This is a genomic window from Amycolatopsis sp. NPDC001319, assembly GCF_042896185.1.
In the GTDB taxonomy this organism is placed as follows: Bacteria; Actinomycetota; Actinomycetes; order Mycobacteriales; family Pseudonocardiaceae; genus Amycolatopsis.
This window is the reverse complement of record NZ_JBIAWY010000005.1, coordinates 485,267-542,731: the sequence shown is the minus strand read 5'-3', so window position 1 is coordinate 542,731 and position 57,465 is coordinate 485,267. Positions and strand designations below refer to the sequence as shown.

Sequence of the window (57,465 nt, the reverse complement as noted above, 5' to 3'; positions counted from 1 at the left end):
CGACTGTTGCGTGGGCGTGAACTCCGCGTAACTCGTATTACAAGACACTGGATCGGGTGACGTCAACCACAGGTTCTGCCGCAGTTAGCGGATGGATACCTACGGAGAGTGATTTTCCTACTGGTGGTTGGGCGCTAATTATCGTATTTTTTCCCGGCTGACCAGGGTTTGTTGCTCCGCCCTGATCGTGCTGCTATTTCGGTTGCTGGTGGGTTTTCTTGTTGACTTGGGTTCGATTACGGTCCGTCATGGCGGGCGTTGCGTCTTGTCCGGTCGACATGCGGCAGGATGTCGACGGCAGCTGGACAAAGGGGGCGAACATGACGCACATCCGCCGCTCGATCCTCGGGTGGGCCGGCGCCGTGCTGGTGCTGGCGGGGTGCAGCGGGGCACCGCAGGCCGCGTTGCCGGCTCCTTCGGCGCCCGCCGGCTTGCCTTCTTCGGCCGCGCCGACGTCGTTCACGGTCGTGGCGACGGGCGACGTGCTGATCCACCCCGCCCTCACCGACCAGGCTGAGGCCGATGGCGGCGGGCAGATCGACTACCGCCAGATCCTCGCGGGCGTCAAGCCGCTCGTGTCCGGGGCCGACCTGGCGATCTGCCACCTCGAGACGCCACTCGCGCCCGAGGGCGGGCCGTACACCGGGTACCCGTCGTTCAGCGCGCCGCCGCAGATCGCCGACGCCATCAAGGACACCGGCTACGACACCTGCTCCACGGCTTCGAACCACACGCTGGACAAGGGCGCGGCCGGCATCACGCGGACGTTGGACAAGCTGGACGAGGTGGGCCTCAAGCACACGGGCTCCGCGCGCTCGGCGGCCGAGGCTTCGCAGCCGCTGATCCTCGACGTCCACGGCGTGAAGGTGGCGCAACTGTCGTTCGCCTTTGGCTTCAACGGCATCAAGGTCCCCGCCGGCAAACCCTGGCTGGCCAACGAAATCGACGCCGACGACATCCTCGCGGCCGCCCACGCCGCCCGCGCGGCCGGCGCCGAGGTCGTGATCGCCAGCCTGCACTGGGGGATCGAGTACCAGCACTCGGTGACGGACGACCAGGCTTCGCTGGCCCGCAAGCTGCTGGCCTCTCCCGACGTCGACCTGATCGTCGGGCACCACGCCCACGTGGTCCAGCCGTTTGAAAAGGTCGAGGGCAAGTGGGTCGCCTACGGCCTCGGCAACGAGATCGCCCGCCACGACGACCCCCGCGGCTCCACCGAAGAAGGCACGGCCGCCCGCTTCACCTTCACGCAGACGGACGGCCACTGGGCCGTGTCCAAGGCGGAGTACCTCCCGACGCTGATCGACCTCGGCCCGCCGATCCGCCTGCGCGACTTGACCTCCGCTCCGCCCACCCCACGCGGCACGGAGGCGCTGGCGAACACCGACGAGGTGGTCCTGTCGCGCGGTGCCGGCGACGACGGCTTGACTCGGCCGGGTAAGTAGCGGGTCCTCAGTTGAGGGGCTGGGAAAGGGTGGCCTTGAGGCGGCGCGCCGCGTCGTCGGCCAGGACCTCGACGCGGTCGTCCAGCAACGCCTGCATGGTCTTCGCCGCGACCTGCGCCGGCTCGATCTTCGGGGCGTCCAGCCACGCCGCGCCGTCGGTGTCCACGTACCCGGCGTGCACGCCCACCACCAGCGTGCCCTGGTCACGCAGACCTTCGCGCAGCGCGTCGGTCAGCGACCACTGGGCCGCCTTGGACGCCGAGTAGGCGACGGTTCTCGCGTTGCCCTTCCAGGACGCCACGGAGAGCATGTTGACCAGCGCGCCGCCGCCGTTGCGGGCGAGGACGGGCGCGAACGCCCGCGAGACCGCCCAGGTGCCGAAGAAGTTGACCTCCAGCACCTGCCGGGCGGTGTCCAGTGAGCCGGCGAGCAGTTCGCCGACGTTGCCGAGGATGCCGGCATTGTTGATCACGATCGTGGCGTCGCCCGCCGCGGCCGCGGCGGCCGCGATGTCCTCGGCGCTGGTGACGTCCAGGCGCAGCGGCGTCAGGTCGGGGTCGGTGACCGTCGCCGGGTCTCGTGCACCCGCGTAGACCTTCGCGGCGCCGTGCTCGACGAGTGCGCGGGCGAACGCGTGGCCGATGCCGCGGTTGGCTCCGGTGACCAGCGCGACAGATCCTTTGATGTCCATGGTGGCTCCCTTCCGGGCGCCACACTATCATTCTGAATACAGATTTAGTACTCAGGCGATGAGAGCTCGCCCAGGGGACTCACCGCGCGAGGATCTCCACGTCGCCGACGGGCACCTCGACCCCGTCCTCGTCGACGAACGCCACTCGCACGGCCTTTCCTGTCGTCTTCGACCGCCGTACGGCCGAAGGCCCGGCCGGCCGCGGCCGGTGCACGTCACCCCACTGCTGCAGTCCGAGGAGCACGACCCGCAGCTCCCTCCCGGCCTCGGTGAGGTGGTAACTCTGCCGCGGACGCGCCCCGATTTCCTGGTACGGCGCGGTTTCCACGACCCCGGCGGCGGTCAGCGTGCGCAGCCTCGCGCTGAGCAGGTTGGGGCCGATGCCCAGTGACTCGCGCAGCTCGCTGAACCGCGTCTGGCCGCGGAAGAGCTGGCGCAGGATCAGGAAGGTCCACCGTTCGCCGAGCACTTCCAGGCTTCGCTCGATGGAGCAGGCGGGGTCGTCGGTCAGCTCCTCGGTGGCATTTTGCAGTAGTGCCATAGTGGGCAGAATATCACTTCGCAACCCAGCCGGAGAGAAACGTCGGCGCTCTCGCCGAACTTCGCCTGGCTTTCCACGAGATGCCGCACGTCGGGCAGGGTCGTCCGGTTGACGAGGGTCTTGGCCGCGGCGATGGGCTGCCGGCCGAACGACGCGATGCGCCTCGCGAGGGCGTCGACGTACTCGTCGAGTTCGGCGTCGGGCACGGCTCGGTTGACGTAGCCGACCACGGATCTTCGCGATGCTGATCACGGGCGACGTGGTGAGCCGGGTGGTGATGTCGAGCCCCGTGGGCAGCCCGGTGGGCCTTGGGCGCGAGCGACTTCGGTCGACGCGCCGCTCATGGCGAAGTGCGCGAGGAAGAAGTCTTCGACATCGCTGTCGAACACCACAGCGACGCGCAGGAACGGCGTGCTCGTGCCTCGGGGGAGTGGCACGAGCACGCCGGGGCCGGGCCGCCGCCGGTCAGTGGTCGCGGCGGGTGATGTGGTGGGCCAGCAAGGTCAGTTCCGCCGCGGGGCGCGGGGCGGGCGCCGTGGCGGCCAGGGACGACAAAGCCGAAGCCAGCAACCGCTCGGCTTCCGCGGAGCTCCACGAACGTCCGCCCGCCGACTCGACCAAGACCGCGGCGCGGGCCAGTTCGGCCGGGGACAGCGGAGCCTCCTGCCGGTACAGCTCCGCCAGCTCCCCGGCGGCCGCCGTCTCCGAAGCGAGGGCCGCCACGACCGGCAGGGACTTCTTCCGGTTCTGCAGGTCCGAGTACACCGGTTTCCCCGTCACGGCCGGGTCGCCCCAGATGCCGAGGAGGTCGTCGACGTGTTGGAAGGCCAGGCCGAGGGAGCGGCCGAAGGTGCCGAGTTCCGAGACGTGCGTGCCGCGGCCGCCGACGACCAGGACGCCCAGGGTGCAGGCGGCGCCGAGCAAGGCGCCCGTCTTGCCTTCGGCCATGCGGATGCAGGAGGCCCGGTCGACCGACGCCCGTCGTTCGAAGGCGAGGTCCTCGTTCTGGCCGTGGAGCAGGTCCAGCACCGCCGTGCTCAGGACGCGAGCAGCGGCGGGGCCGTCCGTGGCCAGGACGTCGAAGGCCAACGTCAGCAACGCGTCCCCCGCGAGGATGGCGGGGCTGGTGCCGAACACGGTCCACGCGGTCGCCCGGTGGCGGCGGGTCTCGTCGCCGTCCATGACGTCGTCGTGGAGCAGCGAGAAGTTGTGCACCAGCTCCACCGCCACGGCGGCGGCGATCGCGTCGGCCGGGTCGCCGCCCGCGGCCTCCGCGGACAGCAGCACCAGCGCCGGCCGCAGGGCTTTGCCGGCCGGGACGGCCGACGCGGCGTCCGACGCGTCCCACCAGCCGAAGTGGTAGCCGGCGATGCGGCGCATCGAGTCGGGCAGCCGGTCGACCGCCGCGCGCATCGCCGGCTCCCACAGGTCCCGGCTCCACGCCAGCACCTCCGGCACCGTCCGCGCCCGGGCGTCCACTGTGGTCATACATCCCCTCCGAACGGAAAAACGAAGCTCAGCGCCCGATCTCGACGTCGTCGAGCACTCCCAGCGCGTCCGGCACCAGCACCGCGGCCGAGTGGTACGCACTAACCAGGTACGAAGTCACGGCCCGGTCGCTGATGCCCATGAACCGCACGTTCAGCCCCGGCTGGTACTCGTCCGGCAACGCCGCCGGCCGCAGCCCGATCACACCCGCGTCCTCCTCGCCGGTCCGCATGACGAGGATCGACGTGGTGCCCTGCGGCGAGATCGGGATCTTGTCGCACGGCAGCAGCGGCACCCCGCGCCACGTCGTCACCCGGCGCCCGTCGAGCACCGCGTTCGCCGGGTACAGGCCCCGCGCCGTGCACTCGCGCCCGAACGCGGCGATCGCCTTGGGGTGCGCCAGGAAGAACCGCGACTTGCGCCGCCGGCACAGCAGCTCGTCGAGGTCGTCAGGCGTCGGCGGGCCGCTGCGTGTGGTCACGCGCTGGCCGAGGTCCGCGTTGTGCAACAGCCCGAAGTCGGTGCTGTTCACCAGCTCGTGCTCCTGCCGCTCCCGCAACGCCTCCACGGTCAGCCGCAGCTGCTGCTCCAGCTGGTTCATCGGCTGGTTGTACAGATCGGTCACGCGGTTGTGCGTGCGCAGGATCGTCTGCGCCACTGCGAGCTCGTACTCCCGCGGCGCCGGGTCGTAGTCGACGTAGGTACCCGGCAGCGCGACCTCGCCGTCGTGCCCGGCGGACAGGTCGATGCTCGCCTCGCCGGCCTTGTTGTGCTCGCGCCGCGGGCCGGCCAGCACCTCGGCGATGTGCGCGCGCAGGCTTTCGGCGCGCCCGTTGAGCCGCTCGAACGCCTCCGCCGGTAGCGCCAGCACGATGCAGCGAGTGGCCGCGCGAGCGGTGAACTTCCAGTCACCCGCCGAACCGCCCAGCAGCTCGCCGCCGAAGTGGTCGCCGGCGGTGAGGGTGCCGAGGTTCGCCTCCGCGCCGTACGAACCGGGTGCGGTGCGCGAAACCTTGCCGAACGCCACCAGCACCACCGAGTCGAGCGGCGAACCCGCCGTCACGATGGTGTCGCCCGGCTCGTACTCGCGCTGTTCGAAGCGCTCGGCCAGCGCAGACAGCGCGTCGGCGTCGGCGAAGCCGCGCAGCAGCGGCAGTTCCGCCAGCTCCGCGGGGACCACCTGCACCCGCGCGCCGGTGTTGAAGAAGCTCACCCGGCCGTCGCCGACGGTGTAGGTCAGCCGGCGGTTCACGCGGTACGAACCGGCCGGCACCTCCACCCACGGCAGCTGCGACAGCAGCCACCGCGGGGTGATGCCGCGCATCTGCGGCAGCGACTTGGTGGTGGTGGCCAGGGTCCGGGCCGCGCGCGTGGAGAGGGAAAGCGGCGGCTCTTCGGTCACGGTCATGCGGTTCCTCGCTTGGTGGGCTCAGCTTCGGGAGGTCTCTGGGACGCGGGCCTCGGCACGATCCGCAGCGCGCTCGTGCCCAGGCCCGTCGGCCCGAACGCCGACGGGGGCAGTGGCGCCGACCCGGGCCGCACGGGGGCGGCCTCGGGCGGGCGCGGCGGGGTGGCGGGCGCGGCCATGCTCAGTCACCGCGCCCGATCTCGGCGTTCTCCAGCACGGCCAGCGCGTCGGGCACCAGCACGGCGGCGGAGTAATAGGCACTGACCAGGTACGACATGATCGCCTGCTCGCTGATGCCCATGAACCGCACGTTCAGGCCCGGCTGGTACTCGTCGGGCAGCCCGGTCTGGTGCAGACCGACGACACCCTGCGACTGCTCTCCGGTGCGCAGGAGCAGCACGGAGCTGGTGCGCGTGTCGGTGACCGGAATCTTGTTGCACGGCAACACGGGCACGCCGCGCCACGCCGGCACCTGGTGCCCGCCGAGGTCCACGGCGTCGGGGTACACGCCGCGCCGGCTGCACTCGCGGCCGAACGCCGCGATCGTCTTCGGGTGCGCCAGGAAGACCGCGGGATCCTTCCACACCAGGGAAAGCAGGTCGTCGAAGTCGTCCGGCGTCGGCGGGCCGGTGCGGGTCGACACGCGCTGGGAGTAGTCCGCGTTGTGCAGCAGACCGAAGTCGCGGTTGTTGACCAGCTCGTGCTCCTGCCGCTCGCGCAGGGCCTCGACCGTGAGCCGCAGCTGCTGCTCGATCTGGTTCATCGGCTGGTTGTAGAGGTCGGCGACGCGGCTGTGCACACGCAGCACGGTCTGCGCCACGCTCAGCTCGTACTCGCGCGGCGAGCTGTCGTAGTCCACGAACGTGCCGGGCAGCTGCGGTTCGCCGTCGTGCCCGGACGCGACGTCGATCACCGCCTCGCCGTGGTCGTTGGCCGGCCCGGCCGAACCGGCGGCGACGGCGTCGAGGTGCTCGCGCAGCGCGTCGGAGCGGTCGAGCACGCCCTGGAACTCACTGCGGGACAAGGAAAGCACGGTGCACGCGGTCACGGCCTTCGCCGTGTACTCCCAGATCCCGTCGGCGTTGGTGAGCACGGCGTCGCCGAAGTAGTCGCCGTCGGCCAGTGTGCCGAGCACCGTCTGGTCGCCGTACGCGCCGGTGCCGACCTTGCTGATCTTGCCGTGCGCCACGAGGAAGATCTGGTCGGCCTGGTGGCCGAACTCCACGAGCGCGTCGCCGGGGGAGTACTCGTGCTGCACGAACCGGCCGGCCAGCTCGATGAGCACCTCTTCGTCGTCGAAACCGCGCAGCGCCGGCAGTTCACCCAGCTCCGGCGGGATCACGCGGACCTCGGCGCCGGTGGTGGTGAACGTGACGCGGCCGTCGCCCACCGCGTAGCTCAGCCGGCGGTTCACGCGGTACGCGCCGCCCGAGACCTCCACCCACGGCAGCACCTTGAGCAGCCACCGCGTGGTGATGCCCTGCATCTGCGGAACGGACTTGGTCGTCGTCGCGAGCGTGCGGGCCGCGGCCCGGCCCAGGCTCAGTTGCGGTTGTTCCTGATTCGCGGAGTCCACGGGGTCCGTGACGGTCACAGCGAAAACCACCTATCGTCGGATTTCGGACGTGTGAGAAAGTTTCCAGCACGAATTGGAGTTCGTTATCCTGCTGCAATTCATTCGGGTCGGCACCGCGGAATCAACATAGCAAGCCGGCCTCGCCCGACAATCCCACGATCGGGTAACCGGGCCGGTTCACCTGTTTGCCAGAACGGGTAATCGGACATTCCAGTTGCTGTTGTTGGCGCGCCAGTTTCAGACGATCTTGATCGGTACCGCGTTCGTCACCCTCGGTCGACAGGACTCACCCGGACGGGAAGTTCGACCGAAGATCGCCGGTGTACCCCAGGTGAACGGGCATATCCAGAGCAGGTGTTCCAACTTTCAACTGCTCCGTTCCAGTGATCATCGGGCACGTCGCAGGGCCACTCGAATGAACCGAACTGTCGCTTCTTGTCGCCTGGGAATCAGATGACTAACTTGAGCGGGCCCACTTCCGGTAATTCGCCGAACAATGGTGGATCCAGTGGGCTTCGAGTGTGAAAGGGGTCAGATGAGCGTCTACCTGACCGGGATCTTCTGGGTGGTCGGAGTGGCTGTCGTCGGCGGCGGTATCGGCTATCTGGTGAGGCGGTTCGGCTGGGATGAAGGTCGTCGTGACAACAACGATGCGGCCGGTCAGGTGTTCACCATTGTCGGCGGGCTCCACGCGGTTCTGGTGGCGTTCGTGCTGATCTCGCTCTTCGACGCCGTGGGCACCGCGCGCGACGGTTCCTACACGGAGGCCGACAGCCTCGTTTCCATGACCTGGGCCGCCGAAGCGCTGCCCGGTGACACCGGCCAACGCGTGCAACAGCTCGCCACTGCGTACGCCACTACCGTGCAGCGCCAGGAATGGCCGCGCCTGGCCGACGGCGGCACGATCCCGGACACCGGCTGGACGCAGCTCGACCAGATGCGCCGCACCATCGCCGGCGCGCAGGCGACCGACGACTGGGAGAACGACCGCAAGACCGAGGCCGCCAACGACCTGTGGCAGGTCTACCAGGCCCGGCAGGCGCGCCTCACCGACGCCGCCACGAGCGGGGTCGGCTCCGTGGTGTGGTTCGCGTTGATCCTCGGCAGCCTGATTTCCGTGCTGCTGCCCAACCTCTTCGGCGGCACGCGCATGGCGGCGCACCTCGTGATCGTGTCGACGCTGGCCGGCACGATCGCGTTGCTGCTCTACGCGATCTTCCAGCTGCAGAACCCGTTCGGCGGCGGCGCGAGCATCCAGCCCGACGCGTTCAGCTCGGCACTGGCGCGACTGGGCTGACCGCGGTGCGCATTCCCCGTTTCCTCCCGGTGGTGGCCGCCGCGGCCGCCGTGTCGGCGCTGCTCGTGGCGTCGGGGTGGCTCGAACCACCCGGCCGGACCCACCCGGCCGCGCCGGCGACGTGCCCGGTTCTCCAGGTGGAGAGCCAGAACTCGCACTCGTCGTCGTTCGTCCGGCTCACGTTGCCGACCGGGCAGCGGCAGTCGCTCGGCAACCCCGGCTACACGATCAACGCGATGGCCTACTCCGCCTCGCAGGGCGTGGTCTACGGCGTGGCCGACGGTCCGACCTCGGGCCACTTCCACGACGGCGCCCACGCGGTGCGGATCGACGCAGCGGGCCACGTGACCGACCTCGGCGGGGTGTTCCGCGCCGGCGCGCGCCACGGCATCTGGAGCTGGGCGACGGGTTCCACGGGCGGCGCCATGGCCGGCAACTCGTGGTACCTGCTGCACGCCAACAGTCTGTACACAGTGGACGTCGACCCGGCCAGTCCCCACTACCTCGACGTGGTCGCGCACCAGGTGCTTCGGCCCGTCGTCCTGTCCGCCGGCGTCGACGACTTCGCCTACAACTCGGCGGACGGCTTGCTCTACGGTGTCTCGGTCACGGCCGCGGGCCACGGCTCGGTGGTCACGATCAACCCGCGCGACGGCCGCGTCGCGATCGTGCCGGGCCTGAAGTTCCCGCTCGCCACGGCGTACGGCTCGGTCGTGTTCGGACCGGACGGTGCCCTCTACGCGACGGCGAACCGCATCGGCCACCGCAGCGTGACCTACCGGCTGCCACGCGATGGCTCCGGCGGGGCGCAGGAGATCAGCACCGGACCCGAGCTCTACACCTCCGACGCGGCCGGGTGCCTCGCCGGGGCAACCGCGCCGCCTCCGCCACCCCCAGCCCCACCGCCGCCCGCGCGACTGGATCCCCCACCGTCGTCGGACTCGGTGAAACCTTCGCAGACGGCGGAAGAACCACCACCTCCACCACCGGTGCTCGCCGAACAATCGCCGGCATTGCCCCCGCCGCCGAACGCGACTTCGCCCACCCCGATCGTCGCCTCGACCTCGGTCGCGCCGCCGACGAAGTTCCGTCCTGTCGCGACTCCGCAACCGGTGGTGGCCGACGCCGGCCACCGCGTGGAGAAACAACGCAGGTGGAGCGTCGCCGTGCTGGTGCTCGTGATCGGCGGCGGAGCGGCGGCCGCGCATGTGAGACGAGGCCGTTAACGCGGGCGTCGCCTCGAAGACGGCGGTTGTCCAACTCCGTTAACCAGACTCCTCCTCCGGCGTCGTGTGACGCCGGAGGAGGAGAAAACGGATGAAGCGCGTGAGAATCGGGGTCGCCGCGGGGATCCTCGCCCTGCCGCTGCTGGCCACCGGCACGGCGTCGGCGCACGGAGGCGGCGGGCACGCCGAGTTCGCCGCCCGCGACGACCACTACGGGACCCGAGCCGGCCGATCGCTGCAGGTCCACGGCGACGGCGTACTCGGCAACGACAGCCGCGGCGGCGCGAGCGGCGCCATCGTGCGCCACACCGCGCCGGCACACGGATCCCTGACCCTCGACCCCAGCGGGTCGTTCAGCTACACGCCCGCGCCGGGCTTCCACGGTCGCGACACCTTCACGTACTCCGTGTCGGACGCGGTGCAGCTCTACCCGACCTCCCTGCCGCCGCTGGCGACCATCGGCGGCGTGAAGCTCACCGGTGGTGCCTACGGTTCCGCGCTCACGCCGGTGCCGGGCTCGCGCGACGAGTTCTACGGCCTCACCGACCGCGGCCCGAACGTCGACGCGCCGGACGGGGCCAAGGTGGAGCCGCTGCCCGCGTTCGACCCGGCCATCGGCAAGTTCCGCCTCAAGGACGGCAAGGCCGTGCTCGAGAAGCGGATCCCGTTGCGCGCCAAGGACGGTTCGCCGTACAACGGGCAGGTCAGCACGGCCGCCGACACCGGCGAGACGATCGTGGGCCTCGACGGGAAGCCGTTGCCGGCCACTCCCAACGGCTACGACTCCGAGGGTCTCGTCGCCGAACGCGACGGCACGTTCTGGGTGTCCGATGAGTACGGTCCCTTCATCACGCACTTCCGCGCCGACGGCCGCGCGATCGAGCGGCTCTCGCCGTTCGACGGCTCGCTGCCCCAGGAGCTGAAGTACCGCGTGCCCAACAAGGGCATGGAAGGCCTCGCGCTCACGCCGGACGGCAAGACGCTCGTGGGCATCATGCAGTCGGCCCTGCAGCAGCCGGACCTCACGAAGAAGCCCGGCAACGTGACCACCCTGCGGATCGTCACGGTCGACCTGCGCACGCGCGCGACGCACGAGTACCTGTACCTGCTGCAGGACCCGGACGACACGGGCACGGCGGTCAGCGAGATCACCGCGCTGTCGTCGACGAAGTTCCTCGTGGACGAACGCGACGGCAACTTCGAACCCGGTGCGTTCAAGAAGATCTACGAGATCGACCTGCGCGGCGCGACCGACGTCGGGCCGAAGGCGAAGGTGGCCGGTGCCGCCTACGACTCCGCCAAGGGCGGGCTGCTCGTGGGCGACAAGCAGTCGAGCATCGACGCCTACGTCGGCAAGGACACCACCGAGGAGGCCACTGCGGATCTCGCCAAGGTGGGGATCACGCCGGTGGCGAAGAAGCTGTACCTGGACCTCGGTGCGCTGGTGACCGGGTTCGACCCGACCGGCGGCTTTTTCGGCCACGACAAGGTGGAGGGCGTCGCGACCACCGACGGCGGCCGCACCCTCGTGGTCAGCAACGACAACGACTTCGGCATCGACGGCCTTTCGAACACTGCGCCGCCGTACGCGCTCCACGCCAAGATCCTGCCCAACGGCCGGCAGGACGACGGGGAGTACTTGAAGATCGACACGACGAAGCTGCCCGCCCGCGTCACCACGGCCACGGTCACCATCGACGTGCGCTGAGTTCCCGTTTCACGGCAAGGCACTGCTCGTCGCAACGCACTGCACGGCCGGGGCTCCCGCTGCGGGGGTCCCGGCCGTCAGTATTTGAACTGGTCCACGTTGTCCTGCGTGATCAGCAGTGGGTCGCCGAGCAGCATGGTCTTCGAGCGCCCGTCGTACTTCACCGCGGGCAGTTCGAGGCTCACGTTGTTGCTGGGGCCGAACGAACGGCCCTGCACCAGCTGCTCCGCCGCCCACGCGGTGAGGTAACCCAGCGATTCGACGTTCCACAGCACCGACATCGAGCAGGAACCGTCGAGCAGGTACGGCTTCATCGTCTGCGGGGTGCCCGTGCCGACGGTGTAGACGCGGCCGATCTTCTGCTGGTCCCGCACCGCCTGCGCGACGCCCGGCGCCGACGTGGTGCACTCGCCGATCAGGCCCGTCAGGTCGGGGTGGCGGTCGAGGACCTGCTTCGCGAGCTCGGTCGCGGTTGTCGTGTCCTCACCGGCGTAGACGGTCTCCACCAGCTGCGCCTTCGGGTATCGCTCGGCCGCGTAGGTCTGCTCGACGGAGATCCACGCGTTGAGGTTCGCCGCGGTCCGCCCGCACGAGACGATGGCGAACTTGCCGCTGCCGCCCGTTTTCGCCATGAGCGAGTCGACGAGCGCGGTGCCGACGCCCTCGGGGGAGGCCTGGTTCACGAACACCTCGCGCTGCGATTGCGGCGCGTCGGTGTCGGTGGTGAGCACGTGGACGCCCTTGGCGCGGGCGTCGGCGATCGCGGGCGCGAGGGCCGCGGGGTCGTTGGGCGCCACGGCGATCACGTCGACGTGCTGGTTCACGAGGTCGTGCAGGATGGCGGTCTGGGCCGCCGGGTCGACCGTCGCGGGGCCGCGCGTGATCCACTGCGCGCCGAGCTGTTCGGCGGCTTCCCGGCCGCCCGCGTTCATGGCGTCGAAGTACGCGATGCCCGCGACCTTCGGCACGAAGGCGATCCGGACCGAAGTCCGGTCGTCGGCCGCCGACGTCCTGAGTGCCGACGAACAGCTGCCGAGTCCCACCACCGCCGTGAGCAGCAGCGCGACGCCCAGCACGAGCGTCTTGGTCGGCCTTCGCATCCCACCAGTCCTTCGGTTTCACGGTCTGCGCACCGCCGGCGACCTGGAGTGAACGTAAGGGAGCGTGTTCACGGTGGTCAACCGGTCGTGTGCAAAGGGTTACGGAAGTGAGTTCAACGGTGATCTTGGGGATATACCCGTTTGGGGTATGTGGTTAGACTGCTCCCGATGACTCGACCGCTCCGCGGGTTCCCGCTTCCGGCCCCGGCGCGCTGGCTGTTGCTCGGCGCGCTGGTCTTCGGTGTGCTCGCGATGCACCACGTCCCGGCGCCGCACGGTGGCGGGATGGGCGGGATGCCGGCGGTGTCCGTCGCGCATTCGCCGATGGACGCGCCCGTGGTGGTGACAGACCCGGTGGCGGTGGTGCCGGTGCCGGTGATGTCGACGTCCGGGGATCCGATTGCCGCTCCGCCCGCGAGCGACGGTGGCCACGCGATGCTGCACCTGTGCCTCGCGGTGCTGCTGGCCGCGGCGGGCCTGCTGCTCGTATTGGCCTGGCTGCGCCGGCGTCGCGAGCGTGCGGTGCCCGGTTCGGTCGAACGCGGGACCGGCGGGTTCGCCCGGGCGCCGCCTTCGCGAACGGGCCGGGAACTCCTCACCGCCTCCTGCGCACTGCGGATCTGATCGGGCACGCGCTCCATCGTGTCCGAACTCCGTCGTACCCAGTGAGGAAAGAAAACGTCATGAATCGCAAGTTCCTGGCGGGCATCGTGGCGCCCGCGATCGCCGCCGTGCTCGTCGGCTGCTCGTCGCAACCGGCCGCCCCGACCGCTGACCACAACGCCGCGGACGTCACGTTCGCGCAGGACATGGTCCCGCACCACCGCCAGGCCGTGGAGATGTCCGTGCCGGTGCCGCAGCACACCGGCGACCAGCGCGTGGTCAAGCTGGCCCAGCAGATCCAGCAGGCCCAGCAGCCCGAGATCGACCAGCTCACGGCGTGGCTGAAGGCCTGGGGCGCGCCAGCGCCTTCGACGATGGGCGGCACGGACCACGGCCGGATGTCCGGGATGGACCACGGCCGGATGCCCGGCATGGTCGACACCGCGGGTCTCGACCAGCTGCGTGACGCGGCCTACGACCGCAAGTGGCTCGAGCTGATGATCGAGCACCACTCGGGTGCCGTCGCGATGGCGCGCACCGAGCTGGCCCAGGGGAGCAGCGCGGCCGCGAAGGCCATGGCCCAGCGGATCGCCGACACCCAGGAGGCCGAGATCACCACGATGAAGTCGCTCCTCGCCGGCTGAGCGCAGGGTCGAGATACCCTAAGGGGGTATAGTGGACGACATGACTGACCACCAGCACGGCGCGTCCTGGTCCACCGCGATCCAGGCGACGCTGCACTGCCTCACCGGCTGTGCCATCGGTGAGGTGCTCGGCATGGTTCTCGGCACCGCGTTCGGGCTGCACAACGCGGCCACCGTGGTGCTGTCTATCGTGCTCGCGTTCGTCTTCGGCTACGGCCTGACGATGCGCGGAGTCCTGAAGTCGGGCCTGGCCTTCTCGGCGGCGTTCAAGGTCGCGCTGGCCGCCGACACCGTGTCGATCGCCGTAATGGAGATCGTCGACAACCTCGTGATCGTCGTGGTCCCGGGCGCGATGGACGCGGGCCTGGCGACGGCGCTGTTCTGGCTGTCGCTGCTGTTCTCGCTCGTCGTCGCCTTCGTGATCACGGTGCCGGTCAACAAGTGGATGATCGGCCGGGGCAAGGGGCACGCGGTGGTCCACGCGCACCACCACCACTGAGTGGTCCGGACCGGGGTGAGCCCGTGGTTCACTCCGGTCCGGAGCGTGGAATAGCGGGTTCACATCCATGAACAATTCACAACCGTGAAAGCACGCTTTGGCGGGTGTACAACCACATGACCGTCATGTAAAACTCAGGCGGCCTTCTCGTGAGGCATTTCCCCACTGGTGTTTCCACGACTGTGAAATGGCGGGCAATCGTGAGTGTTTCCCGGCGTACCCTGCTGACCACCGCGGCCGGTGCCGCCGTGGCGGTGACCGCGACCAGCACCGTTGCGGCGGCGGCCGAGCAAGGGGTGTCCGACATCGCGAGCCAGGAGAAGGTGTTCCGCTCAGCGGCAGACTACGCAGTGCAGAAGCTGCGCGCGGTCGCGCCGGGTGTCACCTCGTTTCCCACCGGGACCAAGTTCGAGAAATGGGCCTTTTCGCAGAATGGTGACTGGGTCGGCGGATTCTGGCCCGGCACGCTCTGGATGGCATACCTGCACACCGGTGACGAACAATTCCGCACGCTCGCACTCGCATCGGCCGACAAACTCGCGCCGCGCCAGAACGACACCAGCACGCACGACCTCGGATTCCTGTTCTACCCGTCGTGGGTCACCGCGTGGCGCATCACCGGCGACGACAAGTGGCGCCCCGGCGCGATCCAGGCGGCCTCGTCGCTGATCAAGCGCTACAACGCCAAGGGCCACTTCATCCGGGCCTGGGGTTCGCTGACCGACCCGAAGGACGCGGGCCGGATCATCATGGACACGATCATGAACCTCGACCTGCTCGACTTCGCGACCAAGCAGACCGGCGACAGCCAGTACCTCGACATCGCCATCGAGCACGCGAAGACGGCGCAGCGCGTGTTCCTGCGCCCCGACGGCTCCACGCCCCACGTGTTCGACTTCGACCCGGCCACCGGCGCCGAGATCGGCCCCAACACCGTGCAGGGCTACAGCCCGGCTTCCTGCTGGGCGCGCGGGCAGTCGTGGGGCATCTACGGATTCACCACGATGTACCGCCGCACCGGAGACCGCTCGTTCCTCACCACCGCGCGGCGGCTCGCCGACTTCGCGCTGAAGGCCCTGACCCCGGACAACGTGCCGGTCTGGGACTACACCGCGCCGCAGGCGCCGAACGACATCAAGGACGCGTCCGCCGGCGTCGTGATGGCGTGCGGCCTCATCGACCTCGCCGCGGCCGCGGGCCGGCCCGACTACCGTGCGGCCGGCCTGCGCCTGCTGGAGGCGACTTCCCGCACCTGCCTCACGACGAAGTCGACCCGCGCCGACGCCGTGGTGGCCCGCTGCACGCGCAACCGCCCGGCCGAGGACGGCATCGAGATCTCGTTGCCGTACGCGGACTACTACCTCCTCGAAGGCATCCTGCGCGTGCTGAAGCCCCGCGAACTCGACAAGGCGATCGACCTGTCGGGGCACTGAGTTCCCGAACGCGGTGCTGGCCGCCGTGTCCGCCGGCGGCCGGCACCGCGGCCCGGTTGTCGTTCAGACGGCCACGGCGGGCCGGATGTTGGCGCCCAGGTGGAAGACGTTGCCGGGGTCGTACTTCGCCTTGATCAGCGCCAGCCGGTCGTACTTTTCCGCGCCGTAGGCCGCGCGCACGCGGTTCTCGTCGTACTCCGTCATGAAGTTGACGTAGCCGCTGGCGCTCGACGCGAACGGCGTGAGTGCGGTCCAGAACTCGCGCACCCACGCGCGGTCCGCCTCGAACTCCTGCGGGTCGGCCGTGGTCGCCGCGAGGTTCACGGCGATCTTGGGCGTGCGCGTGCCGCCGAACGCCGTCGCGTCCTCGGCCACGTTGCAGAAGGCCTCGCGCAGCAGGAACATCGGCGTGATCGACAGCGGCGACGACTTGCGCGGCAGGTACTCGGCGATCACGTCGAGCACCTCGTCGCTCAGTTCGTCGACGTACAGCCCCTTCTCGTACGCCAGCATCCCGCGCGGAGCCGCGTCGTCGAGCATCTGCTGCAGCCCGACGTAGGGGATCGGTGCGACCAGCTCGAACGCGGCCGGCAGCCCGCGCCGGACCTGCGCGACCACCTCGGCGTGCTGTTCCGGCCCCTCGAACCCGGCGATGACGAGCGCGTACCCGGGCGCGAAGTGCGCTTCGGGCGGCACGAAATCGGCCGGCGGCGCGTTGAGGCCGACCAGCATGGCGCCCGTCGTCGGCGGCAGCGTCGTGAGGGTGTCGCGGATGAAGCGCAGCGCCTCGCGGCCCTGGGCGAGCGGCCAGAAGAACAGGCCCAGCTCGATGATCGGGCCGACCGGGTGCGCGCGGAACTCGAACGCCGTCACCACGCCGAAGTTGCCGGCCCCGCCGCGCAGGGCCCAGAACAGGTCGGCATTCTCGTCCGCCGACACGTGCAGCGGGGTGCCGTCGGCCGTGACGACCTCGGCCGAGATCAGGTTGTCGACGCTGAGGCCGTGGCGCGCGGTCAGCCAGCCGACGCCGCCGCCGAGCGTGAGGCCGCCGACGCCGGTGTCGCTGATCGTGCCGCCCGGCACCGCCAGCCCCTCCTGCTGGCCCGCCGCGTCGAGCTCGGCCCACGTGGTGCCACCACCGCAGCGGATGGTGGAGGAGTGCGTGTCCACGGTGATCGAGCGCAAGGCGCTCAGGTCGATCACGAGGCCGTCGTCGCACAGTGAGAACCCGCCGAAGCTGTGCCCGCCGCCGCGCACGCTCACCGGCAGCCCGTGCTCGCGGGCGAACGCCAGCGCCGTCGAGACGTCCGCGGTGCCGGCCACCTGCGCGATCACGGCCGGGTGCCGGTCGATCTGGCCGTTCCAGACCTTTCGCGCCTCGTCGTAGCCGTCGTCGGCCGCGGTGAAGACGGTTCCCGCGAACCCCCGCCGCAACGGGGTCACGTCCTTCGTGTCGAGTGTGGTCATGCTGCCCCCTCAGGCTTGGCGAATTGTCCAGTATTGGTCGCCTGTCGTCGCAGCTCAAGGGCATATCGGCGCGACGGGACCGGCGGCGCCGGGTTTCACGTACGTGTCCGAGACGTACAGATCCGGGCCCACGCGGTCCCAGATCGCGCTGGTGCCGAGGGCGCCGCTCACGGACTCGCCGGTCACCGAGCACTCGATCGGCACACGCGCGTACGGCGCGGCGACGCCCTTAATCGCCGCTGACGTGCTGGGGCTTTCGCGTAGATTCAGCGGCGCGCCGGCGGTGGTGATCACGCCGGCGGGGCCGCCGGTGCCCGTCCAGAGGTAGGTCACGTCCACCCACGAGCTGCCCGTGAGCCCGAGGCCGTCCCAGAAGACGCCGTCGGCGAGATCGATGCCCGCCGGGTTTTTCACCGCGCGCCCGCGGGAGTCCTTGCCGCCGTTGAAGCCGTCCTGGAACGCGGCCTGCGCTTCGGGCGTGCCCTGCGGCAGCGTGGGGAAGGTGGCGCGCTGATCTGACGGGTTCCAGTAGTCGTCGTGGGTGTTCCAGGGGCCGACCTCCCACACCGGCGCGAACTCGCAGCGCGTGCCGTCGGTGCGGCAGACCTTCGCCGTGTACGAGCCGGTTCCCTTGGGGGACACCGATTTCGTGGACGGGAACGACACGAAGTGGTCGCTCTTGGCGATGATGTGCCCGTTGGACGTCTTGCCGCCGACGAGGCCTTCGCGCGTCGCGTAGATCCGGTAGGTGAGCGGTTCGGTGACCACCGCGGCCCGCGCGGTGCCGCCCGACGCGGTGAGCGTCACCGCGCGCACGGTCGGTCGCACGCCGTCGGCCGTGCCGGACAGCGAGATCCGGGCCTGGACCACCTGAACGGCGAACGGGAACTCCCGGCCCGCCGGGGTCCACTCCGTCCAGTCGCCGGCGGCATCGCGGCCCCGGACGTCGACCTCCACGGCGGTGCCGGCCGGGACGTCGTCCACCACCCGCGCGGTCACCCGGCCCACCGAGGACCCCAGGCGGCGCGCGGCCGTGACGAGAACGCCGGAACTCCGCGCGGTGACCGGGTTCCACGCGGACTCGGCCAGGGTCAGGAAACCCGAAACCGAGGACACGTTCACGTCGTCACCGTCCACCGTGGACAGGTCCACCCGCCACGACCCGGCCGCGGCGGCCGGTGTCACGGGAACCACCGCGAGCACCGCGGCGAAAACCACGGTCACCCGCCGAACCAGACCTCTTCGGACCATTCCCGCTCCTCCACGACAAAGGGGTCCTGCCGAGACGTCATCCTCGTCTCGGCAGGACCCCTTGCCGTGCAAGCAAGCCCGCGCGTACGGGTCAGGCGGACACGATCCGCGGCCCCTCACCCGGAGCCGACTCCAGCCGCGTTTCCAGCGCCGACTGCTGCGGCCGCGCCGAAAGCTCCCGCCAGATCGCCAGCGCCCGCTCGGAGTACGTGCGCGAGCGTTCCGGCTGGCTGAGCGCCGAATGCAGCTCGCCGAGCAGCTGCGACACCTCGGCCTCCGACCGCCGGTCGCCGTTGCGGCGGTGCACGCTCAGCGAGTTGACCAGCAACAGCTGCGCGTGGGCGAAATCGCCGCTGTGCAGGCACAGCTCACCGAGGTTCTGGTTGGCGTACCCCACGCAATGGTCGTCGCCCAGATCGGTGAACACGGCGATCGCGCGCGTCACGAACTCGCGCGCGGGCCCGAGGTTGCCCTCGTGCTGGTGCAGCAGCCCGAGCCGCTGCAGCGCGTGGGCCTCGCGGTGCCGGTCGCCGATCGCGGCGGCCAGCTCGAGCGCGTCGGTGAACCACCGCTTGGCCGGCGCGTAGCACCTCTGCGCCATCCACACCGCGCCCACGGCGATGCGGATCACCGCCTCGCCGTGCCGGTCGCCGGCTTCGGCGAACAGCTTCGACGCTTCGTGGCAGCGCTCCAGCGCGAGGTCGTTGTCGCCCTGGATGCGCAGGATCGTGCCGAGCCCGGCGAGCGCGATGCCGGTGCCCTGCGCGTCGCCGACGCGTTCGTACAGCTCCCGCGCCGCGTCGAACGCCACGAAGGCTTCGGCGTAGCTGTCCTGGTACAGGTGGATCTGCCCCAGGTTGCGCTGCACGATCGCCTCGCCCCGCACGGCTCCCGCGCGCCGGGCCGCCGCCAGCGCCACCTCGTGGGTGGCGTGCCAGTCGTCCTGATGCCCGCGCAGGTCGAAGTACGGCGTGAACGCGGCCGTGAGCTGCCACGCCAGGTCGTCGAACCCGAGCTGCGCGGCCAGCGTCACCGCGGCGACGCCGGAGTGGCGCTCCGCGGCGAACCACGCGGCCGGGTCGGCCAGGAGCTCGGCCGTCCCGTCCGGCAGCTCCGGGTAGGGCACGGCGTGGTCGCGGTACTGGCCGAAGAAGTGGATCGGCATCCGCTCCGCCGCCGCGACGGCCAGCGCGAGGTAACCTTCGAGCACCCGCCGCACCGCGCGTCGCGTCTTCTCCGGCGCGTCCCGCTCGGCCAGCTCCGCCGCGTACACGCGGAGCAGGTCGTGCAGCCGGTACCGCGGCTGGCCCGTCGCGTCGGACGCGACGAGCTCCACCAGGTGGGCGTCGACGAGCACGTCGAGCACGTCGTCGGCCGACGGACGGCCCAGCGCGGCCGCGACCACCCAGGCCGGGAACTGGATCGGCCCCAGCGCACCCAGCCAGCGGAACGCCGCGGCCGCCGACATCGGCAGCAGGTCGTAGCTCAGCGTCACGCTGGCGCGCACGGCGAGGTCGCCGACGCGCAGCTCGTCGAGCCGGCGCCGCTCGTCGTGCAGTCGGTCGGCGAGGATCCGCAGTGACCAGCTGGGCCGGTTGGTGAGCTTCGCCCCGGCCACGCGGATCGCGAGCGGCAGGTGCCCGCACTGGCGCAGGATCGCGGCGGCGTTGTCGGGCTCCGCCGCCACGCGCTCGGCGCCGACGATGCCCTCCAGCAGCCGCGCGGCCTCCGGTTCGGGCAGGAGGTCGACGTCGACCGGCACCGCGCCGTCGAGGTCGGGCAGCCGCACCCGGCTCGTCACGAGGACCGCGCACGCGCCCGTGCCCGGCAGCAGCGGCCGCACCTGAGCGGCGCTGCCCGCGTCGTCGAGGACCACGCACATGCGTTTGCCGGCCAGGCGCGAGCGCAGCAGCGCCGAACGTTCCGGCAGATCGCGTGGCAGGCCCGCATCGGGAATGCCGAGCGCCCGCAACAACTCCGCGAGCACACCCATCGGCGCCCGCGGCGACGACGACGTACCGGCGAGGTCCACGTGGAGCTGCCCGTCTCCGAACGCGTCGCGCACCGCGTGGGCCACCCGGACCGCGATGGCGGACTTGCCGACGCCGGGCGCGCCCGAGAGCACCACCACCGTCGGCCGGCCCGTCTCGCCGTGTTCACGCAGGCGCGTGACCAGCTGGTCGACCACGTCGTCGCGGCCCGTGAAGTCCGGCAGGTCGAGCGGGAGCTGGCAGATCGGCAGCTCCGGCAGCGTTCGCGGTCGTGGCACCGCGAGTTCGGCCGGTACCGCGGGCAGCTCGGGCACCGCGGCGGGTGGCACGAGCGTGGCCCGCAGCTCTCGCAGCCGAGGCCCGGGTTTCGTCCCGAGCTCCGCTTCCAGGGTGTGCTCGGCCAGCTCGTAGGCCTCCACCGCCTCGGCGACCCGGCCGCCGTCGCGCAGCGCGGTCACGAGCTGCTGCCACAGCTCTTCGCGCAACGGGTGTTCGGTGACGAGGCCACGGAGTTCGGCGATGGCCTCGCCGTGGCGCCCCAGCGCGAGGCGGGCCCGCAGCCGCTGTTCCTGCACGGACAGGCGCAGTTCGGCCAGCCGCGCGATGGCCGCGCCCCAGCCGTGGTCGTGCGGCAGGCCTTCGAGCACTTCGCCGCGCCAAAGGGCGTCGGCTTTATCGAGCAACGCGAGCGCCGCTTCCGCGTCTCCGCGTTCGAACGCTTTCCGCGCTTCGGCAGCGTGGTTGGCGAACAGGACGTGATCGAGTTCTTCGTCTGCGGCCGAGAGCAGATATCCCGACGCGCGGCTGCTGATGCGGTCACCCAGCTCGGGTGCCGTTTCCGCGAGCCGCCTGCGGAGGGAGTGGACGTAGGTGCGGATGTTGGCTGCCGCGGAGCGAGGTGCGGTACCCGGCCAGAGGATTTCGACCAGCACTTCGGTGGACACCACGACATTCGGCTGCAGAGCCAGCGCGGCCAGCAGCAACCTCGGCTTCGGCCCGCCCAGTGGGACGGTCCGGCCTTCAGCAATGACCTCCAACGGTCCGAGAATTCGGAACGCCAGTGAAGTCAACAATTTACCCGCCTGAGCGGCAAGGTCCCCATGACCGGGCATGCTAGGAGCGTTCGCGCAGGTTAGCTAGATCCGTTCGGCGGCTCGCGTCCCCTAAATCGCGATTTGTACGGGTCGTGTACAACGCTTCGACACGCTATGGCCATGAAGCGTTCGAAGCTCCGGCGGTTCGCCGGATTCGGGGTTGTCTTGGCCGCGATCGGCGGGTTCGCGCTCACCGCGGCAGTGCCCGCGTCAGCCACGGTGCCGGGCAAGGTCCAGACTGCGGGCGATCCGCTCAACGTCCGCCGCGCGCCCAACGCCGCCGCCACTGCCGTGAAGACGGTGGCCAACGGCGCGACCGTCAACATCGAGTGTCAGACCACCGGAAGCTCAGTGGCGGGCCCGCTCGGCACCACCACGATCTGGGACTACGTGCCCGCGCTCGGCGGCTACGTGTCCGACGGCTACGTACAGACCGGCTCCGACGGCCGTGTCGCACCCGACTGCGGCACCGGTACCGGCAGCGCCCAGTGCGCCGCGTCCTGCGCCGCCGAGGGCGTGTTCCGCTCGTCCGACGCGCACTTCGTCGCCTACGACACCAACGCCGACGGCAGTTCCGGCGTCGTGCAGTACTGGCTCTCCGACGGCTCGGGCCCGTACTACGTCTGGGCTTCCGGCGGCAACGGCACGTCGGTGGACAAGGCCGCGCCCGTCGCGAAGGGCAAATGGGTCTTCTACAAGGTCTGCACGGGCCACAACACCTCGCCGCCGACGTTCGCCGGCTGCAGTGCCGGCCTCACCGACTTCGCGGCCTGACCACCCCTACTCCCCGAAAGGATCCCCTGACATGGGCCAGGTGAACCGGCGCTCGGTGCTGCTGGGCGGACTCGCCGCCGTGAGCGCGGCCGCGGCGACGACCGCTCTGCCTTCGTGGGCCAACGCGCGCACCGCCGTCGCCGCCCCGGCGATCCACGACCCGTTCCAGCTCGGCATCGCCTCGGGCGACCCGTTGCCGGACAGCGTGGTGCTGTGGACGCGGCTCGCGCCCGCGCCGCTCAACGCCGACGGGTTCGGCGGCATGCCCGACGCCACGTACGCGGTGGACTGGGAAATCGCGAACGACGAGGCGTTCTCCTCGATCGTGCAAAGCGGTTCGGTGAACGCGGTGCGCGCGTCGGCGCACAGCGTGCACATCGAGCCGACGGGCCTCGAGCCGGCGCGCGAGTACTTCTACCGCTTCAAGTCCGCCGGCTACATCTCGCCGGTCGGGCGCACGCGCACCGCGCCCGCGGCGGGGGCGGCCGTGAACCAGCTGAAGTACTGCTTCACGTCGTGCCAGCACTGGGAGGAAGGCTGGTACCACTCGTACAAGGGTGTGGTGCGCGACGATCCGGACCTCGTGCTGTTCCTCGGCGACTACATCTACGAAAAGCCGTCCGGGCGCAAGAAGGCGGAGCTCAACCCGCGGCGGCTCGCGGTGCCGTCGGACACCACGACTTTGGCTCTGTACCGGGCCCGGCACGGTCAGCACAAGACCGATGTGGACCTTCAGGCCGCGCACGCGCTGGCGCCGTGGCTGGTCGTGTTCGACGACCACGAGGTGATGAACAACTGGAACTCCACCACGAGCCCGGCCTCGGCCGCCCGCAAGAGTTACGGCTTCCAGGCGTTCTACGAGCACATGCCGATCCGGTCCACCGCCAAGCCCAGCGGCTCGTCGATCCAGCTGTACCGCCAGTTCCTGTGGGGCAACCTCGCGCGCTTCCACATGATGGACACGCGCCAGTTCCGCAGCGCGCAGGTCACCGGCACCGCGTGCGGCCCGTACCGCGACACCTCGCACACGATCACCGGTACGGCGCAGGAACAGTGGCTGCTCAAGGCGTTCGAGACGCACCCAGCGACGTGGGACTTCCTGGGCCAGCAGGTGTTCTTCGCCCAGCGCGACGGCGACGGCAACTCGGCGACGTGCGAGAACCCCGACTCGTGGGACGGCTATCAAGCTTCGCGCGATCGCATCACGCAAGGCTGGATCGACCGCAAGGTACCCAACCCGGTGGTGCTCACCGGCGACGTCCACCGGCACTGGGCCGCCGACCTGCGCAAGGACTACTTCGACCACAGCGATCCGATCGTCGGCTCGGAGCTGGTGACCACCTCGGTCACGTCCAACAGCGACGACGCCGCGCCGCCGTCGGCCGCGTGGCTCGCGAACAACCCGCACATCAAGTACTGCAAGGGAGAACGCGGCTACGTGCGGGTCACCGCCACGCCGGCGCAGATGCTGGCCGACTTCGTGGTGGTGTCGGACACGAGCGTGAACGACCCGGCGAAGCTGGTGATCAAGACGGACAAGAGCTTCGTGGTCGGCGCGGGCTCGAAGGGCCTGCAGGCGGTATGAGCACCCGACGGAAGTAGGTGGTGTTTCCCGGTCCGGCGTGCTCCGCGATACCGCGATGCGGAACTTTCGAATCGGACTTTTGTTCCTTTAGGCGACATTCCACTCGGGACAGTGCGGACGAACCGGACTTCCTCCTTGTGCACCAAGGAAGATCGAGTGCGACTTCGAGATAACGGTTCCGCACCGGCGGGCCGGACGCTTCCCCGGCGGCCGGTGCGGACCTAGTCTCGGGCCGGACGCTTGCGGCCTGGGCGCCGCGATTCACGAGGGAGTTGCCTGTGCGAAGAAGTCTCACCGTGTTCCTTTCGCTGGCGATGGCGGGTGGCCTCGCGGCCGCCACGCCGGGGCTGGCGTCTGCGGCATCGGCCCCGGGCCGGGCCGACATCCCCGCGTCGCACCCGCTCTGGGCGAACCCCGGGGCCAAGGTCGCGAACACCGCACCGGCGTCCAAGCTGGACTTCCGCGTGTACCTGAACCTGCGTGACGAGGCCGGTGCCGAAGCCGTGGCGGCGGGCGTGTCCGACCCGCACTCCAAGAGCTACCGGCAGTACCTGTCGCCGCAGCAGGTGCGCGACCGCTTCACCGCTTCGGACCAGACCGTGTCCGCGGTGAAGACCTGGCTGTCCGGTGCCGGGTTCCAGATCGGCGACGTGCCGTCGAACCGCGCCTACGTGGAGGCCGTCGGTACGGCGGACCAGGTGCAGAAGGCGTTCGACGTCACGCTCGGCAAGTACGCCGTGAAGGGCCAGACGCTGCGGGCGGCGGACAAGAACCTGTCCGTGCCGGCTTCGCTCGCTTCGTCCGTGCTGGGTGTCGTCGGCGTCGACCAGGCGACGAGCCTGCTGAAGCCGGACCACACCTCGGGTGCCGACACCGCTTCCGCCAAGTCCTCCGGGCCGGCCACCGCGCCTCCCGGCGCCGGGTTCCGCAACTCGGGCCCGTGCAGCGACTACTACGGCCAGAAGACCGACACGGTCGACCCGGCGTACAACGGCGAGCAGCTGCCGTACGCGCCGTGTGGCTACAAGCCGGCGCAGCTGCGTTCGGCGTACGGCCTCGACCAGGCCGCCAAGGTGGGGGCCGACGGCCGCGGCACCACGATCGCGATCGTGGACGCCTTCGCGTCGCCGACCATCTACGCCGACGCGTCCGAGTACGCGAAGCGCAACGACCCGGCGCACCCGCTGACGAAGGCCCAGTTCAGCCAGCACGTCTTCCCGGTCAACCCGGCCGACGAGGGCCCGGACCAGTGCGACGCCTCGGGCTGGTACGGCGAGGAGACGCTCGACGTCGAAGCCGCCCACGGCCTCGCGCCGGGTGCGAACATCCTCTACGTCGGTGGGTCCGACTGTGAGGACCTCTCGCTCGACACCGCGCTGAACTACGTGATCGCCGGCCACAAGGCCGACATCGTGTCGAACTCCTACGGCGACACCGGCGAGGACCTGCCGGCGGACGAGATCAAGGCGTTCAACCAGATCGCCGTGCAGGCCGCGCTCGAGGGCATCGGCGTGTACTTCTCCTCCGGCGACAACGGTGACGAGGTCGCGCGCCTCGGCACGCCTTCGCCCGACTTCGCGGCTTCGTCGCCGTGGGTCACCGCCGTCGGCGGCACCTCGCTGGCGGTCGACAAGTCCGGCAAGCGGACCTTCGAGACCGGCTGGGAAACCGGCAAGTCCACGCTCACCGCGGGCGCCTACACCCCGGCGTTCCCGGGCGCCTTCAACGGCGGCGCGGGCGGCGGCACCAGCCGCGTCTTCGCGCAGCCGGCGTACCAGAAGGGCATCGTGCCGGACGCGCTGTCCACGAAGAACCAGAAGGGCAAGGCCAAGGGCCGCGTCGTCCCGGACATCTCCGCGGTGGCCGACCCCAACACCGGCATGCTCGTGGGCCAGACCCAGACCTTCCCTGACGGCGTGTACTACGACCAGTACCGCATCGGCGGAACCAGCCTGGCGTCCCCGGTCTTCGCGGGCGTGATGGCCGTGGCCGACAGCCTGGACCACTTCCACCACGGCTTCATCAACCCGGCGCTCTACCAGCTCACGTCGCGCACCGGTGCGATCTACGACGTGAAGCACGTGGACGGCGCCGTGGAACGCGTGGACTTCGCCAACAGCGTCGACGCGTCGGACGGCCTGCTCACCTCCGCCCGCACGTTCGACTACCCCAACCTCACGATCCACACCACCAAGGGCTACGACGACGTCACGGGCCTCGGCTCGCCGAACGGCTTGGCCTTCTTGTTGCTCGTGTGATCCGCCACTGAGGGTCGATGCAGGCCCCTGCTTTGCCGCGATGGTTGCGGCAGGGTGGGGGCCTGCTTCGGGTCAGGGGTGGCCTCAGGCGCTCGACCCGGCCCCCGCCGGGGTGTGCCGCATCTTCCGCACCGCCGGCGACAACAACGGCACCACCGCCGCCACCGCCAGCACCACCCCGCCGGCCGTCGCCACCGGCCCGGTGCCGAACGACGAAGCCAACGGACCCGCCGACAGCTGCCCGATCGGGATCCCCACATAGGACCCGAAGTCGTCGTACGCGGCCATCCGCGACAGCAGATGTTCGGGGACGTTCTCCTGCACCGTCGTGTCCCAGGCGACGTTCGCGACCCCGCTGCCAAGGCCCGCGACCAAAGCCGCCGCGGCCAGCGCCACGAACCCCGGCGATGTCCCCAGCACGATCAACGGCGTGGCCGCCAACGCCGCACACACCTGCCCCAACGTCAGCAGCCGGCGCGCCGCCACGCGGTACATCACCACGCCCGTGATCAGCACGCCCGCGGCCCGCACGCTCAGCACCACACCCCACGACACCTCACCGATGGTGGCGCGCGCGATGGTCGGCCCGAGGACCTGCCAGACGCCCGTCTGCGCGATGTTGACGACCGTGAACGCCGCCACGATCTGCCACAGCCACGTGATCCGCCGGAACGCCTGCCAGCCCTCGCGGATGCCGTGGAGGATCCCTGCCCGCGACGAGCCGGCAACGGGCGGCAGACGCAGGAAGCTGAACGCCAGCCCGGCCACCACGAACGACACCCCGTCCGCCGCGATGGCCCACCCGCCGCCGACGGTGGCCACCAGGATCCCGGCGACCGACGGCCCCGCCACCTTCGAGAGGTTGCGCGCCGACGACAACAGCGAGTTCGCCTGACGCAACAACCCCCGCTCGACCAGCTGCGGCACGATCCCGCGCAACGCCGGCGTCGTGAACGCCGTGAGCACCCCGTTGGCGAACTCCGTGCAGACCAGGAACGGCAGCGAGTAGTTCCCCGTCAGCAGCACCCCTGCCGCCACCAGCTGGGTCGCGCCGCTGCCCAGGTTGGCGAGGCGCAGCACCAGATCCCGCGGGAACCGGTCGGCCACCGACCCGCCGACCAGCAGTAACGTGAGCATCGGCACCATGTTGGCCGCCAGCACGATACCCAGGTCACCCGACTCCGGGCTCGCGTCGAGCACCGCGAACGCGAGCGCCACCGGCGTCATCGCACTGCCCACCAACGACACCGACCGCGCCCCGAAGAACACGGCAAACCGCCGCGACGCCAGAACCCCCATTTCGATCATCGTGCCAGCGGAGTGTGGCAGCGCATAACCGATAAAGCGGTTTCAGCGACCACCCGAGGGCGACCGCGCCGACTACCTACGGCGCGGACGGCTTCTACGCGAGGCTCGACTCCGCGGGAAACCTCCGCTGGGTGGTGGCGTCGGTGCGGTCGAACCCGTTCGAGCGGATCGCGGTTTCCGCAACGGCGGTCGTGGTAACCAGCAACCTGGGAAACTCGGTCTCTTCCGATCTCCTCGACCCGAACTTCTCCCGGCCGGGGAGACGTTCGTCGCGGAAGCTTCCCCCCGGCCCGGGCGCGGGGAATCATGAGCCCGGCAAAACGGGAGAAGGGCCAGTACATGAGCGGGATCGACGCGGAGGTCTTCGGGGGACGCATGCCGTCCGGTGCGGGGGACTTCGCCATCGAGACGCACGGCATCACGCCCGTGCCCGAGGCGAACCGGTTCGGCCGGCCGTGGCGGCTCGCGAGTGTGTGGTTCGCGCCCAACCTGACCATGACCGCCGTCTTCACGGGCACGCTCGGGTCGACGATGGGGCTGGGCTTCACGACCGGGTTCATCGTCGCGCTCGTCGGCACGGTCCTGGGCTCGCTGCCGCCCGCCTACCTGTCCACGTGGGGCCCGAAGACCGGCACGGGCCAGCTACCGCTCGCGCGGCTGCCGTTCGGCAAGACCGTGGTGCTGCCCGGGCTGGTGCAGTGGCTCGGCAGCATCGCCTGGGACGCGCTGGTCGGGCTGTTCGGCGGCGAAGCGCTGGCGGAGCTCACCGGCTTGCCGTTCTGGCTCGCCGTGGTCGTGGTCCTGGCGCTCCAATGTCTGCTCGGCGTGTTCGGTTACGCCGTGATCCACCGGGTGCAGGCCGTGATGAGCGCGGTGCTCGTGGTCGCGTTCGTGGCGCTCGCGGTCAAGGTCGTGCTCGACCACCCGATCACCTTCACCGACTCGGCGACCGGCGGCGACTACGCCGGCGCCGTCGTGCTGTTCTCCACGATCACGCTCAGCCTCGCCATCTCGTGGGCGCCCTACGCCGCCGACTTCAGCCGCTACCTGCCCGCCGACACGAAGCCGGCGGGGGTCTTCTGGTTCACGCTGCTCGGGCTCGTCGCGTCGTACGCGCTGGGCGAGGGCATCGGCCTCGCGCTCGGCTCGGCGCTGGGCGACCAGACCGCCGCCGGCGTCTCGCAGCTGGTCGGTGGCGGCGTGGTCGGCGGGCTGGCGCTGCTGGTGATCGCGCTGGCCGCCGTGTCGTCCAACGCCATGAACGACTACAGCGGCTCGCTCGCCCTCCAGACCGTGGGCGTGCGCCTGCGCCGGCCCGTGTCCGCGGTCGTGGTGACCGTGCTGGCGTTCGCGCTCATCCTCTGGATGCACAGCGGCGACCTGTCGGCGAAGTTCGAGAACGTGCTGCTGTTCGTGAGCTACTGGATCCCGCCGTTCCTGGGCGTCGTGGTGCCCGACTGGCTGCGCCGAACGAAAGGCCGGCAGATCGACATCCTTGCCGAGCTGCGCAAACCCACCCGGTCCTGGGCCGCGCTCGTCGCGTTCCTGATCGGGTTCGCCGCGGCGGTGCCGTTCATGAACACCACCGTCTACACCGGACCGGTCGCCGCCGCGCTGCACGGTGCGGACCTGGCGTACTACGCGGGGTTCGTCGTTTCGCTGGTGGCGTACTTGCTCCTGCGCGGCGGGAAGAAGGTTGACCTCCAGTAAGGTAGAGGTCGCACGCTGGTTGGTACCTACTCCAGGAGGAACCATGCCAGTCGCCGTCATCACCGGCGCGTCAGCCGGTCTGGGGCGGGCCCTAGCCGGGGCCCTCGTCCGTCGCGAGTGGACAGTGCTGGGCACCGCGCGGGGTGAAGAAGCGTTGCGCGCCACGGCCGACGAGCTCGGCTTCACGGCCGTGCCCGGCGACGTCACGGACCCCGCGCACCGCGCCGCCCTGGCCGAGACCGCCGGGCCGCGGCTCGACCTGCTCGTGAACAACGCCAGCAGCCTCGGCGTCAGCCCGCTGCCGCCGCTGGCCGACTACCCGCTCGAAGCCCTGGAATCCGTCTACCGCACCAACGTTTTCGCGCCCCTGGCCCTCATCCAGACGTTGCTGCCCGCGCTGAACGCCGCGAACGGCGTCGTCGTGGACATCAGCTCCGACGCCGCCGTCGAACCCTACGAGGGCTGGGGCGCCTACGGCTCCGCCAAAGCCGCGCTCGACCACGCCACCGCCGTCCTCGGCGTCGAGAACCCGGAGCTCGCCGTCTACGCCGTCGACCCCGGTGACCTGCGTACGGCCATGCATCAGCTCGCCTTCCCCGGTGAGGACATCTCCGACCGGCCGCTGCCCGAGACGGCCGTGCCCGCGTTCCTCCGGCTGCTCGACGAACGCCCGCCCAGCGGCCGCTACCGCGCCGCCGACTTCGCCCCGGCGGTGCACCGGTGACCACACGGTTCTCCCTGCCGGACGGCTCGCTCGCCACCGCACCACCCGAAGCGCGAGGCCTGGCCCGCGACGAGGTCCGCCTGCTCACGGCAGGTCCGGACGGCGTCGAGCACGCCACCTTCCGCGAGATCGGCGACCACCTGCGGCCCGGTGACCTGCTCGTCGTCAACACCTCGGCCACACTCCCCGCGGCCGTCGACGCCGTGCGCGGCGACCACGTCGTCGGCGTCCACTTCTCCACCGAGCTCGACGACGGCACCTGGGTCGTCGAGCTCCGCGCCCCCGGCGGCCCGCTGCTCGACGGCCACGAAGGCGAGCACCTCGCCCTGCCCGCAGGGGCCGGTCTCACCCTGCTCGCCCCGCACATCGCCGGCCAGCGGCGGCTGTGGCGGGCCCGCGTCGACGTCGAGGGCGGCGTCGGGAAGTACCTGGCGCTCGTCGGCCGCCCCATCCGCTACGGCTACGTCCCGCGCACCTGGCCGCTCACCGACTACCAGACCGTGTTCGCCCTCGACCCCGGTTCGGCGGAAATGCCCAGCGCCGCCCGCCCCTTCACCGCGGAACTGGTGACTCGGCTCGTCTCCCGCGGCGTGCTCTTCGCGCCGATCCTCCTGCACACCGGCGTCTCGTCGCCCGAAGCGGGCGAGCCGCCCTACGCCGAGCGGTTCCGCGTGCCCGCCACCACGGCCGCGCTGGTCAACTGGGTGCGCACGCAGGGTGGGCGGGTCGTCGCCGTGGGGACCACCGCGGTCCGCGCGCTGGAGTCGGCCGTCACCGACGGTGCTGTCACCGCCGCGTCGGGCTGGACGTCGCTGGTGCTGGGCCCGGAGCACCCGGCGCAGGTCGTCGACGGGCTCGTCACCGGCCTGCACACGCCCGAGGCTTCGCACCTGCTGCTGCTCGAGGCTGTCGTCGGCCCCGACCTGGTGCAACGCGCCTACGACGCGGCCGTCGAACGGAGGTACCTCTGGCACGAGTTCGGCGACGTGTCGCTGCTGCTGAGCAAGTAACGGCAGACCTGTCAAGGGGATCTCAGCAGAATTCCCGCCATGCGGATGTCGATGCGCCCGGGTGAGTGACCGTGCGAACCTCGCCGGGACCCGTCGCCGCTGGAAGGGCCCACCCGTGCGCAAGCTCCCGAGAACCCGTCTGCTCGCCTCCGCGCTCGTCGCGCTGACCGCGGTGGGTGCACTCGCGGGCTGTTCGCGCGCGGATCGTCCCCAGACGGCGGCCGCGAACGAAGGCGCCGCGACCGAGGTCCGCCTCGGCTACTTCCCGAACGTCACCCACGCGCCGGCGCTGATCGGCGTCGACAAGGGCTTCTTCACCCAGCAGCTGGGCAAGACGAAGCTCACCACGCAGACGTTCAACGCCGGCCCCGACGAGGTCAACGCGCTGCTCGGCAAGTCGCTGGACATGGCGTTCATCGGGTCGGGCCCGGCCATCACGGCGTTCAGCAAGTCCGAAGGCGCGATCCAGCTGGTCTCCGGCGCGGTCTCGGGCGGCGCGCAGCTCGTGGTCAAGCCGGACATCACCAGCCTCGAGGGGCTCAAGGGCAAGACGATCACCACGCCGCAGCTGGGCAACACCCAGGACGTCGCGCTCAAGAAGTTCCTGGCCGGGAAGAAGCTCACCGGCCAGGTCACCGTGACCACGATGGACAACCCGAAGACGCTCGACGCCTTCCGCAAGGGCGACGTCGACGGCGGCTGGCTGCCCGAGCCGTGGTCCTCGCGGCTCGTGCTCGACGCCGGCGCGAAGGTGCTCGTCGACGAGAAGTCGCTGTGGCCCGACGGCCGGTTCCCGACCACCGTCGTGATCGTGCGCAGCGAGTTCCTGCAGCAGCACCCCGACACCGTGCGCGCGGTGCTGAAGGGCGAGCTGGCCGCCATCGACTGGGCCAAGGCCAACCCCGCCGACGCCAAGACCGTCGTCAACGGGGCGCTCAAGAAGCTCGCCGGCAGCTCGCTGAGCCCGGCCGTGCTGGACCGCGCGTTCTCCGGCATCGAGCTGACCACGGACCCGATCCCCGAGCAGTTCCCGCAGCTGGCGCAGGACTCCGTCACCGCGGGTGTCGCGAAGTCCGCCGTGGCGCTGAAGGGGTTCGCCGACTTCGGCCCGCTCAACGAAGTTCTGCAGGAAGCCAAGCAGCCCGCCGTCGAAGCTCCCGCCCTGGCCAAGTGATTCCGGCTCGGCAACTCAGGCGGTAATTCAGGAAAGAGGCAGCGCGCGATGACGATCACCCTCCCCAGTGGACGGACCGAGTTCACCGGCACGGCCGCCGTGCGCCTGTCCGGCGTCGGCAAGGCGTTCGGCCCGGCCGGACGTGCCGTGGTGGCGCTCGACGGCGTGGACCTGACGGTGGCGCCGGGCGAGTTCGTGTGCCTGCTCGGGGCTTCGGGCTGCGGCAAGAGCACGCTGCTGAACCTCGTGGCCGGCCTCGACGCGCCGTCGGCGGGGGAGATCACGCTCAACACCTCGCGCCCGGCGGTCATGTTCCAGGAGGCCGCGCTGATGCCGTGGCTCACGGCCGCGCGCAACGTCGAGTTGCCGCTGCGCCTGGCCGGCTTCGGCCGCGCCGAGCGCCGTCGGAAGGCCGCCGAGCTGCTGGATCTGGTGCGCCTGAACGGCGTGGGCGGGAAGCGGCCGCACGAGCTGTCCGGTGGCATGCGCCAGCGGGTCGCGCTGGCCCGCGCGCTCGCCGCCACCCACCGCGTCGGCGGCGATCCTGAGCAGGCGCTGCTGCTGATGGACGAGCCGTTCGCCGCGCTCGACGCCATCACCCGCGACGTGCTGCAGGGCGAGCTGCTGCGCGTGTGGGGGAGCACGGGCACGTCGGTGCTGTTCGTGACCCACGACGTGCGCGAGGCCGTGCGGCTGGGCCAGCGCGTGGTGCTGCTGTCGTCGCGGCCCGGCCGCGTGGTGCGCGAGTGGACCGACGTGCCGCTGGCCGACACCGAGGAGCTGACCGAGGAAATCACCGGCCACCTGCGAAAGGTGATCAGCACCCATGCCGCAGCCTGACGGACCCGTCGACGAGCTGGATGCCGTCGGTTCCGGCCTCGACGCGCTCGACGCCCCGGTGGGCGAGCGCCGCCCGTCGTTCTGGCGGCGGTTCGCGTGGGGTTTCCTGCCGCCGGTGGTCGCGCTCGTGCTGCTCGTGGTGGTGTGGCAGATCCTGTGGGCCGCCGCGTTCTGGCCGGAGGCGCAGCTGCCCGCGCCGCTGGCCGTGTGGAACGAGTTCTGGGACCGCCTCACCGACGGCGAGGTGTTCGGTTTCATCTGGACGTCGCTGCACCGCGCCGCGCTCGGCTTCGCCGCCGGTGTGGTGATCGGGACGCCGCTGGGTCTGCTCGTCGCCAAGGTCCGCGTGGTGCGTGCCGCGATCGGACCGCTGCTCACGGGGCTGCAGAGCCTGCCGTCGGTGGCCTGGGTGCCGGCCGCGATCCTGTGGTTCGGCATCAACGACGCGGCGATCTACTTCGTCGTGTTGCTCGGTTCGGTGCCGTCGATCGCCAACGGCCTCGTGTCCGGTATCGACCAGATCCCGCCGATCCTGCCGCGCGTGGGCCAGGTCATGGGCGCGCGCCGCCTGGCCGCGGCCCGGCACATCCTGCTGCCCGCCGCGTTGCCCGGCTTCCTCGCCGGGCTGAAGCAGGGCTGGGCGTTCTCGTGGCGCTCGCTGATGGCGGCCGAGCTGATCGCGCTGTCGCCGCAGCTGGGCGTCGGCCTGGGCGCGTACCTGAACCAGGGTTCGTCGCTCAACGCGATCGAGAAGGTGATCGCGGCGATCTTCCTGATCCTGCTCGTCGGGATCGGCATCGAGCTGCTGGTGTTCCGGCCGCTGGAGCGCGCCGTGCTGCGGGCGCGGGGGCTCACGTCCTCGCTCTGACGGGGCTGATCCGACGCGTCCTCACGGCACCCACCACAATGTCCGATCATGGCCCCCGCGATCTTGGCGCTGCTCGCCGATCTGATCTTCGTCGTGCGGTTCCTGCGCGAGCCTCGGCGGCTCGGCAACGCCGTGTGGTTCGCGATCGCTCTGGTGTTGACGGGGTTGTGGCTCTTCAGCCTCACGGCCGGGCTGGTGTGGCTGCAGACCGTGGTGCTGATCGTCGTCGCGGTGGTGGCGGTGGTGGCCGCGCTGGTGCTGCCGTGGGCCTTGATCGCCAACGGCGCCGTGATGTGGCGCCGCGAGGGACACCGGCCGGCGAACATGCTGTCGCTGCTCGCGGGCCTGGCGATCCTGGCGGTGTACGTCTTCACGGTCGCCGCGGTGGCGTTCACCCGCACGGCGCCGTGGCTGATCGTGGTCGCGTTGTCGGCGGTGTTGTTCTCGGCGTACCTGGCGTTCGTGTTCACGGCGCTGCTCATGTACTCCGTGCTCTACAGCCGGCTGAACCGCCGCGCCCACGCCGCCGCGATCATCGTGCTGGGGTCCGGCTTGCTGGGCGACCGCGTGCCGCCGCTGCTGGCCAGCCGGCTCGACCGCGGGGTCCAGTGCTACCAGCGCTCGCCCGAGGCCGTCGTGGTCGTGTCCGGCGGCCAGGGGGCCGACGAGCTCACCTCGGAAGCCGCGGCCATGGCGGCGTACCTGGAGAAGGCCGGGGTGCCTCGCTCCTCGGTGGTGCTCGAAGACAAGGCCACCACGACCGACGAGAACCTCCGCTTCAGCGTTGAACTGCTCCGCGCGCGGGGGATCTCCGGCCGGATCCTCGCGGTGACGAACAACTACCACGTCTTCCGCACGGCCATTCTGGCTCGCCGCCTCCGGCTGCGCCTGGACGTGATCGGAGCGCGGACGGCTTCGTACTTCGTGCCGAGCGCTTTTCTGCGCGAGTTCGTGGCTTTGCTGCTGCAGTACAAGAAGACGAACGTCGCCGCGTTCGTGGTGCTCGTCGGGTTCCCCCCGGCGTTCGCCCTGCTCGGCCAACTCTGACGGCTGCCTCCGGCGCGCTCCGCTCGGCCCTCGAAACGCCCCAATGTGGCGTTGGGTGCGCTGGGTGCACCGAACGCCGCATTGGGGCGCGCTGAAGGCACCGAACGCCGCGTTGGGTGCGCTGGGTGCACCGAACGCCGCGTTGGGTGCGCTGGGGACGTACCGAATGCCGCATTGGGGTGCATTGGACGCACCGAACGCCGCATTGGGGCGCATTGAACGCACCGAACGCCGCATCGGGTGCGGTGGGGACGCACCCAACGCCGCATTGGGGTGGGGCGAGCGGGGGCGGGTGGTGCGGAAACGAAGACCGGCCCGCGGGCGGGGAGCCTGCGGGCCGGTCTGAAGTGGACGGTCAGCGCCCGGTGCGGCGAGAGCCCGCGCGGGTGCCGGCCGAGAACGACGCGGCGCCGCGGCTGGAGCCGGAGGCCGAGCCGGCGCGGCTGGGCTGCTGGGAGCGGGCGCCCGGCTGGCCGGAGCCGCCGCGGCGCGGTTCGCCCTGGGTGCGGGCGGTGGCTGCACCCCGACCGCCGCCGGTGCGGCCCGCTGCGGAGCCACCGCGGCCGGCGCCGCTGCGGGACCCGGCGGAACGACCGGCGTCGCCGCGACCGCGCCCGGCACCCTCAGCAACCGTTTCGCGGCCGCCGCGACCACGGCCGCCGCCCTCGCCGAACGATTCGCGAGCAGCCGCACCGCGGCCATGACCTTCGCCGAACGATTCGCGAGCGCCAGCGCCACCACGGCCGCGGCCCTCACCGAACGAGTCCCGGCCGGCGCCACCGCGGCTGCCGCGGCTCGAACCGCCGCGGCCCGCCGACTCGCCCCGGCGCGAGGCGGCAGCGCGGGAGCCCTGGCCGCCACGGTTCTCCGGGGCCGGTCCACCGCGACGGCCGTTGCGGACGGAGGCGTCGCCGCCGGAGGCGGTGACCTTCTTGGGGCGGTTGTCGACGATGGGGCGGCGCGGCGAGGCGTCGAAGGTGCGTTCGCCGGGGGCGAGCTCGGCCAGCAGCGGGTGGCCGGGGCCGATCTGCGTGGTCGTGGGCCTGATGCCGGCCTTGCGGGTGAGGTCGCGGACGTCGGCGATCTGGTCGTCGGTCATCAGCGTCACCACGGTGCCCGACGCGCCGGCGCGCGCGGTGCGGCCGGAGCGGTGCAGGTAGGCCTTGTGCTCGACCGGCGGGTCGGCGTGGATGACGAGGGTGACGTCGTCCACGTGGATGCCGCGGGCGGCGATGTCGGTGGCGACCAGGGTGCGTGCGGCGCCGGTCGAGAAGGCCTCGAGGTTGCGCGTGCGGGCGTTCTGGCCGAGGTTGCCGTGCAGTTCGACGGCAGGCACGCCGCTGGCCACCAGCTTGCGCGTCAACGACTTCGCACGGTGCTTGGTCCGCGTGAACACCAGCGTGCGGCCGGGGGCGGCCGTGAGGTCGACGAGCACCGGCAGGCGGTGGGTCTCCTCGAGGTGCAGCACGTGGTGCGTCATGGTCGACACCGGCGACTGGGCCGAGTCGACACTGTGCGTGACCGGGTCGTGCATGAAGCGCTTGACCAGCACGTCGACGCCGCCGTCGAGGGTCGCGGAGAACAGCAGCCGCTGGCCGCGCTCGGGCGTCTGGTCCATGATGCGCCGCACCTCGGGCAGGAAGCCCAGGTCGGCCATGTGGTCGGCCTCGTCGAGCACGGTGATCTCGATCTGGTCGAGCTTCACCTCGCCGGAGCGCATGTGGTCGGCCAGGCGGCCGGGGCAGGCGACGACGATGTCCACACCGTCGCGCAGGCGCGTGATCTGCGGAGACGCGCTCACGCCGCCGAAGATCGTGGTCGTCTTCAGGCCCAGCACCTTGCCCAGCGGCGCGATGGTGGCCTCGATCTGGGTGGCGAGCTCACGCGTCGGCGCGAGGATCAGCGCGCGCGGGCGGCCGGGGCGCCGGCGCGTGGGGCCGGCGGCGAGGCGGGCCAGCACGGGCAGCGCGAAGCCGTAGGTCTTGCCGGAGCCCGTGCGGCCGCGGCCGAGCACGTCGCGGCCCGCGAGCGTGTGCGGCAGCGTGGCTTCCTGGATCGGGAACGGCGCGGTGACGCCCTGGGCCGCCAGCGCGTCCACCAGGGACTTGGGCAGGCCGAGTTCAGTGAATGTGGTCATAAGTGCGTACGGGCGCTCGAAACGCCCCGGTTCTCCATACGTGAGAAGGGTTGTCCTGCCCGGCGCAGACCTCGGGGGGCCGCGGCGCTGTGTCTTAGACAAACGGGTAGTCGACAACACGATCCGAGGCAGAACTGAGCGGACCGCAAGATCAGTATAGCTCAACGTGCACAAAGGGCCGAGTGAGTTTGCCCGCACCCCGGCCCCTTGCTAAGTTACCCGTCGGTAATCACGGAGGAGAGCCATGCCGCTGCTCAACCCGCGGGCCTACGACCCGCAGTCGTTCGACCCGGAGACCCGGCGCCTGCTGCTGGCCACGATCGAGTGGTTCGAGTCACGCGGCAAGCGCAAGCTCACCGAGGACTACCACAACCGCACCTTCTACGCGGACTTCCTCGAGTTCGCCGGCAAGGAACGCCTCTTCGCCACCTTCCTCACCCCCGCCGCGGCCGCCGACGGCGCGCCGGACAAGCGCTGGGACACCAGCCGCGTGGCCGCGCTGTCGGAAATCCTCGGCTTCTACGGCCTCAACTACTGGTACCCGTGGCAGGTCACCATCCTCGGGCTCGGCCCGGTGTGGCAGAGCGGCAACGAGGTCGCGCGCAAGCGGGCGGCCGACGCTCTGGACGCGGGCGGCGTCGGCGCGTTCGGACTGTCCGAAAAGGACCACGGCGCCGACATCTATTCCTCCGACCTCGTGCTCACGCCCGACGGCGAGGGCGGCTACCGCGCCAACGGCTCGAAGTACTACATCGGCAACGGCAACGTCGCCCGCACGGTGTCGGTCTTCGGCCGGATCGACGGCGTCGAGGGCCCGGACCAGTACGTGTTCTTCTACGCCGACTCGACGCACCCGAACTACCACGTGGTGAAGAACATCGTGCCCTCGCAGATGTTCGTCGCGGAGTTCCGGCTCGAGGACTACCCGGTCCACGCCGAGGACCTCCTCCACGTCGGCGCGGAGGCCTTCAGCGCCGCGCTCAACACCGTGAACATCGGCAAGTTCAACCTGTGCTTCGGCGGCATCGGCATGGCCACGCACTCGCTGTACGAGGCCATCACCCACGCCCACAACCGCGTCCTCTACGGCAAGCCCGTCACCGACTTCCCGCACGTGCGGCGCGAGTTCGTGGAGGCCTACGCGCGGCTGGTAGGCATGAAGCTGTTCTCCGACCGCGCCGTCGACTACTTCCGCTCCGCCGGCCCGGACGACCGCCGCTACCTGCTGTTCAACCCCATCACCAAGATGAAGGTGACCACGCAGGCGCAGAAGGTGATCGGCCTGGTCGCCGACGTCGTCGCCGCCAAGGGCTTCGAAGCCGACACCTACCTCGCCATGGCCAAGAACGACATCGACGGCCTGCCCAAGCTGGAGGGCACGGTGGCGGTGAACCTCGCGCTGATCGCGAAGTTCATGCCCGCGTACCTCTTCGCGCCCCAGGACTACGCCCCGGTGCCGACCCGCGACGACGCCGCGGACGACGAGTTCCTCTTCCGCCAGGGCCCGGCGCGCGGCCTGTCGAAGGTGCGCTTCCACGACTGGAAAACGGCCTACGCCAAGGCGTCGCACCTCCCGAACGTCGCGCTCTTCCGCGAGCAGGCCGAGCACCTCGTGCGCCTGCTCACCGAAGCCGCGCCGGACGAGGCGCAGCAGGCCGACCTGGACTTCGGGCTGGCGCTGACGGAGCTGTTCACCCTCGTCGTCTACGGCCAGCTGATCCTGGAGCAGGCCGAGCTCACGGGCGAGCCCGACGACGTCGTGGACCAGCTCTTCGCCGTGCTGGTGCAGGACTTCAGCGCGGCCGCCGTGGACCTCAACGGCAAGGCGAGCTCCACGGACAAGCAGCAGGAGCTGGCGCTGGCGGCCCTGCGCAAGCCCGTCGTGGACGCCCACCGCTTCGCTCGGGTGTGGACAGTGGTGCGCGACCTCTCCGGGACGTACGAGATGAACGCCTAGGGACCCGTTGTCCGCACGGACAACAAAAAGCCTCGTTCCGGTTGGCCGGGAACATCGCCTCCGCGCCGGCCCTGCTGCACGGTGAGCAGGCAACCCCTTCACCCGACCACAGGAACGAGGCTCCTCATGAGCGCTCCCGCACTACCCACCGTCGTCCTGGTCCACGGCGCCTTCGCGGACGCGTCAGGCTGGCAGGCCGTGGCCGCCGGCCTGCGCGAACGCGGGTATCCGGTCTTCGCGCCGGCCAACCTCCTGCGCGGAGTCGCCGCCGACGCCGGCTACCTCCGGGACTTCGTGTCGACGATCGGCGGCGACGTCGTGCTGGTCGGCCACTCGTACGGCGGCTGCGTGATCACCAACGCGAGCACGGGCAACCCGAACGTGCGGGCGCTGGTCTACATCGCCGCGTTCGCGCCGGACGAGGGGGAGACGTTGCTCGACTCCTTCGCGCTCGGCGGCGGGACGTCCGAGCTCGGGGAACGCCTGGTCCGGCGCCCGTACCCGGGCGCGCCCGAGGGCGACGCCGACGGGTACATCGACCTGGGGCCCTTCCACCGGCTGTTCTGCGCCGACGTGGACGCCGATCTTGCCGCGTTCATGGCGGTCGCTCAGCGCGGGTTCGCGCTGTCCTGCCTGTCCACCCCGTCCGGCGTGCCCGGCTGGCGGACCATCCCGAGCTGGTACCTCGTGGCCGCCGACGACGCCACGATCCCGCCGGAGGCCGAGCGGGTCATGGCGAAGCGCGCCGGAGCGCAGACGGTGGAGGTCGCCAGTTCGCACGTCGCGATGATCAGCAAACCGGCCGAGACGATCGACTTGATCGTCGCCGCTGCCGGGGCCTGAAGCAGAGCTGGTGCCTCACCTGATCAACGGTGCTCGACGAGGCACTAGGTCGGGGTGACGACCACCAGCAGCTTCAACGGCCCCTTGGTGTCCACGGCGCAGTCCACCGCGCGCGGCGGGCACGGGTAACCGTGCGCGGCGATCACCAAGCCCACTTTGCCCGGCGCGACCGCCTGGTAGATCGAGGTCTTGCCGTACACCTGGGCCAGCCGGAGCACCGACCAGATCCGAGCGTCCAGGGCGCGCTGGGCAGTGTCGTCGTCCAGCTTGACCAACCCGCCCACGGGCAGCTCGACCGTGAGGTCCGGATCCATCCCCGGACTGACCACGTGTTCGGCCCCCTTGGGCAGCGAGTACCCGGCCGGGGCCACCGTCGGTCCCTGGTCGGGCACCACTGACCGGGAGCACGCCGCCGACAGCAGCCCGAGCAACACCACCGCGACGATCAGCCTGCGCACCCGCCCGAATCTAGCGCCCCATGGCGCAACGCGGGCGGCGTTCGCGTCCGAACCTGCCACCGAGTAATCAACGTTTCCCGACGAGGCACTAGCTCTAAGCTGACCAGGTGACGCGACGCGAGGCCACGAGCGGGCCCGACCCGGAGCTCGTGGCACTCGCCGGACGGCTGCTGGGCACCATCGAGGAGTTCGCGGACGAGATCGCGTCCGCGATCGAAGCCCGCGTCGAGTTCTACTCCACGCACACTGTCGTCTCGGCCGACGACCTGAGGCGATCCGTGCAGGGCAACCTCGAGTACGTCCTGCGGTCCCTGCACGAGGACCGGTTCGCCGACGTCGCGGCGGCCCGGACCACTGGCGCCCTCCGAGCCGAGCAGGGGGTGCCGCTGTCGGTGGTCATGGCGGCGTTCCGCGTTCTGTTCAGCCAGATCTGGCACAGCCTCGTGCTGCACGCCCGCGCGCAGGAACAGGTCTCCGACCAGGCGCTGGTGGACGCGGCCTCCGACCTGTGGTCCGCCCACGACACCTTCGCCGAGGAGATGGCCGCCGCGCACCGCGAGGCGACGATGGCGCTGGTGCTGCGGAACGAAGGCGAGCGGTCGGCCCTCGTCGGGGCCCTCCTGAAGGGACGGCCGCTGCACGAGACGTCCGTCTGGGAAGTCGCGGACGTGCTTCGCCTGCCCAAGCGCGGGCCGTTCGTCGTGGTCGCGGCCGAATCGGTGCAACTGGCCCAGGAAGCGTTGCCCGGCATCGAAAACCGCCTGCGGGCGCGACGCATCGGGTCGGCCTGGCGGCTGACGCCCGACGCGCAGATCGGCATCGTCCGTTTCGAGAACGACGCCGACCTGCGCCCGCTCGCGTCGACCCTGACGGACTCGGCCCGCAGCCGGATCGGCGTCAGCCCGCCGTACCTGACGCTGACGGAGACGGCGGCCGCGCTGCGGTTCGCGCGCATCGCCCTGGCGAGCACGGTCGCCGGCACCCCGCGCGTCACGATGTTCGACGACTTTCCCCTCGCCGTCGCGGCGGTCAGCGCGCCCGACGCGATGCAGCGAGTCCGGCAGGCCGTGCTCGGGCCGATCCTCGACCTGCCCGTCGAGCACAGCAAGGTCCTCCTCGAAACCCTGGCCGCGTGGCGGGACAACGGGGGATCGGCGTCGGGTGCCGCGGCGGTTTTGTTCTGCCACCCCAACACGGTCCGCCACCGGCTGCGGCGGATCGAGTCGGCCACCGGTCGCTCCCTCAGCGACCCGAAGGCCACCGCGGAAATCCTGCTGGCGCTCGAGGCCGCGTTGCTGGGAATGGCGGAGTGACGCAACCTGCGCGCGCTGATCGCCGGGACGAGCCGGCGGACCTCACGTGTTGACCGGTCCGCGAACCCGGCGCGGCTACGCCGGCGCGCCGTGACCACACCCCGTCTCGAAGCCGAGGCCATCACCACCGCGCGGCTGGACCTGTTGCCACTGCTCGTGGAACACGCCGACGAGATGGCGCGGGTCCTGGCCGATCCGGCGCTGCACACCTTCATCGGCGGCACCCCGGACACCCCGGAAGCCCTGCGCTCGCGCTACCAGCGCCTGACCGCCGGTTCTCCCGACCCGGCCGTGGCCTGGCTGAACTGGGTGATCCGGCTTCGCGGCGAGAGCTGCCTGACGGGCACGGTCCAGGCGACCGTGAACTCCGCCGGAGCCGAGGTCGCCTGGGTGGTGGGGACGCCGTGGCAAGGCCAGGGCATCGCCACCGAAGCCGCCCAGGGGCTGGTCGCCTGGCTCGCCCGGCAGCCCGTGGCCGCCGTCTTCGCCCACATCCACCCTGGGCATCGGGCTTCCGCCGCCGTGGCCACCGCCGCCGGGCTCACGCCCACCGACGAGTGGCACGACGGCGAAATCCGCTGGTCGCGGACCCGCTGACGCTACTTGCCGAAGCCGGCGCGCCGCAGCGCGTCGGCCATGGCGCCGCTCCCGCCGGAGTTGCCCCCGCGGTCACGACCGCCACCGCCACCGCCGCGGTTGCCCTGCTGGCCCCGCCGCTGACCGCCGCCGCCCTGGCCGCCACCGCCGCCGCCCTGACCACGGTCACGGCCGCCGCCCCCGCCACCACGACGGTCCTGCGACGAAGCACCCGGCTCGTCGTCCAGGCGCAGCGTCAGCGAGATCCGCTTGCGCGGCACGTCGACGTCGAGCACCTTCACCTTCACGATGTCGCCGGGCTTCACGACGTCGCGCGGGTCCTTCACGAAGTTCTTGGACAGCGCCGAAACGTGGGCCAGGCCGTCCTGGTGCACGCCGACGTCGATGAAGGCACCGAACGCCGCCACGTTCGTGACCACGCCCTCCAGCCGCATGCCCGGCTTGAGGTCACCGATCTTGTCCACGCCCTCGGCGAAGGTCGCCGTCTTGAACGCCGGACGCGGGTCGCGGCCGGGCTTTTCCAGCTCGGTCAGGATGTCCGTGACGGTCGGGAGCCCGAAGGTCTCGTCCACGAACTCGGCCGGCTTGAGCGCCTGCAGCGTGCGCGCGTTGCCGATCAGCTCGCGGATGCCGGAGCCGGTGCGGTCGAGGATCCGCCGCACGACCGGGTAGGCCTCGGGGTGCACCGAGGACGCGTCGAGCGGGTCGTCGCCGTCCGGGATGCGCAGGAAGCCCGCGCACTGCTCGAACGCCTTCGGCCCGAGCCGCGCGACCTCCTTCAACGCCGTGCGCGACTTGAACGGACCGTTGGTGTCGCGGTGGGCCACGATGTTCTCCGCGAGCCCGGTGGTGATGCCCGAAACGCGGGTGAGCAGGGGAGCGGACGCGGTGTTCACGTCCACGCCGACCGCGTTCACGCAGTCCTCCACCACGGCGTCGAGCGAGCGCGACAGCGACACCTCGGACAGGTCGTGCTGGTACTGCCCGACGCCGATCGACTTCGGGTCGATCTTCACCAGCTCGGCCAGCGGGTCCTGCAGCCGGCGCGCGATCGAGACCGCGCCGCGCAGCGACACGTCCATCCCGGGCAGCTCCTGCGACGCGAACGCCGACGCGGAGTACACCGACGCGCCCGCTTCGCTGACCACGGCCTTCGTGAGCTTCAGCTCGGGGTGCTTCTTGATCAGCTCCTGCGCGAGCTTGTCCGTCTCGCGCGACGCGGTGCCGTTGCCGATCGAGATCAGGTCCACGTGGTGCTTCGCCGACAACGCGGCCAGCTCGGCGATGGACTGGTCCCACTTGTTCGCCGGCTGGTGCGGGTAGATCACGTGCGTGTCCACGACCTTGCCGGTCGCGTCGACCACGGCCACCTTCACACCGGTGCGGAAGCCCGGGTCGAGGCCCATCGTCGCGCGCGTGCCGGCCGGGGCGGCCAGCAGCAGGTCGCGCAGGTTCGCCGCGAACACGCGCACGGCGTCGTCCTCGGCCGACTGGCGCAGCCGCATCCGCAGGTCGATGCCCAGGTGCAGCAGGATCTTGGTGCGCCAGGCCCAGCGCACGGTGTCGCCGAGCCACTTGTCGGCGGGCCGGCCCTCCTGCGTGATGCCGAACTTCTGCGCGATGCGCTGCTCGTACTGCGTCGGGCCCACGCGCGGCTCGGCGTCCTCCGCGGCCGGCTCCTCGGGCTCCATCGACAGGTCGAGGATTTCCTCCTTCTCGCCGCGCAGCATCGCGAGGATGCGGTGCGAGGGGAGCTTCGTGTACGGCTCGGAGAACTGGAAGTAGTCGGCGAACTTCGCGCCTTCCTCCTCCTTGCCCGCGCGGACCTTCGACGCGATGTGGCCCTCGGTCCACATCTTCTCGCGCAGCTCGCCGATCAGGTCGGCGTCTTCCGCGAAGCGCTCCACGAGGATCGAGCGGGCGCCGTCGAGCGCGGCCTGTGCGTCGGCCACGCCCTTGTCGGCGTCGACGAACACCGCGGCCGCGGCCTGCGGGTCGGTGTTCGGGTCGTTCATGAGGCCGTCGGCCAGCGGTTCCAGACCGGCCTCACGGGCGATCTGCGCCTTCGTCCGTCGCTTCGGCTTGTAGGGCAGGTAGATGTCTTCCAGGCGCGACTTCGTGTCCGCGGCCAAAATCTGGGCCTCGAGCGCCTCGTCGAGCTTGCCCTGCGTGCGGATCGACTCCAGCACGGCGACGCGCCGCTCGTCGAGTTCCCGCAGGTAGCGCAGCCGTTCCTCGAGCGTGCGCAGCTGCGCGTCGTCGAGCATCCCGGTGACTTCCTTGCGGTACCGGGCGATGAACGGCACGGTCGACCCGCCGTCGAGGAGATCGACGGCCGCCTTGACCTGCCCTTCGCGCACCCCCAGCTCTTCGGCGATCCGTTCCTCGACCGACTGCACGCTCACAACCAGGCTCCTGCTCCGTCTCGGTGTCCCGTGCCGAGCATTCTGCCGCCCGGCGCGCTGCGACTTTCGTATGGCCCCGTCGAAGCGACGCCCGAACGGTTCCTTGACACCGAGATTGGTCTAGTCCACTTTGTGGTGACCTGCCTCACTCTTTCGTGGAGGTCTCGCTGTGTTCTCCAAACGGTCCCCATCCCCACGTCCGTCCCGCAGACCCAAACTCGCGATCGGCGCCCTGATCGCCACCGTGGCCACGTGCCTCGGTGTCACCGTTGCCCTGAGTGGCAGCGCCTCGGCGGCCAACATCCTCGCCAACCCCGGCTTCGAAAGCGGCAGCCTCTCCGGCTGGACCTGCAGTGGTTCCGCCTCCGTGGTGTCCAGCGGCGCCCACGGCGGCACCAAGGCGCTGAGCGCCGCGCCTTCGTCGTCCGACACCGCCCAGTGCTCGCAGCAGGTGACGGTGAAGGCGAACACCGCCTACCAGCTGTCGGCCTGGGTACAGGGCAGCTACGTCTACCTGGGCGTCTCCGGCACCGGCGGCGCCGACACCAGCACCTGGACGCCCGGCACGAGCGGCTGGAGCCAGCTCTCGGTGAACTTCACCACCGGCGCGTCCACGAGCATCACCGTGTACCTGCACGGCTGGTACGGGCAGCCGGCCTACCTGGCCGACGACGTCAACCTCGACGGTCCCGGCACCCCGCCGCCCACGACCCCGACCACGCCGACGACGCCCACCGCGCCGTCGACGACCCCGACCACGCCCACCACGTCGCAGCCGCCCACCACCGGTGACCTGGCCAAGCACGTGCTCACGGGCTACTGGCAGAACTTCTACAACGGCGCCAAGGCACTGCGGCTGGCCGACGTGCCCACGCGCTACAACATCATCGCCGTGGCCTTCGCCGACGCCACGGGCACGCCGGGCGCCGTGAACTTCACGCTCGACCCCGGCCTGTCGTCGCAGCTCGGCGGCTACACCGACGCGCAGTTCCGCGCCGACATCAAGACCGTGCAGGCGCGCGGCCAGAAGGTGATCATCTCCGTCGGCGGCCAGAACGGCACGATCAACGTCAGCGACTCGTCGTCGGCGAACAACTTCGCCAACTCCGTGAAGTCGCTGATCTCGAGCTACGGCTTCGACGGCGTGGACATCGACCTCGAGAACGGCATCAACGCCACCTACATGGGCCAGGCGCTGCGCAGCATCCACAACGGCGGCGGCTCGATCATCACCATGGCGCCGCAGACGATCGACATGCAGTCCACGCAGGGCGGCTACTTCCAGCTCGCGCTGGGGATCAAGGACATCCTCACGGTCGTCAACATGCAGTACTACAACTCGGGCACCATGCTCGGCTGCAATGGCCAGGTTTACGCGCAGGCGACGGTCGACTTCCTGACGGCGCTGGCGTGCATCCAGCTCCAGGGTGGTCTGCGAGCCGACCAGGTGGCGCTCGGCCTGCCGGCTTCCGGCTCGGCGGGCGGCGGCTACCAGGCTCCGTCGAACGTGGTGGCGGCCCTCAACTGCCTCGCCCGCGGCACGAGCTGCGCCGGCTTCAAACCCTCGGCCACGTACCCGGCGATCCGCGGTGCCATGACCTGGTCGATCAACTGGGACGCGTCCGCCGGGTACGCGTTCGCGAACACCGTGGGAGCCGCGCTCACGAATCTGCCTTAGGGGCGCTGTCGGACAAGACCTTGGAAGGACTCCCGCGACGGCAGGGAGGGCGTCGTCGCGGGAGCTCCTTTCAAGACACCCCCAGTGCACGTGCCCAGAGGGGGGTGAGCGCGTGCGACGTCGCAAGCGTGCCTGGTGGTGGTTGGTGGATGTGTTGAGGGATTGTTGAATCCGCTGGTCAAGTGGTGTTTGGTGATCGACGGCGGTTTGTGTGGTGGCTGGGGAGTGGTCAGCGGCCGATCCGGACGTCGACGATCGGGAGGTGCAAAGCGCCCGGCGCGGTCGAGGGCACCGTCGGCTTGTGGGGCGCCACCGGCGCGATCCGGCGGTATGGCTCGCCGAGAGCCGGGCGCGGATCCGCTTCGCCCTTGTTCGGCCACAGTGCCAAGGCGCGTTCGGCCTGGGCGGTGATCGTCAGGGACGGGTTCACGCCCAGGTTGGCCGAGATCGTCGAGCCGTCGACGATGTGGAGGCCGGGGTGGCCGTAGACGCGCTGGTAGGGGTCGACGACGCCGGTGTCGGGGGAGTCGCCGATGGCGCAGCCGCCGATGAAGTGGCCGGTGATCGGGGTGTTGGCGAGGTCGGTCCAGGCGCCCTGCGGGAGGCCGCCGATCTTCGCGGCGACGCGGCGAGTCACCTCGTGGCCGGCGGGGATCCAGTCGGGGCTGGGTTCGCCGGTGCCTTGCCGGGTGGTCATGCGGCGGCCGAGCAGGCCCCGTTTCGTGTACGTGGTCACGGAGTTGTCAAGCGTCTGCATCACGAGCAGGCCGATCATGCGTTCCGACCAGTGCCGCGGGTTGTGCAGGCGCGGCAGCTGCCGCCAGCGCCGCGCCAGTTCGCGAAGGCCCAGCGCCCACCGGCGTTTGCCGGGTTCGGCGTCCACGAGGACGGTGGCCATGAGGCCCATGACGTTGCTGCCCTTGCCGTAGCGCACGGGCTCGACGTGGGTGACCGCGTCCGGGTGGATCGACGACGTGATGGCGACGCCGCGCGTGTAGTCGGTGTCCTTGCGCAGCGAACGCGCGGCGAGCACCGCCTCGGAGTTGGTGCGCGCCAACAAGCCGAGCCGTGGGGACAGGCCCGGGAGCGTGCCGTTGTCGCGCAGCTGGTGCAGAAGCCGTTGCGTGCCCAGAGCCGCGGCGGAGAAGACGACCTCGCGCGCGGTGAAGGTGCGCCGGCCGCGCCGGACCCAGCGGCCGGTGCGTTCGGTGTCCACCGCGTAGCCGCCGTCGACCGGGCGCACGGAGACCACCGTCGTCAACGGGTGCACCTCGGCGCCGGCCTGTTCGGCGAGGTAGAGGTAGTTCTTCACGGTCGTGTTCTTCGCGCCGACGCGGCAGCCGGTCATGCACTCGCCGCAGTGCGTGCAGGCGCGCCGCGCGGGGCCTGCGCCGCCGAAGAACGGGTCGGGTGACTCCTCACCCGGGGCCGAGCCGAAGTACACGCCGACGGGCGTGCGGCGGTAGGTGTGGCCGATGCCCATGTCGTCCGCGACCTCGCGCAGCACCTCGTCGGCCGGCGTCGTGAGCGGGTTCTCGACCACGCCCAGCATCCGCTTGGCCTGGTCGTAGTAGGGCGCCAGCTCGTCCTTCCAGTCCGTGATGTGCGCCCACTGCTTGTCCTGGTAGAACGCGTCCGGCGGCTCGTACAGCGTGTTCGCGTAGACGAGCGAGCCACCGCCGACGCCGGTGCCGCTCATCACGAAGGTGTTCTTCAGCAACGTGAGCCGCTGGATGCCGTACAGGCCGAGTTTCGGGGCCCACAGGTACTTCCGCAGCCGCCACGACGTCTTGGCGAACTCGTCGTCGGCGAAGCGGCGCCCGGCTTCCAGCACGCCGACGCGGTAGCCCTTCTCCGTGAGGCGCAACGCCGTGACGCTGCCGCCGAAACCCGAGCCGATCACGAGCACGTCGTAGTCGGTGCTCAGGACCGGGCTGTTCAAGACCGGGTTGTTCAAGACGAGGCCACCACCCTGAAGTCGGCCGGGTCGAGCACCCGGGTCCTGCGGTCGTACTCTGTCACGAGGCCGGGCCAGTTGGTGCTCACGCGCCCGTCGGCCTGGCGGTACCAGCTGGTGCACGCGCTCCACACGCTGTGGCCCAGCCGCTGCTGCACCTCGCGGTCGTAGCGTTCCTCCACCTCGGGCCGCACGTCCACATAGGACACCCCGGGCCGCGCGAGCTGTTCCACGGCCTGGCGGATGTAGCGCGCCTGCCGCTCGATCATGTAGATGATGGAGCCCGCGCCGAGGTTGGTGTTGGGGCCGTAGACGCAGAACAGGTTGGGGAAGCCGGGCACCGTCATGCCCAGGTACGCGCGCGCGCCGCCGCGCCACGCGTCGTCGAGGCTGCGCCCGTCGAGGCCCAGCACCTTCATCGAGCCGAGGAAGTCGGTGGCGTTGAAGCCGGTGCCGTACACGATCACGTCGGCTTCGTGCTCCACGCCGTCTTCGGTGCGCACGCCCCGCGGTGTGATCTCGCGGATCCGGCCGGTCTCGACCTCCACGTTCGGCTGCGCGAGCGCGGGCAGGTAGTCGTTGGTGAACAGGATCCGCTTGCAGCCCAACGGGTACTTCGGCGTCAGCTTCCGGCGCAGCGCGCGATCCTTGATGTACTTGTGCCGCAGCTGCGCCGTCCGCAGCTCGAACGCCTTCGCCAGCACGGGGTGGCGCGTCATCGCGTACGTCGCGTACTCGGCGAGCAGGAAGATCCGCAGGCGGCCGAGCAGCTGCGTCGCCGGGAGACGTTCGAACAGGCGCTTCTGCCAGCGCGCGTACCGCGTGTCGTTCTTGGCCATGATGTAGGGCGCCGTGCGCTGGAAGATCGTGAGCTCGCCGGCGCGTTTCTGCAGCTCGGGCACGAACTGGATCGCGCTCGCCCCGGTGCCGATCACGGCGACGCGCTTGCCGTCCAGGTCCGCCTCGTGGTTCCACTGTGCGGAGTGGAACGCGACGCCCTCGAAGCTGTCGCGCCCCGCGATGTCGGGCAGCACCGGCCGCGACAGCTGCCCGACGGCCGGCACGAACACGTCGGCCTCGAACGTCTCGCCGCCCGCTGTCTCGACGCGCCAGCGGCCCTCGTCGAACGTCGCGGCCGTGACCTCCTGGCCGTAGCGGATGTGGGGGCCCAGGTCGTAGTCGGCCACCACGCGCTTGAGGTACGCGTGGATGTCCGGCTGCATCGAGAACCGCTTGGGCCAGTGGGGGTTGGGGGCGTACGAGAACGAGTACAGCGGCGACGGGATGTCGCACGCCGCGCCGGGGTAGGTGTTCTCGCGCCACACCCCGCCGGGCTCGCTCGCGCGCTCGAGGATCGTGAAGTCGTGGAAGCCGGCGCGCTTCAGCTCGATCGCCGTGCCGACCCCGCCGAACCCGGTGCCCACGATCAGCACCGACGGCGTCCTTGCCGTGTCACCCATCCTGAGCAAGTTACCGACGCGTCCGCCGAGGTGGAAGGACACGAACGGTCAGAAAATCGAGAATTCCGGCCAGTGCGGAATTACGCCGACAGGAGCCGCACGTCGGGGCGCAGCCCGGGTTCGGCCCAGGTCAGCAGCCGCTTGCCGGAGCTCTCCAACGCGGCCGCGTCGCGCTTCGGCAGCCGTTCGTACGGCGTGAGCACCAGCGTGGCCGTGTCGCGGGTGGTCTTGAGGTCCCAGGCGCCCTTCACGAACCCGCCGACGAGCAGCGTGCCCTTGACCAGACCGTTCTGGCTGATCACGCGCTTGCGGTGCTCGTCGCGGATCACCCGGGTGCGATCGGCGTAGGCGAGCAGCGGCTGGTCGAACGGCGCCAGCAACCGCGGCGGCGCGGGCACGTCCTCGCCGGGCAGCGTGGCGTCGGGCAGGTCGTAGAGCTTGCGGCCGGCGTAGTCGACGTAGGTGCGCAGGTCCATCCCGCCGACCACCTCACCGAGCTTCGTCAGGCCCGACCACGCCTGCACGTCGGCCACCGTCGCCGGGCCGAACGCCGCGAGGTAGCGCCGCACGAGCTGTTCGGCCGAGGACACGGCTTCGGTGCCGGCCAGCCAGCGGTCCGCGAGCTGGTACGTCGGCTGCCCGGCCTGGCCCCACACGCCGCGCGGCGGGATCTGCACCAGCGGCAGCAGGCATCGCGCCAGGTGCATCAACGCGTCGCTGTCGCGGTCCGGCCACTTCTCAGCGAGGGCGGCGCCCAGCTGCGCACTCGTGTGCGGACGGTCGGCGAGCAGTTCGCGCGTCACGGCCGCCACGTCGCCGTGGTCGAGGCCGGCCACGCGCGCCGCGTGCAGCGTGTTCGTGCGGAGATCGCGGTCCATGATCGGCTGCACGAGCGGGCGCCACGCCAGCGCGTCGGCCGCTGTCACGAGGTGCACGGTGCCGCGCATGAGCACGATCCGCGCCACGCTGCGGTCCAGGAGCAGCTTCGCCAGGTCGTGCGGCTTGAAGCCGTGCAGCCGCGCCCACAGCGCGTAGTACGGCGGGAACGGCGCCTGCGCCTGCAATCCCGCGAGGTGCTCGACGGCCGCCAGCGCCGGCATCGACGCCCGGCGCAGCAGCAGCTGCCGCTCCAGCGTCGCGCGGTTGAGGGCTCGCAGGCTCAGCTTCATGGGCCTGAGCGTAATGGGCATTGCGGACAGAACACGTCCTCAACGAGCACGGCCGGACGAGCCTGATCCATAATTCCGGCCATGGCAGAGCTGGCAGCCCCCGCGGTCCGCGACTGGGATTTCCCCCGCGGCACCGCCAGCGTGCTGCTCATGCTCGCCTTCGCCGAGGACCACGGCGTGCCCGCCGCGAACCTGCTGCCCGGCACCCCGCGGGAGGCGCTGACCGGCCCGGACCGCCAGGTCGACGCGCGGCAGGAGCTGGCCGTGGTGCGCGCCGTCGCCACGCACGCCGGCGGTGGTGACGACCTCGCGCTCGAGCTCGGCCGCCGCTACCGCGTGACGACGTTCGGCATCTTCGGCTTCGCCTGCATCAGCAGCCCGACGATGCGCGACGCGATGCTGTTCGCGTTGCGCTACCTGGACTTGAGCTTCACCTTCTGCATCCCCCACGTGGAGCTCGACGCGGACGGGATCAGCCTCGTGCTCGACGATTCACGCGTACCCGCCGACGTCTCGCGTTTCCTCGTGCTCAGGGACCTCGCCGCGATCCACACCGTGATGCGCGACCTGCTGCCGGGGATTTCCCCACGGAGCCTGGAGTTCCGCCATTCGGCGCCGCCGTCCACGAAGTCCTATGTGGACACCTTCGGCGTCGAGCCGGAGTTCGGCGCCGAACGCCACCGCGCGAGCTTCGACCCCGCGTTCCTCACGATGCCGTTGCCCCAGGCCAACGAGCAGACCGTGGCCCTGTGCGCCGCGCAGTGCGACGCGCTCGTGGCCCGCCGCCGCGAACGGTCCGGCATCTCCCAGCTGGTGCGCGAACGCCTGGTGCGCCTCGGCGGAGTCGACGCCGGCATGGACGAGATCGCGCGCCAGCTCGCCGTCAGCCCACGCACGCTGCGCCGCCGCCTCACCGACGCCGGCACCGGCTACCGTCAGCTCGTGGACGAGGTCCGCCAGACGCTCGCCGAGGAAATGCTCGACACCGGTGCGTTGTCCGTCGAGGATGTCGCGCTGCGCCTGGGTTACGCCGAGGCGTCGAGCTTCATCTACGCGTTCAAGCGGTGGACGGGGACGACTCCGGCGGCTTACGCGCGCCGTTCCGCTCCGCGAGCACGGCCGGGTAGGTGACCTCGAGCAGGCCCATGATCGATTCCACGAGGAACGTCCGCAGCTCGGCGCGGTTGAGCGTGCCGCGGATCAGCCATTCGCGAGACGCCGCGCGCAACATCCCGCCGTACGACCGGATCATCGCGCGCAGCTCTTCACGGCCCTCGGTGACGTCGGTCATCAGGGCGCCGGCCAGCACGCGGTCGGCCGCGACGTCGTCCGCCTCCAGCATGATCCGCTCGATCTCGGGGTCACGGCCCGCGGACTCCGGGCCGATCGCGGTGAGCCACGCGTCGCGGTTGCGGTCGACCACGTCGATCCAGCGCTCGATGCCGACCTCCAGCCGGCGTCGCACGGGGCCTTCGGGCAGCGACTCGACCACGGGCGCGGGCACGATCATCATCTGCCGCACGACCTCGAGGTACAGCTCGCGCTTGCCGCCGAAGTAGTGGTTGATCAGGGGCCTCGCCACCCCCGCGGCCGCCGCGATGTCCGAAGTGGACACTGACGCGTAGCTGCCGGCCCCGAACAGGCGCCGCGCCACCGCGAGGATCTCGGCCCTGCGCTCGGCCGGTTCCAGCCGGCGCCGCGTGGGCCGGGTTCCGGTGCTCATCGTGCCAGCCTTGTCGTCCTCCGTCTTGCTGTCAACAAGTTGTTTACTGCACGTAAAGACTGTGTCCCGCTCTTGCGCGTGACGGTATTTGTACGGTCCACCTGGGCCGTTATTGAACCGGAACAACCGGCCGGTAACTTCGCCGCCCGCTGGGACGACGGATCGAACGGGGGCCGGGCGCGGTGGGGTAGGAGCAGATGAGCGATGCGGAGGGTGGCACGGCTCAGCCCTCGGGGCGCTGGGTCAGCGTGCGCTTGCAGCACCGCCAGGTGCGCGTGGACGAATCCTGCTGCGCCGGCGAGTGCCCGGGCGAGTGCTCGGCGGACCTGTCCTACGACGGCATCGTCATCAGCAATTACGACGAGGGTGCCCTCGTCAGCGAACGCTGGATCCCGCTGGGCGCCGAACCGAGCGAAGAGGACGACGAGGTCCTGATCGAGCAGCTGCGTGCCGCCATGCTCTGGCAGGCGCGCCGGCCGCCGAGGACCACGACGGGGGAGTGAATCGCCGCCGGGTGGGACTTTCCGGCGACAGATGTCACCTCGGCCGGCGCCGCGGCTCAGGCGCGCAGACCGTCGAACGCCATCTTGCACACCGCGTCCGCCAGCTCCGCGCCCGAGGAACCCCGGCGCGGCCGGTACCACTCGATCAGCGAGTTCACCGTGCCGAACAGCAGCCGCGCGGCCACGGCGGGGTCGATATCGGGGCGCACGTCGCCCTCGGCTTCGGCCTGCTTGACCAGATCCGTCACCAGCCGGTCGAACTCGCGCCGGCGAGCCAGCGCCGAACGCTCCACCTTCGTGTTGCCGCGCACGCGAAGCAGCAGCGTCACGAACGGCAGCCGGTCGGCGAGCACCAGCACACTGCCGCGCACGAGGTGCTCCAGCCGGTCGATCGCGCGCCCGTCGAGCTGCTCCGTGGACGCCGCGACCTCGAACAGCCCGTCGAGCGCCCGGTCCACCGACAGCCGCAGCAGCTCTTCCTTGCTGCGCACGTGGTGATAGATGGCGGACTTCGTGATGCCCAGCTTGCGCGACAGGTCTTCCATGCTGGTGCCGTCGTAGCCGCGCTCGTTGAACAGCTTCACCGCGACCTGCAGCAAGGACTCCAGGTCGTATCCGGGCCGCCCCCGCCGGGCCGGAGAGGTGGTCACGTCTTGTCTCGTTCGTCGATCACGCGACGCATCTTGCCAACCGAACGCTCCAGGGTGTCCGGCTCCACGATGTCGACGGCCACCGTCACACCGACGCCGTCCTTCACACCCGCGATCAACGCCGCCGCCGCGGCCGTCCGCGCGTCCGCCGACGCATCGTGCCGAGCTTCGACCCGCACGGTCAGGTGGTCCAGCCGGCCGCGCGTCGAGCGCACCAGCTGGAAGTGCGGGCTCAAGGCGTCGGTCCGCAGCACGATCTCCTCGATCTGCGTCGGGAACACGTTGACGCCGCGCAGGATGATGAGGTCGTCGCTGCGCCCGGTCACCTTCTCCATGCGCCGGAACGCGGGCCGCGCCGTGCCCGACATCAGCCGCGTGAGGTCGCGCGTGCGGTAGCGGATGATCGGCAGTGCCTGCTTCGTCAGCGACGTGAACAGCAGCTCGCCCTGCGCGCCCGACGGCAGCACCTCTTCGCTGAACGGGTCGATCACCTCGGGGAAGAAGTGGTCCTCCCAGATGTGCAGGCCGTCCTTGGTCTCCACGCACTCCTGCGCGACACCCGGCCCCATCACCTCGGACAGGCCGTAGATGTCCACGGCGTCGAGCGCGAAGCGTTCCTCGATCTCCGCGCGCATCTGCTCGGTCCACGGCTCGGCGCCGAAGATGCCGACCTTGAGCGAGCTGGCCCGCGGGTCCACGCCCTGGCGCTCGAACTCGTCGAGCAGCGTGAGCATGTACGACGGCGTCACCATGATGATCTCGGGCCGGAAGTCGGTGATCAGCTGCACCTGGCGCGCGGTCATGCCACCCGACGCCGGGATCACCGTGCAGCCGAGCTTTTCCGCGCCGTAGTGCGCGCCGAGCCCGCCGGTGAACAGGCCGTAACCGTAGGCCACGTGCACCTTGTGCCCCGGGCGCCCACCGGCCGCGCGGATCGAGCGCGCCATCACGGTCGCCCAGGTGTCGATGTCCTGCTCGGTGTAACCGACCACCGTGGGCTTGCCGGTGGTGCCGCTGGACGCGTGGATACGCCGGATCTCGTGCTGCGGCACGGCGAACATGCCGAACGGGTAGTTGTCGCGCAGGTCCGCCTTGGTCGTGAACGGGAACTTCGCGAGGTCGGCGAGTTCCTTGCAGTCGTCCGGGTGCACGCCCGTCTCGTCGAACTTCTTGGTGTAGAAGGGCACGTTGGCGTAGGCGTGCCGCAGTGTCCACTGGAGACGCTCGAGCTGGAGGGCGGCGAGCTCGTCCGCGGAGAGCTTTTCGGCGGTGTCTTTCATCGGGTTTCCCGACTCTTCTCGATGACGCGGCTGCGGCCGCGGAACTCGGCGACGACTTCGGGCCCTTCGGGGGTGTCCCGGTGCACGGTGACGTCGTAGATGCCGTTGCGGCCGTAGCGGGTGCGCTCGGTGGCCGTGGCGGTGAGGTGGTCGCCGAGGCGGCCGGCCGCGACGAAGGAGATCTCCGCGCCGGCGGCGACGGTGACCGGTCCGTGGGTGTTGCACGCGAGGGCGAACGCGGTGTCGGCGAGCAGGAACAGGTAGCCGCCGTGGGCGATGTCGTGGCCGTTGACCATCGACTCCGTCACCTTCATCGTGGCGGTCGCGCGCCCGTCGGCGGCCTCCACGAGCTCGATGCCCAGGCCCTTCGACGCCTCGTCGGTGTCGAACATGGCGTGGGCCGCGTTGCGCGCCGTCACGTCGGGCGACCTCCCCGTGAGTAACTGACCGAATGGCCGGTAATGAAGACCTGCGGTTAGTAAAGATGTGCGGCAGGTTCGCTGTCAAGCAGCAGGACTTCCGATCAGAGCCAGGAGCGGCTACGATGGAATTACTGAACGTCCGGTTGGTAATTCCGCGCGGGTGCCACACCGCGCGACACGGCGAGAGGGTCGGGCCCCATGGTTTTGCTCCGCAGCTACGTCTCCGGCGGCTGGCACACGGCGACGGACGAGGGGACGCCGCTGCACGACGCGGCGACCGGCGAGGAGGTCGCGCGCGTCTCGTCGACCGGCGTCGACTTCGCCGGCGCGCTCGACTACGGCCGCCGCGTGGGCGGTCCCGCCCTGCGTGAGCTCACGTTCCACCAGCGTGCGGCCCTGCTCAAGGCCCTCGCGTCGCACCTGCGCGAGCACCGCGAGGAGCTCTACGCGGTGTCGGCGCGCACCGGCGCCACGCTGGGCGACTCGAAGTTCGACGTCGACGGCGGCATCGGCGTGCTGTTCAGCTACGCCTCGAAGGGCAAGCGTGAGCTGCCCAACGGCACCGTGTACCTCGACGGTGCGGTGGAGCCACTGAGCAAGGGCGGCACCTTCGTCGCGCAGCACATCGCCGTGCCGCTGCACGGCGTCGCGATCCAGATCAACGCGTTCAACTTCCCTGTGTGGGGGCCGCTGGAGAAGTTCGCGCCCGCGTTCCTCGCCGGGGTGCCGAGCCTGATCAAGCCCGCGAGCCAGACGGCGTACCTCACCGCGAAGCTCGTCGAGCTGATCATCGACTCCGGCATCCTGCCCGAGGGCTCGCTGCAGTTCATCGCCGGCAGCGTCGGCGACCTGCTCGACCACGTGACCGCGCAGGACCTGGTGTCGTTCACCGGTTCCGCGTCCACCGCGCAGAAGCTGCGCGCGCACCCGGCGGTCGTGCGCAACTCCGTGCGCTTCAACGCGGAGGCCGACTCGCTGAACTGCTCGATCCTCGCGCCCGACGCGCGGCCGAGCACGCCGGAGTTCGATCTGTTCGTGAAGCAGCTGGTCACGGAGATGACCGTGAAGGCCGGCCAGAAGTGCACCGCGATCCGCCGCGCGTTCGTGCCGGAAGAGATGCTCGACGACGTCGCCGAGGCCGCGAGCGCGCGCCTGGCGAAGGTCGTGGTCGGCAATCCGACCGCCGAGGGTGTGCGCATGGGTGCGCTGGCCAGCCTGGAGCAGCGCGAAGAGGTCCGCCGCTCGCTCAAGGCCCTGCTCGACGCCGGCAGCGTCGTCTACGGCGACCTGGAGCACGTCGACGTGGTCGGCGCCGACGAGTCGACCGGCGCGTTCATGTCGCCGGTGCTGCTGAAAGCCGACCCGCAGCGTTCGGAGCCGCACGAGGTCGAGGCGTTCGGGCCGGTGTCCACGCTGATGCCCTACACCTCGATCGAGCAGGTCATCGAGTTCGCCGCGCGCGGCGGCGGCAGCCTCGCCGGGTCGATCGTCACCGGCGACCCGGAGTTCGCGCGGACGATCGTGCTGGGCGTCGCGCCGTACCACGGCCGGCTGCTGGTGCTCGACGCCGACGACGCGAAGGAGTCGACGGGCCACGGCTCGCCGATGCCGCAGCTCGTGCACGGGGGTCCCGGTCGCGCCGGCGGTGGCGAGGAGATGGGCGGCATCCGCGGCGTGCTGCACCACATGCAGCGCACGGCCGTGCAGGCCAGCCCGAAGGTGCTCAGCACCGTCACCGGCCGCTGGATCGAGGGCGCGCCGCGCGTGGAAGGTGACCACCCGTTCCGCAAGTCGCTGGCCGAGCTGCGCGTCGGCGACTCCGTGGTGGCGGGCCCGCGCACGGTGTCCCGCGCCGACATCGACCACTTCGCCGAGTTCACCGGCGACACGTTCTACGCCCACACCGACGAGGCCGCCGCGGCGGCGAACCCGCTGTTCGGCGGGATCGTCGCCCACGGCTACCTGGTCGTGTCGTTCGCCGCCGGCCTGTTCGTCTCGCCGGAGCCGGGCCCGGTGCTCGCCAACTACGGACTGGAGAACCTGCGGTTCCTCACGCCGGTCAAGGAAGGCGACGCGCTCACCGTGACGCTGACCGCCAAGCAGATCACCCCGCGCATCGACCAGGAGTACGGCGAGGTCCGCTGGGACGCCGA

Annotated in this window: 47 protein-coding genes (1 of these 47 running past the window's edge); 26 read left to right on the top strand and 21 right to left on the bottom strand. The window is 70.7% G+C overall.

Going from position 1 to position 57,465, the window contains the following annotated elements:
- Positions 1-320: 320 nt before the first annotated feature.
- Positions 321-1,445, top strand: coding sequence for a CapA family protein (locus ACFY1H_RS21690; RefSeq protein WP_386948827.1), 1,125 nt, complete (start codon positions 321-323; stop codon positions 1,443-1,445).
- A 7-nt stretch (positions 1,446-1,452) separates the two neighbouring features.
- On the opposite strand, the gene ACFY1H_RS21685 is transcribed toward ACFY1H_RS21690, so the two are convergent.
- From ACFY1H_RS21685 to ACFY1H_RS21660, 6 genes are all read right to left on the bottom strand, one after another.
- A complete protein-coding gene (locus tag ACFY1H_RS21685; protein ID WP_386948824.1) occupies positions 1,453-2,136 on the bottom strand; it encodes an SDR family oxidoreductase in 684 nt (227 codons plus the stop codon).
- A gap of 79 nt (positions 2,137-2,215) precedes the next feature.
- Positions 2,216-2,677, bottom strand: a complete 462-nt coding sequence (locus ACFY1H_RS21680) for a winged helix-turn-helix transcriptional regulator (RefSeq protein WP_386948821.1) — start codon at positions 2,675-2,677, stop codon at positions 2,216-2,218.
- The gene (locus ACFY1H_RS21675; protein WP_386948819.1) at positions 2,644-2,907 is read right to left on the bottom strand and encodes a hypothetical protein; all 264 of its coding nucleotides are present in this window, start codon (positions 2,905-2,907) and stop codon (positions 2,644-2,646) included. Before ACFY1H_RS21675 ends, ACFY1H_RS21680 begins: the two co-directional genes overlap by 34 nt.
- Before the next feature lie 235 nt (positions 2,908-3,142).
- Positions 3,143-4,165: a family 2 encapsulin nanocompartment cargo protein polyprenyl transferase gene (locus tag ACFY1H_RS21670; RefSeq protein WP_386948816.1), complete on the bottom strand. Its 1,023-nt coding sequence runs from the start codon at positions 4,163-4,165 to the stop codon at positions 3,143-3,145.
- A gap of 28 nt (positions 4,166-4,193) precedes the next feature.
- A complete protein-coding gene (locus ACFY1H_RS21665) occupies positions 4,194-5,573 on the bottom strand; it encodes a family 2B encapsulin nanocompartment shell protein (RefSeq protein ID WP_386948813.1) in 1,380 nt (459 codons plus the stop codon).
- A gap of 181 nt (positions 5,574-5,754) precedes the next feature.
- Positions 5,755-7,167, bottom strand: coding sequence for a family 2B encapsulin nanocompartment shell protein (locus tag ACFY1H_RS21660; RefSeq protein WP_366579073.1), 1,413 nt, complete (start codon positions 7,165-7,167; stop codon positions 5,755-5,757).
- A 517-nt stretch (positions 7,168-7,684) separates the two neighbouring features.
- Here ACFY1H_RS21660 and ACFY1H_RS21655 point away from each other — a divergent pair.
- From ACFY1H_RS21655 to ACFY1H_RS21645, 3 genes are all read left to right on the top strand, one after another.
- A complete protein-coding gene (locus ACFY1H_RS21655; RefSeq protein WP_386948810.1) occupies positions 7,685-8,446 on the top strand; it encodes a hypothetical protein in 762 nt (253 codons plus the stop codon).
- A 5-nt stretch (positions 8,447-8,451) separates the two neighbouring features.
- Entirely contained in the window at positions 8,452-9,672 is a 1,221-nt protein-coding gene (locus tag ACFY1H_RS21650) for a DUF6923 family protein (protein WP_386948807.1), read from the top strand.
- 91 nt (positions 9,673-9,763) lie between these two features.
- Positions 9,764-11,380 (top strand): esterase-like activity of phytase family protein, encoded by a 1,617-nt coding sequence (locus tag ACFY1H_RS21645; RefSeq protein WP_366579077.1) that lies wholly within the window; start codon positions 9,764-9,766, stop codon positions 11,378-11,380.
- A 77-nt stretch (positions 11,381-11,457) separates the two neighbouring features.
- Here the strand turns inward: ACFY1H_RS21645 and ACFY1H_RS21640 are convergent, their stop codons facing one another.
- Positions 11,458-12,480 (bottom strand): autoinducer 2 ABC transporter substrate-binding protein, encoded by a 1,023-nt coding sequence (locus ACFY1H_RS21640; RefSeq protein ID WP_366579078.1) that lies wholly within the window; start codon positions 12,478-12,480, stop codon positions 11,458-11,460.
- A 168-nt stretch (positions 12,481-12,648) separates the two neighbouring features.
- Here ACFY1H_RS21640 and ACFY1H_RS21635 point away from each other — a divergent pair, with 168 nt between their 5' ends.
- The 4 genes from ACFY1H_RS21635 (at position 12,649) to ACFY1H_RS21620 (ending at position 15,659) form a co-directional block, all read left to right on the top strand.
- Positions 12,649-13,104 carry a hypothetical protein gene (locus tag ACFY1H_RS21635; protein WP_366579079.1) on the top strand — a complete coding sequence of 152 codons (456 nt, stop codon included), beginning with the start codon at positions 12,649-12,651 and terminating at the stop codon, positions 13,102-13,104.
- Between the two features lie 59 nt (positions 13,105-13,163).
- Positions 13,164-13,727: a DUF305 domain-containing protein gene (locus ACFY1H_RS21630; RefSeq protein WP_366579081.1), complete on the top strand. Its 564-nt coding sequence runs from the start codon at positions 13,164-13,166 to the stop codon at positions 13,725-13,727.
- Between the two features lie 40 nt (positions 13,728-13,767).
- A complete protein-coding gene (locus tag ACFY1H_RS21625; RefSeq protein WP_366579083.1) occupies positions 13,768-14,226 on the top strand; it encodes a DUF4396 domain-containing protein in 459 nt (152 codons plus the stop codon).
- Positions 14,227-14,426: 200 nt separating this feature from the next.
- Positions 14,427-15,659 carry a glycoside hydrolase family 88 protein gene (locus tag ACFY1H_RS21620; protein WP_386948801.1) on the top strand — a complete coding sequence of 411 codons (1,233 nt, stop codon included), beginning with the start codon at positions 14,427-14,429 and terminating at the stop codon, positions 15,657-15,659.
- Positions 15,660-15,722: 63 nt separating this feature from the next.
- Here ACFY1H_RS21620 and ACFY1H_RS21615 read toward each other — a convergent pair whose 3' ends face one another.
- The 3 genes from ACFY1H_RS21615 to ACFY1H_RS21605 form a co-directional block, all read right to left on the bottom strand.
- Positions 15,723-17,126, bottom strand: coding sequence for an FAD-binding oxidoreductase (locus tag ACFY1H_RS21615; protein ID WP_386948798.1), 1,404 nt, complete (start codon positions 17,124-17,126; stop codon positions 15,723-15,725).
- Positions 17,127-17,180: 54 nt separating this feature from the next.
- Positions 17,181-18,350 carry a hypothetical protein gene (locus ACFY1H_RS21610; protein WP_366579089.1) on the bottom strand — a complete coding sequence of 390 codons (1,170 nt, stop codon included), beginning with the start codon at positions 18,348-18,350 and terminating at the stop codon, positions 17,181-17,183.
- A gap of 118 nt (positions 18,351-18,468) precedes the next feature.
- Entirely contained in the window at positions 18,469-21,480 is a 3,012-nt protein-coding gene (locus tag ACFY1H_RS21605; RefSeq protein WP_386948795.1) for a BTAD domain-containing putative transcriptional regulator, read from the bottom strand.
- A 102-nt stretch (positions 21,481-21,582) separates the two neighbouring features.
- Here ACFY1H_RS21605 and ACFY1H_RS21600 point away from each other — a divergent pair, with 102 nt between their 5' ends.
- The 3 genes from ACFY1H_RS21600 (at position 21,583) to ACFY1H_RS21590 (ending at position 26,079) form a co-directional block, all read left to right on the top strand.
- A complete protein-coding gene (locus ACFY1H_RS21600; RefSeq protein ID WP_386948792.1) occupies positions 21,583-22,236 on the top strand; it encodes a hypothetical protein in 654 nt (217 codons plus the stop codon).
- A 31-nt stretch (positions 22,237-22,267) separates the two neighbouring features.
- Complete coding sequence (locus ACFY1H_RS21595; protein ID WP_386948789.1) at positions 22,268-23,821, top strand: alkaline phosphatase D family protein; 1,554 nt, start codon at positions 22,268-22,270, stop codon at positions 23,819-23,821.
- 278 nt (positions 23,822-24,099) lie between these two features.
- Entirely contained in the window at positions 24,100-26,079 is a 1,980-nt protein-coding gene (locus tag ACFY1H_RS21590; protein WP_386948787.1) for a protease pro-enzyme activation domain-containing protein, read from the top strand.
- Positions 26,080-26,163: 84 nt separating this feature from the next.
- Here ACFY1H_RS21590 and ACFY1H_RS21585 read toward each other — a convergent pair whose 3' ends face one another.
- Positions 26,164-27,378: an MFS transporter gene (locus ACFY1H_RS21585; protein WP_386948784.1), complete on the bottom strand. Its 1,215-nt coding sequence runs from the start codon at positions 27,376-27,378 to the stop codon at positions 26,164-26,166.
- 315 nt (positions 27,379-27,693) lie between these two features.
- Here ACFY1H_RS21585 and ACFY1H_RS21580 point away from each other — a divergent pair, with 315 nt between their 5' ends.
- The 7 genes from ACFY1H_RS21580 to ACFY1H_RS21550 all read left to right on the top strand — a co-directional run bounded on the left by ACFY1H_RS21580 (position 27,694) and on the right by ACFY1H_RS21550 (position 34,760).
- Positions 27,694-29,097 carry a cytosine permease gene (locus tag ACFY1H_RS21580; protein WP_366579098.1) on the top strand — a complete coding sequence of 468 codons (1,404 nt, stop codon included), beginning with the start codon at positions 27,694-27,696 and terminating at the stop codon, positions 29,095-29,097.
- 43 nt (positions 29,098-29,140) lie between these two features.
- Positions 29,141-29,821: an SDR family NAD(P)-dependent oxidoreductase gene (locus tag ACFY1H_RS21575; protein WP_386948780.1), complete on the top strand. Its 681-nt coding sequence runs from the start codon at positions 29,141-29,143 to the stop codon at positions 29,819-29,821.
- A complete protein-coding gene (locus tag ACFY1H_RS21570) occupies positions 29,818-30,831 on the top strand; it encodes an S-adenosylmethionine:tRNA ribosyltransferase-isomerase (protein ID WP_386948778.1) in 1,014 nt (337 codons plus the stop codon). The genes ACFY1H_RS21575 and ACFY1H_RS21570 overlap by 4 nt, the downstream gene beginning before the upstream one ends.
- A gap of 115 nt (positions 30,832-30,946) precedes the next feature.
- Positions 30,947-32,005 carry an ABC transporter substrate-binding protein gene (locus ACFY1H_RS21565; RefSeq protein ID WP_386949389.1) on the top strand — a complete coding sequence of 353 codons (1,059 nt, stop codon included), beginning with the start codon at positions 30,947-30,949 and terminating at the stop codon, positions 32,003-32,005.
- A 48-nt stretch (positions 32,006-32,053) separates the two neighbouring features.
- The gene (locus ACFY1H_RS21560) at positions 32,054-32,845 is read left to right on the top strand and encodes an ABC transporter ATP-binding protein (RefSeq protein WP_366579103.1); all 792 of its coding nucleotides are present in this window, start codon (positions 32,054-32,056) and stop codon (positions 32,843-32,845) included.
- The gene (locus ACFY1H_RS21555; RefSeq protein ID WP_386948775.1) at positions 32,832-33,713 is read left to right on the top strand and encodes an ABC transporter permease; all 882 of its coding nucleotides are present in this window, start codon (positions 32,832-32,834) and stop codon (positions 33,711-33,713) included. Before ACFY1H_RS21560 ends, ACFY1H_RS21555 begins: the two co-directional genes overlap by 14 nt.
- Positions 33,714-33,761: 48 nt before the next feature.
- Positions 33,762-34,760, top strand: coding sequence for a YdcF family protein (locus ACFY1H_RS21550; RefSeq protein ID WP_386948772.1), 999 nt, complete (start codon positions 33,762-33,764; stop codon positions 34,758-34,760).
- A gap of 355 nt (positions 34,761-35,115) precedes the next feature.
- On the opposite strand, the gene ACFY1H_RS21545 is transcribed toward ACFY1H_RS21550, so the two are convergent.
- Entirely contained in the window at positions 35,116-36,897 is a 1,782-nt protein-coding gene (locus ACFY1H_RS21545; RefSeq protein ID WP_386948769.1) for a DEAD/DEAH box helicase, read from the bottom strand.
- Positions 36,898-37,141: 244 nt separating this feature from the next.
- Here ACFY1H_RS21545 and ACFY1H_RS21540 point away from each other — a divergent pair, with 244 nt between their 5' ends.
- Positions 37,142-38,854 (top strand): acyl-CoA dehydrogenase, encoded by a 1,713-nt coding sequence (locus tag ACFY1H_RS21540; protein ID WP_386948767.1) that lies wholly within the window; start codon positions 37,142-37,144, stop codon positions 38,852-38,854.
- Positions 38,855-38,980: 126 nt separating this feature from the next.
- On the top strand, positions 38,981-39,697 hold the full coding sequence (locus ACFY1H_RS21535; protein WP_386948764.1) for an alpha/beta fold hydrolase: 717 nt from the start codon (positions 38,981-38,983) through the stop codon (positions 39,695-39,697).
- A gap of 44 nt (positions 39,698-39,741) precedes the next feature.
- Here ACFY1H_RS21535 and ACFY1H_RS21530 read toward each other — a convergent pair whose 3' ends face one another.
- On the bottom strand, positions 39,742-40,155 hold the full coding sequence (locus ACFY1H_RS21530) for a hypothetical protein (RefSeq protein WP_366579113.1): 414 nt from the start codon (positions 40,153-40,155) through the stop codon (positions 39,742-39,744).
- 107 nt (positions 40,156-40,262) lie between these two features.
- On the opposite strand from ACFY1H_RS21530, the gene ACFY1H_RS21525 reads away from it, so the two are divergent.
- Together ACFY1H_RS21525 and ACFY1H_RS21520 are read left to right on the top strand one after the other, a co-directional pair.
- Positions 40,263-41,468, top strand: coding sequence for a PucR family transcriptional regulator (locus ACFY1H_RS21525; RefSeq protein ID WP_386948761.1), 1,206 nt, complete (start codon positions 40,263-40,265; stop codon positions 41,466-41,468).
- 90 nt (positions 41,469-41,558) lie between these two features.
- On the top strand, positions 41,559-42,065 hold the full coding sequence (locus tag ACFY1H_RS21520) for a GNAT family N-acetyltransferase (RefSeq protein ID WP_386948758.1): 507 nt from the start codon (positions 41,559-41,561) through the stop codon (positions 42,063-42,065).
- Positions 42,066-42,067: 2 nt separating this feature from the next.
- On the opposite strand, the gene ACFY1H_RS21515 is transcribed toward ACFY1H_RS21520, so the two are convergent.
- Positions 42,068-44,470, bottom strand: coding sequence for a Tex family protein (locus ACFY1H_RS21515; RefSeq protein ID WP_386948755.1), 2,403 nt, complete (start codon positions 44,468-44,470; stop codon positions 42,068-42,070).
- Positions 44,471-44,705: 235 nt separating this feature from the next.
- Here ACFY1H_RS21515 and ACFY1H_RS21510 point away from each other — a divergent pair, with 235 nt between their 5' ends.
- Positions 44,706-46,148 (top strand): chitinase, encoded by a 1,443-nt coding sequence (locus ACFY1H_RS21510; RefSeq protein ID WP_386949386.1) that lies wholly within the window; start codon positions 44,706-44,708, stop codon positions 46,146-46,148.
- A gap of 229 nt (positions 46,149-46,377) precedes the next feature.
- On the opposite strand, the gene ACFY1H_RS21505 is transcribed toward ACFY1H_RS21510, so the two are convergent.
- From ACFY1H_RS21505 to ACFY1H_RS21495, 3 genes are all read right to left on the bottom strand, one after another.
- Positions 46,378-48,090: a GMC oxidoreductase gene (locus ACFY1H_RS21505; protein WP_386948753.1), complete on the bottom strand. Its 1,713-nt coding sequence runs from the start codon at positions 48,088-48,090 to the stop codon at positions 46,378-46,380.
- Between the two features lie 11 nt (positions 48,091-48,101).
- Positions 48,102-49,565, bottom strand: coding sequence for a flavin-containing monooxygenase (locus tag ACFY1H_RS21500; protein WP_386948750.1), 1,464 nt, complete (start codon positions 49,563-49,565; stop codon positions 48,102-48,104).
- A gap of 80 nt (positions 49,566-49,645) precedes the next feature.
- Entirely contained in the window at positions 49,646-50,734 is a 1,089-nt protein-coding gene (locus ACFY1H_RS21495; RefSeq protein WP_386948747.1) for a winged helix DNA-binding domain-containing protein, read from the bottom strand.
- Between the two features lie 81 nt (positions 50,735-50,815).
- Between ACFY1H_RS21495 and ACFY1H_RS21490 the strand changes: the two genes are divergently transcribed.
- Positions 50,816-51,865, top strand: a complete 1,050-nt coding sequence (locus ACFY1H_RS21490; protein WP_386948744.1) for an AraC family transcriptional regulator — start codon at positions 50,816-50,818, stop codon at positions 51,863-51,865.
- Here the strand turns inward: ACFY1H_RS21490 and ACFY1H_RS21485 are convergent.
- The gene (locus tag ACFY1H_RS21485; protein WP_366579128.1) at positions 51,792-52,457 is read right to left on the bottom strand and encodes a helix-turn-helix domain-containing protein; all 666 of its coding nucleotides are present in this window, start codon (positions 52,455-52,457) and stop codon (positions 51,792-51,794) included. The genes ACFY1H_RS21490 and ACFY1H_RS21485 overlap by 74 nt on opposite strands.
- Positions 52,458-52,654: 197 nt before the next feature.
- On the opposite strand from ACFY1H_RS21485, the gene ACFY1H_RS21480 reads away from it, so the two are divergent.
- Positions 52,655-52,960 carry a hypothetical protein gene (locus tag ACFY1H_RS21480; RefSeq protein ID WP_386948740.1) on the top strand — a complete coding sequence of 102 codons (306 nt, stop codon included), beginning with the start codon at positions 52,655-52,657 and terminating at the stop codon, positions 52,958-52,960.
- A gap of 56 nt (positions 52,961-53,016) precedes the next feature.
- On the opposite strand, the gene ACFY1H_RS21475 is transcribed toward ACFY1H_RS21480, so the two are convergent.
- The 3 genes from ACFY1H_RS21475 to paaI are packed head-to-tail and all read right to left on the bottom strand — an operon-like array spanning position 53,017 to position 55,282.
- The gene (locus ACFY1H_RS21475; protein WP_386948737.1) at positions 53,017-53,610 is read right to left on the bottom strand and encodes a TetR/AcrR family transcriptional regulator; all 594 of its coding nucleotides are present in this window, start codon (positions 53,608-53,610) and stop codon (positions 53,017-53,019) included.
- Positions 53,607-54,890 carry a phenylacetate--CoA ligase PaaK gene (paaK, locus tag ACFY1H_RS21470; RefSeq protein WP_386948734.1) on the bottom strand — a complete coding sequence of 428 codons (1,284 nt, stop codon included), beginning with the start codon at positions 54,888-54,890 and terminating at the stop codon, positions 53,607-53,609. Before paaK ends, ACFY1H_RS21475 begins: the two co-directional genes overlap by 4 nt.
- The gene (gene paaI, locus ACFY1H_RS21465; RefSeq protein WP_366579359.1) at positions 54,887-55,282 is read right to left on the bottom strand and encodes a hydroxyphenylacetyl-CoA thioesterase PaaI; all 396 of its coding nucleotides are present in this window, start codon (positions 55,280-55,282) and stop codon (positions 54,887-54,889) included. The genes paaK and paaI overlap by 4 nt, the downstream gene beginning before the upstream one ends.
- A 228-nt stretch (positions 55,283-55,510) precedes the next feature.
- On the opposite strand from paaI, the gene paaZ reads away from it, so the two are divergent.
- Positions 55,511-57,465 carry the 5' portion of a phenylacetic acid degradation bifunctional protein PaaZ gene (paaZ, locus tag ACFY1H_RS21460; RefSeq protein ID WP_386948731.1) on the top strand. Its footprint extends 73 nt past the window's final position, so 1,955 of the gene's 2,028 nt are visible here — the first part of the coding sequence; the start codon lies at positions 55,511-55,513; its stop codon lies off the right edge, out of view.

Bases quoted from the DNA above. Each gene is read 5' to 3' on its own strand.
- ACFY1H_RS21690 (WP_386948827.1), top strand. From the start codon at position 321: ATGACGCACATCCGCCGCTCGATCCTCGGGTGGGCCGGCGCCGTGCTG.
- ACFY1H_RS21685 (WP_386948824.1), bottom strand. From the start codon at position 2,136: ATGGACATCAAAGGATCTGTCGCGCTGGTCACCGGAGCCAACCGCGGC.
- ACFY1H_RS21680 (WP_386948821.1), bottom strand. From the start codon at position 2,677: ATGGCACTACTGCAAAATGCCACCGAGGAGCTGACCGACGACCCCGCC.
- ACFY1H_RS21670 (WP_386948816.1), bottom strand. From the start codon at position 4,165: ATGACCACAGTGGACGCCCGGGCGCGGACGGTGCCGGAGGTGCTGGCG.
- ACFY1H_RS21665 (WP_386948813.1), bottom strand. From the start codon at position 5,573: ATGACCGTGACCGAAGAGCCGCCGCTTTCCCTCTCCACGCGCGCGGCC.
- ACFY1H_RS21655 (WP_386948810.1), top strand. From the start codon at position 7,685: ATGAGCGTCTACCTGACCGGGATCTTCTGGGTGGTCGGAGTGGCTGTC.
- ACFY1H_RS21645 (WP_366579077.1), top strand. From the start codon at position 9,764: ATGAAGCGCGTGAGAATCGGGGTCGCCGCGGGGATCCTCGCCCTGCCG.
- ACFY1H_RS21640 (WP_366579078.1), bottom strand. From the start codon at position 12,480: ATGCGAAGGCCGACCAAGACGCTCGTGCTGGGCGTCGCGCTGCTGCTC.
- ACFY1H_RS21635 (WP_366579079.1), top strand. From the start codon at position 12,649: ATGACTCGACCGCTCCGCGGGTTCCCGCTTCCGGCCCCGGCGCGCTGG.
- ACFY1H_RS21630 (WP_366579081.1), top strand. From the start codon at position 13,164: ATGAATCGCAAGTTCCTGGCGGGCATCGTGGCGCCCGCGATCGCCGCC.
- ACFY1H_RS21625 (WP_366579083.1), top strand. From the start codon at position 13,768: ATGACTGACCACCAGCACGGCGCGTCCTGGTCCACCGCGATCCAGGCG.
- ACFY1H_RS21615 (WP_386948798.1), bottom strand. From the start codon at position 17,126: ATGACCACACTCGACACGAAGGACGTGACCCCGTTGCGGCGGGGGTTC.
- ACFY1H_RS21605 (WP_386948795.1), bottom strand. From the start codon at position 21,480: ATGCCCGGTCATGGGGACCTTGCCGCTCAGGCGGGTAAATTGTTGACT.
- ACFY1H_RS21600 (WP_386948792.1), top strand. From the start codon at position 21,583: ATGAAGCGTTCGAAGCTCCGGCGGTTCGCCGGATTCGGGGTTGTCTTG.
- ACFY1H_RS21595 (WP_386948789.1), top strand. From the start codon at position 22,268: ATGGGCCAGGTGAACCGGCGCTCGGTGCTGCTGGGCGGACTCGCCGCC.
- ACFY1H_RS21585 (WP_386948784.1), bottom strand. From the start codon at position 27,378: ATGGGGGTTCTGGCGTCGCGGCGGTTTGCCGTGTTCTTCGGGGCGCGG.
- ACFY1H_RS21580 (WP_366579098.1), top strand. From the start codon at position 27,694: ATGAGCCCGGCAAAACGGGAGAAGGGCCAGTACATGAGCGGGATCGAC.
- ACFY1H_RS21575 (WP_386948780.1), top strand. From the start codon at position 29,141: ATGCCAGTCGCCGTCATCACCGGCGCGTCAGCCGGTCTGGGGCGGGCC.
- ACFY1H_RS21560 (WP_366579103.1), top strand. From the start codon at position 32,054: ATGACGATCACCCTCCCCAGTGGACGGACCGAGTTCACCGGCACGGCC.
- ACFY1H_RS21555 (WP_386948775.1), top strand. From the start codon at position 32,832: ATGCCGCAGCCTGACGGACCCGTCGACGAGCTGGATGCCGTCGGTTCC.
- ACFY1H_RS21550 (WP_386948772.1), top strand. From the start codon at position 33,762: ATGGCCCCCGCGATCTTGGCGCTGCTCGCCGATCTGATCTTCGTCGTG.
- ACFY1H_RS21545 (WP_386948769.1), bottom strand. From the start codon at position 36,897: ATGACCACATTCACTGAACTCGGCCTGCCCAAGTCCCTGGTGGACGCG.
- ACFY1H_RS21540 (WP_386948767.1), top strand. From the start codon at position 37,142: ATGCCGCTGCTCAACCCGCGGGCCTACGACCCGCAGTCGTTCGACCCG.
- ACFY1H_RS21535 (WP_386948764.1), top strand. From the start codon at position 38,981: ATGAGCGCTCCCGCACTACCCACCGTCGTCCTGGTCCACGGCGCCTTC.
- ACFY1H_RS21500 (WP_386948750.1), bottom strand. From the start codon at position 49,565: ATGGGTGACACGGCAAGGACGCCGTCGGTGCTGATCGTGGGCACCGGG.
- ACFY1H_RS21495 (WP_386948747.1), bottom strand. From the start codon at position 50,734: ATGAAGCTGAGCCTGCGAGCCCTCAACCGCGCGACGCTGGAGCGGCAG.
- ACFY1H_RS21490 (WP_386948744.1), top strand. From the start codon at position 50,816: ATGGCAGAGCTGGCAGCCCCCGCGGTCCGCGACTGGGATTTCCCCCGC.
- ACFY1H_RS21485 (WP_366579128.1), bottom strand. From the start codon at position 52,457: ATGAGCACCGGAACCCGGCCCACGCGGCGCCGGCTGGAACCGGCCGAG.
- ACFY1H_RS21480 (WP_386948740.1), top strand. From the start codon at position 52,655: ATGAGCGATGCGGAGGGTGGCACGGCTCAGCCCTCGGGGCGCTGGGTC.
- paaK (WP_386948734.1), bottom strand. From the start codon at position 54,890: ATGAAAGACACCGCCGAAAAGCTCTCCGCGGACGAGCTCGCCGCCCTC.
- paaI (WP_366579359.1), bottom strand. From the start codon at position 55,282: ATGTTCGACACCGACGAGGCGTCGAAGGGCCTGGGCATCGAGCTCGTG.